General features: G+C 39.4%; 48 protein-coding genes (1 of these 48 running past the window's edge). 33 read left to right on the top strand and 15 right to left on the bottom strand.

The window, feature by feature from the left end:
• The 3 genes from EWM59_RS15970 to EWM59_RS15960 form a co-directional block, all read left to right on the top strand.
• Positions 1–364, top strand: the 3' portion of a protein-coding gene (locus EWM59_RS15970) for a DinB family protein (protein ID WP_130022232.1). The gene continues 131 nt to the left of window position 1, outside the view; only the last 364 of its 495 coding nucleotides appear in the window; its start codon lies off the left edge, out of view; it ends in the stop codon at positions 362–364.
• A gap of 87 nt (positions 365–451) precedes the next feature.
• The gene (locus tag EWM59_RS15965; RefSeq protein WP_130022231.1) at positions 452–1,075 is read left to right on the top strand and encodes a GyrI-like domain-containing protein; all 624 of its coding nucleotides are present in this window, start codon (positions 452–454) and stop codon (positions 1,073–1,075) included.
• Positions 1,076–1,103: 28 nt separating this feature from the next.
• Entirely contained in the window at positions 1,104–1,529 is a 426-nt protein-coding gene (locus tag EWM59_RS15960; RefSeq protein WP_130022230.1) for an SRPBCC family protein, read from the top strand.
• A gap of 51 nt (positions 1,530–1,580) precedes the next feature.
• Here the strand turns inward: EWM59_RS15960 and EWM59_RS15955 are convergent, their stop codons facing one another.
• Complete coding sequence (locus tag EWM59_RS15955; RefSeq protein WP_130022229.1) at positions 1,581–1,970, bottom strand: hypothetical protein; 390 nt, start codon at positions 1,968–1,970, stop codon at positions 1,581–1,583.
• Positions 1,971–2,042: 72 nt separating this feature from the next.
• Between EWM59_RS15955 and EWM59_RS15950 the strand changes: the two genes are divergently transcribed.
• Positions 2,043–3,014, top strand: coding sequence for a helix-turn-helix transcriptional regulator (locus EWM59_RS15950; RefSeq protein WP_130022228.1), 972 nt, complete (start codon positions 2,043–2,045; stop codon positions 3,012–3,014).
• Between the two features lie 11 nt (positions 3,015–3,025).
• Here EWM59_RS15950 and EWM59_RS15945 read toward each other — a convergent pair whose 3' ends face one another.
• Positions 3,026–3,484 carry a hypothetical protein gene (locus EWM59_RS15945; RefSeq protein ID WP_130022227.1) on the bottom strand — a complete coding sequence of 153 codons (459 nt, stop codon included), beginning with the start codon at positions 3,482–3,484 and terminating at the stop codon, positions 3,026–3,028.
• A gap of 114 nt (positions 3,485–3,598) precedes the next feature.
• On the opposite strand from EWM59_RS15945, the gene EWM59_RS15940 reads away from it, so the two are divergent.
• Positions 3,599–4,879 (top strand): hypothetical protein, encoded by a 1,281-nt coding sequence (locus EWM59_RS15940; protein ID WP_130022226.1) that lies wholly within the window; start codon positions 3,599–3,601, stop codon positions 4,877–4,879.
• 173 nt (positions 4,880–5,052) lie between these two features.
• On the opposite strand, the gene EWM59_RS15935 is transcribed toward EWM59_RS15940, so the two are convergent.
• Positions 5,053–7,230 (bottom strand): TonB-dependent receptor, encoded by a 2,178-nt coding sequence (locus tag EWM59_RS15935; protein WP_130022225.1) that lies wholly within the window; start codon positions 7,228–7,230, stop codon positions 5,053–5,055.
• A gap of 176 nt (positions 7,231–7,406) precedes the next feature.
• Here EWM59_RS15935 and EWM59_RS15930 point away from each other — a divergent pair, with 176 nt between their 5' ends.
• The 5 genes from EWM59_RS15930 to EWM59_RS15910 all read left to right on the top strand — a co-directional run bounded on the left by EWM59_RS15930 (position 7,407) and on the right by EWM59_RS15910 (position 10,845).
• Positions 7,407–7,928, top strand: a complete 522-nt coding sequence (locus EWM59_RS15930) for a DNA topology modulation protein (protein WP_130022224.1) — start codon at positions 7,407–7,409, stop codon at positions 7,926–7,928.
• 231 nt (positions 7,929–8,159) lie between these two features.
• A complete protein-coding gene (locus EWM59_RS15925) occupies positions 8,160–8,537 on the top strand; it encodes a hypothetical protein (RefSeq protein WP_130022223.1) in 378 nt (125 codons plus the stop codon).
• A 9-nt stretch (positions 8,538–8,546) separates the two neighbouring features.
• Entirely contained in the window at positions 8,547–9,356 is an 810-nt protein-coding gene (locus EWM59_RS15920; RefSeq protein ID WP_130022222.1) for a helix-turn-helix domain-containing protein, read from the top strand.
• A 69-nt stretch (positions 9,357–9,425) separates the two neighbouring features.
• Positions 9,426–10,550 carry an alpha/beta fold hydrolase gene (locus tag EWM59_RS15915; RefSeq protein WP_130022221.1) on the top strand — a complete coding sequence of 375 codons (1,125 nt, stop codon included), beginning with the start codon at positions 9,426–9,428 and terminating at the stop codon, positions 10,548–10,550.
• Positions 10,513–10,845, top strand: coding sequence for an alpha/beta hydrolase (locus EWM59_RS15910; protein ID WP_165372193.1), 333 nt, complete (start codon positions 10,513–10,515; stop codon positions 10,843–10,845). Before EWM59_RS15915 ends, EWM59_RS15910 begins: the two co-directional genes overlap by 38 nt.
• Positions 10,846–10,941: 96 nt before the next feature.
• Here the strand turns inward: EWM59_RS15910 and EWM59_RS15905 are convergent, their stop codons facing one another.
• From EWM59_RS15905 to EWM59_RS15895, 3 genes are all read right to left on the bottom strand, one after another.
• A complete protein-coding gene (locus tag EWM59_RS15905) occupies positions 10,942–11,622 on the bottom strand; it encodes a carbohydrate-binding family 9-like protein (protein WP_130022219.1) in 681 nt (226 codons plus the stop codon).
• Positions 11,623–11,699: 77 nt separating this feature from the next.
• On the bottom strand, positions 11,700–12,422 hold the full coding sequence (locus tag EWM59_RS15900) for a YebC/PmpR family DNA-binding transcriptional regulator (RefSeq protein WP_130022218.1): 723 nt from the start codon (positions 12,420–12,422) through the stop codon (positions 11,700–11,702).
• A 267-nt stretch (positions 12,423–12,689) separates the two neighbouring features.
• Complete coding sequence (locus EWM59_RS15895) at positions 12,690–13,340, bottom strand: hypothetical protein (protein WP_130022217.1); 651 nt, start codon at positions 13,338–13,340, stop codon at positions 12,690–12,692.
• A 161-nt stretch (positions 13,341–13,501) separates the two neighbouring features.
• Between EWM59_RS15895 and EWM59_RS15890 the strand changes: the two genes are divergently transcribed.
• Entirely contained in the window at positions 13,502–14,827 is a 1,326-nt protein-coding gene (locus EWM59_RS15890; protein WP_130022216.1) for a sensor histidine kinase, read from the top strand.
• Positions 14,828–14,977: 150 nt separating this feature from the next.
• Positions 14,978–16,369 (top strand): SGNH/GDSL hydrolase family protein, encoded by a 1,392-nt coding sequence (locus tag EWM59_RS15885; protein WP_130022215.1) that lies wholly within the window; start codon positions 14,978–14,980, stop codon positions 16,367–16,369.
• Between the two features lie 87 nt (positions 16,370–16,456).
• On the opposite strand, the gene rpsB is transcribed toward EWM59_RS15885, so the two are convergent.
• The 3 genes from rpsB to rplM all read right to left on the bottom strand — a co-directional run bounded on the left by rpsB (position 16,457) and on the right by rplM (position 18,355).
• Entirely contained in the window at positions 16,457–17,311 is an 855-nt protein-coding gene (gene rpsB / locus EWM59_RS15880; RefSeq protein WP_130022214.1) for a 30S ribosomal protein S2, read from the bottom strand.
• A 156-nt stretch (positions 17,312–17,467) separates the two neighbouring features.
• On the bottom strand, positions 17,468–17,854 hold the full coding sequence (rpsI, locus tag EWM59_RS15875; RefSeq protein ID WP_101724513.1) for a 30S ribosomal protein S9: 387 nt from the start codon (positions 17,852–17,854) through the stop codon (positions 17,468–17,470).
• Between the two features lie 51 nt (positions 17,855–17,905).
• Positions 17,906–18,355: a 50S ribosomal protein L13 gene (rplM, locus tag EWM59_RS15870; RefSeq protein ID WP_130022213.1), complete on the bottom strand. Its 450-nt coding sequence runs from the start codon at positions 18,353–18,355 to the stop codon at positions 17,906–17,908.
• Between the two features lie 350 nt (positions 18,356–18,705).
• On the opposite strand from rplM, the gene EWM59_RS15865 reads away from it, so the two are divergent.
• The 10 genes from EWM59_RS15865 (at position 18,706) to EWM59_RS15820 (ending at position 34,337) form a co-directional block, all read left to right on the top strand.
• Positions 18,706–21,150: a T9SS type A sorting domain-containing protein gene (locus EWM59_RS15865; protein ID WP_130022212.1), complete on the top strand. Its 2,445-nt coding sequence runs from the start codon at positions 18,706–18,708 to the stop codon at positions 21,148–21,150.
• A 98-nt stretch (positions 21,151–21,248) separates the two neighbouring features.
• On the top strand, positions 21,249–22,307 hold the full coding sequence (locus EWM59_RS15860; protein WP_130022211.1) for a ferredoxin--NADP reductase: 1,059 nt from the start codon (positions 21,249–21,251) through the stop codon (positions 22,305–22,307).
• 219 nt (positions 22,308–22,526) lie between these two features.
• Positions 22,527–25,481 carry a serine hydrolase domain-containing protein gene (locus tag EWM59_RS15855; protein ID WP_229239373.1) on the top strand — a complete coding sequence of 985 codons (2,955 nt, stop codon included), beginning with the start codon at positions 22,527–22,529 and terminating at the stop codon, positions 25,479–25,481.
• A gap of 255 nt (positions 25,482–25,736) precedes the next feature.
• Positions 25,737–26,621, top strand: coding sequence for a sugar phosphate isomerase/epimerase family protein (locus EWM59_RS15850; RefSeq protein WP_130022210.1), 885 nt, complete (start codon positions 25,737–25,739; stop codon positions 26,619–26,621).
• A gap of 106 nt (positions 26,622–26,727) precedes the next feature.
• Positions 26,728–27,894 carry a mandelate racemase/muconate lactonizing enzyme family protein gene (locus tag EWM59_RS15845; protein ID WP_130022209.1) on the top strand — a complete coding sequence of 389 codons (1,167 nt, stop codon included), beginning with the start codon at positions 26,728–26,730 and terminating at the stop codon, positions 27,892–27,894.
• 93 nt (positions 27,895–27,987) lie between these two features.
• Complete coding sequence (locus tag EWM59_RS15840) at positions 27,988–28,479, top strand: VOC family protein (protein ID WP_130022208.1); 492 nt, start codon at positions 27,988–27,990, stop codon at positions 28,477–28,479.
• Positions 28,476–29,444: a 2-hydroxyacid dehydrogenase gene (locus tag EWM59_RS15835; RefSeq protein WP_130022207.1), complete on the top strand. Its 969-nt coding sequence runs from the start codon at positions 28,476–28,478 to the stop codon at positions 29,442–29,444. Before EWM59_RS15840 ends, EWM59_RS15835 begins: the two co-directional genes overlap by 4 nt.
• A gap of 158 nt (positions 29,445–29,602) precedes the next feature.
• Positions 29,603–32,266, top strand: a complete 2,664-nt coding sequence (locus EWM59_RS15830) for a c-type cytochrome (protein ID WP_130022206.1) — start codon at positions 29,603–29,605, stop codon at positions 32,264–32,266.
• A 223-nt stretch (positions 32,267–32,489) separates the two neighbouring features.
• A complete protein-coding gene (locus EWM59_RS15825) occupies positions 32,490–33,413 on the top strand; it encodes a ThuA domain-containing protein (RefSeq protein ID WP_229239372.1) in 924 nt (307 codons plus the stop codon).
• 33 nt (positions 33,414–33,446) lie between these two features.
• Positions 33,447–34,337 carry a hydroxypyruvate isomerase family protein gene (locus tag EWM59_RS15820; RefSeq protein ID WP_130022205.1) on the top strand — a complete coding sequence of 297 codons (891 nt, stop codon included), beginning with the start codon at positions 33,447–33,449 and terminating at the stop codon, positions 34,335–34,337.
• Between the two features lie 122 nt (positions 34,338–34,459).
• Here the strand turns inward: EWM59_RS15820 and ftsY are convergent, their stop codons facing one another.
• Together ftsY and EWM59_RS15810 are read right to left on the bottom strand one after the other, a co-directional pair.
• A complete protein-coding gene (gene ftsY, locus EWM59_RS15815) occupies positions 34,460–35,416 on the bottom strand; it encodes a signal recognition particle-docking protein FtsY (protein WP_130022204.1) in 957 nt (318 codons plus the stop codon).
• Positions 35,417–35,531: 115 nt separating this feature from the next.
• On the bottom strand, positions 35,532–35,936 hold the full coding sequence (locus EWM59_RS15810; RefSeq protein ID WP_207219995.1) for an acyl-CoA thioesterase: 405 nt from the start codon (positions 35,934–35,936) through the stop codon (positions 35,532–35,534).
• A gap of 352 nt (positions 35,937–36,288) precedes the next feature.
• On the opposite strand from EWM59_RS15810, the gene metG reads away from it, so the two are divergent.
• Positions 36,289–38,337: a methionine--tRNA ligase gene (metG, locus tag EWM59_RS15805; protein ID WP_130022203.1), complete on the top strand. Its 2,049-nt coding sequence runs from the start codon at positions 36,289–36,291 to the stop codon at positions 38,335–38,337.
• Positions 38,338–38,425: 88 nt separating this feature from the next.
• Here metG and EWM59_RS15800 read toward each other — a convergent pair whose 3' ends face one another.
• The gene (locus EWM59_RS15800) at positions 38,426–40,573 is read right to left on the bottom strand and encodes a S9 family peptidase (protein WP_130022202.1); all 2,148 of its coding nucleotides are present in this window, start codon (positions 40,571–40,573) and stop codon (positions 38,426–38,428) included.
• Positions 40,574–40,721: 148 nt separating this feature from the next.
• Between EWM59_RS15800 and EWM59_RS15795 the strand changes: the two genes are divergently transcribed.
• A complete protein-coding gene (locus EWM59_RS15795; RefSeq protein ID WP_130022201.1) occupies positions 40,722–41,741 on the top strand; it encodes a PKD domain-containing protein in 1,020 nt (339 codons plus the stop codon).
• A gap of 78 nt (positions 41,742–41,819) precedes the next feature.
• Here the strand turns inward: EWM59_RS15795 and rpsG are convergent, their stop codons facing one another.
• Complete coding sequence (gene rpsG / locus EWM59_RS15790; RefSeq protein WP_130022200.1) at positions 41,820–42,287, bottom strand: 30S ribosomal protein S7; 468 nt, start codon at positions 42,285–42,287, stop codon at positions 41,820–41,822.
• Positions 42,288–42,398: 111 nt separating this feature from the next.
• On the bottom strand, positions 42,399–42,812 hold the full coding sequence (gene rpsL, locus EWM59_RS15785; RefSeq protein WP_116983627.1) for a 30S ribosomal protein S12: 414 nt from the start codon (positions 42,810–42,812) through the stop codon (positions 42,399–42,401).
• A 287-nt stretch (positions 42,813–43,099) separates the two neighbouring features.
• Between rpsL and EWM59_RS15780 the strand changes: the two genes are divergently transcribed.
• The 6 genes from EWM59_RS15780 to EWM59_RS15755 all read left to right on the top strand — a co-directional run bounded on the left by EWM59_RS15780 (position 43,100) and on the right by EWM59_RS15755 (position 51,435).
• Positions 43,100–43,966, top strand: coding sequence for a ThuA domain-containing protein (locus EWM59_RS15780; RefSeq protein ID WP_130022199.1), 867 nt, complete (start codon positions 43,100–43,102; stop codon positions 43,964–43,966).
• A gap of 197 nt (positions 43,967–44,163) precedes the next feature.
• The gene (locus tag EWM59_RS15775; RefSeq protein WP_130022198.1) at positions 44,164–47,319 is read left to right on the top strand and encodes a PVC-type heme-binding CxxCH protein; all 3,156 of its coding nucleotides are present in this window, start codon (positions 44,164–44,166) and stop codon (positions 47,317–47,319) included.
• A gap of 227 nt (positions 47,320–47,546) precedes the next feature.
• Positions 47,547–48,704: a helix-turn-helix domain-containing protein gene (locus tag EWM59_RS15770; RefSeq protein ID WP_130022197.1), complete on the top strand. Its 1,158-nt coding sequence runs from the start codon at positions 47,547–47,549 to the stop codon at positions 48,702–48,704.
• Between the two features lie 104 nt (positions 48,705–48,808).
• Positions 48,809–49,975, top strand: a complete 1,167-nt coding sequence (locus EWM59_RS15765; RefSeq protein WP_165372192.1) for an acyltransferase family protein — start codon at positions 48,809–48,811, stop codon at positions 49,973–49,975.
• Positions 49,976–50,283: 308 nt separating this feature from the next.
• On the top strand, positions 50,284–50,784 hold the full coding sequence (locus EWM59_RS15760; protein WP_130022195.1) for a TlpA family protein disulfide reductase: 501 nt from the start codon (positions 50,284–50,286) through the stop codon (positions 50,782–50,784).
• A 36-nt stretch (positions 50,785–50,820) separates the two neighbouring features.
• Positions 50,821–51,435 (top strand): thioredoxin family protein, encoded by a 615-nt coding sequence (locus EWM59_RS15755; RefSeq protein ID WP_130022194.1) that lies wholly within the window; start codon positions 50,821–50,823, stop codon positions 51,433–51,435.
• 70 nt (positions 51,436–51,505) lie between these two features.
• Here EWM59_RS15755 and EWM59_RS15750 read toward each other — a convergent pair whose 3' ends face one another.
• The gene (locus EWM59_RS15750; RefSeq protein ID WP_130022193.1) at positions 51,506–53,023 is read right to left on the bottom strand and encodes a choice-of-anchor I family protein; all 1,518 of its coding nucleotides are present in this window, start codon (positions 53,021–53,023) and stop codon (positions 51,506–51,508) included.
• 296 nt (positions 53,024–53,319) lie between these two features.
• Here EWM59_RS15750 and EWM59_RS15745 point away from each other — a divergent pair, with 296 nt between their 5' ends.
• The 3 genes from EWM59_RS15745 to EWM59_RS15735 all read left to right on the top strand — a co-directional run.
• A complete protein-coding gene (locus EWM59_RS15745; RefSeq protein ID WP_130022192.1) occupies positions 53,320–55,461 on the top strand; it encodes a S9 family peptidase in 2,142 nt (713 codons plus the stop codon).
• Positions 55,462–55,695: 234 nt separating this feature from the next.
• Positions 55,696–56,379, top strand: a complete 684-nt coding sequence (locus EWM59_RS15740) for a 3-keto-disaccharide hydrolase (RefSeq protein ID WP_130022191.1) — start codon at positions 55,696–55,698, stop codon at positions 56,377–56,379.
• A 245-nt stretch (positions 56,380–56,624) separates the two neighbouring features.
• A partial coding sequence (locus tag EWM59_RS15735) for a hypothetical protein (RefSeq protein WP_130020236.1) occupies positions 56,625–57,671 on the top strand: 1,047 nt, incomplete at its 3' end.

Below are 57,671 nucleotides of genomic sequence, written 5' to 3'. Positions count from 1 at the left end.
AGCCACACACATTGCAGAGTTACCCACATGGATAAAAATGACATTGACAACCGATGAGTTAGATTTTGCCAATAATCCGTATGAGGTCGAAAACGTAAATAGCACCGGAGAATTATTAGCTTATTTTGAGAAAAATGTAGAAGAGGGCAGAGCTTATCTGAAAGAAGAATATGCCGATAAACTCTCGGAAAACTGGACACTTCGTAGTGGCGATACTATTTATAGTGTTGAGCCAAAGATTGACGTATTGCGTATGTCGTTGAGTCAGATTATTCATCACAGGGCGCAATTAGGAGTCTATCTACGCTTATTGGATATTCCGATTCCGGGGAGCTATGGCCCAAGTGCCGATGAGAGTTTTTAATCTAATCCCCACCACTTCAGACTATGTAGAGAGAGACTTGCAAGTCTTTCTCTACATTATTGAGAAGCCGAATCGTCTGACACTATTATGGAAAAATTAGATTTAAGTAAACAATATAAGGCTTACTATACTGCCACAACCAAACCTGCTTTGGTAGAGATAGATGCGGCAAGGTATCTGTCAATTGTAGGCAAAGGAGACCCCTCTCACCCTGACTATGCAGCTACCTTACAGGCTTTATATGCTACTACTTATCGCTTGAAATTCTATTATAAAGCACAAAAGAAGGATTTCGTAGTAGCAAAACTGGAAGGACTCTGGTGGTTTGATGAAGCATTGTACAAAGATGTATCAATGGCTGATGCACCTGTTCGGATACCCCGAAGCGAATGGCACTACAGAATGTTGATTCGCATGCCTGAATATGTTACGGCAGAAGTAGTTGAGCAGATAAGGAAAGAAGTAGTTGAAAAAAAGCAAATCGCTTTAGCCAATCAGGTAGGACTCTATGAAATGCACGAAGGCAAATGTGTACAACTATTGCACATAGGGCCTTTTGACAAAGAGCCTGAGAGTTTGCAGCAACTTATGCAATTCTCGGAGGCTAATCAACTGCAAAAAAATGGTTTCCACCATGAAATTTATCTTTCAGATTTCAACAAAACAGCACCCGAAAAGCTAAGAACGATATTGAGAGAGCCGGTAAAGTGAAACAAACTATATTAAACCAGAAATACCCATGACAAAAGAACTGAAAAAAACAATTGCGATAAGCGCATCAAAGGCAAAGGTTTGGGATGCCTTGACTAACCCGGAAAAAATTAAGAAATACTTGTTTGGAACCGAAACCAAAACAGACTGGCAAGTAGGTAGCCCTATTGTATTCTCTGGTATGTGGGATGATAAGCCCTATGAGGATAAAGGAACTATACTGGCTTTTGAGCCCGAAAAATCGTTGACTTATAATTACTGGAGTAACCTTAGCGGTACCGAGGAAAAACCCGAAAACTATGCGAATATCAGCTATTCGGTAGAAGAACAAGACGATAAAACCTTGCTAACTATCACACAAGACGGTTTTAAAGACGATGCTGCGTTAGAACGTTCAGAGAATGAGTGGGGTGCTGTATTGGAAGAAATAAAAAAAGTAGCAGAAGAAGGGTAAAATAATAGGGGACATAGCTTCCCCTATTATACCAAGTTTACATCCACGAAATTACTCTACTTTTAAAACTAACGTTTCTTTCAACCCTTTTATCTGCAAAAAAGCCATTAAGGCTACCCACAAAGCTACTGCCGACGTGAGGGCGTAACCTATGAGTGTGAGCCCAAACAATTGCCCGCCGACTACAATCAGGCTATCTGCTACCCACATAATATCTAAAGCAATAATCCATCGAACCAGTGTTTTATTGGTGATTTTCTGGCGTGAAGCATAATAGACCAATAAAGCAAAAGCTACCAGAAAAATACCTGTCGCCATAAAAGGCATGGTTTGAGATACCCCAAACAACTGAGCTGTAAAAGATGGAAATTCTATCAGTAGAAGACCTGTAGCACCTGAACTGAGGGCGTTAATCAACAATACATTTTTTAAAGTTGTCATATTATATCAATGTTTAATGATGAAACAAAGGTAGATTTGTCTCAGAACTAAGGATTGATAATTCACGACAAAATGAAAATATCAGCATTTCATCTACATCATATTTTAGAATATGCCTACATGAGAGGCATCTGCCGGCAGAAACTGATAAGTATCATGGAAAAGTCTCCGGTTAATTTTTCAGATGAAACAGCCACCGTAAGCGAAGAAGATTTTTATGCAGTGATAGATGTCCTGAATAAGCAATTGCAGGATGAGCGTTTGGGTATCCGTTTGGGCAATTTTCTGAATTTAGGTGCATTAGGGCTCATTTACCGGATATCTATGCAAGCGAGTACCATAGAAGAAGCACTTTACTACTTACAAACGTATCTGAACGCTACTTTTCCGATTGTGAACATCCAGACAACGATTGAAGCAGATTTGTTAAAGATTGGACTAAGCATAGAAAATGAACAGATAGAGGCCAACAGGATTATTTTAGAGAATATTCTTACAGTAATTGCCAGAGAACTAACCTTGATGACTACTAAAGCAGTAAGTATTATTAAAACTTCTCCGTTCTTTTCTAATGATTATCCTACCGACTGGCAGGCCTCAGCTAAATATGCTGTCAGTTTCACGCCTGCTATTCTAAAGGCAACTTTACAGGATAGAAGCCGCCAACAATTAGATGTGCTGATACCAGAATACCTGAAACTGATAGAGGGATTAAAATCGGAAGATAGTTTTGCCAATAAAGTAAAAATAGCATCGCTACACTTAGCAAAGCCCGAATTACCAGACCTCGCCAGTGTAGCAGATGCATTTCACCTTACACCTCGCACTTTTCAACGCCGATTACTGAGAGATAATATCACATTCCGACAAATTACTGATGAATTACGTAAACAAATCTCCAATCTATTGATACGGCATAACCGGTTTTCAATTACCGATATTTCTTATGTTTTAGGCTACTCCGAGCCGGCAGCCTTTATCCATTCATTTAAAAAGTGGTATGGTGATGCGCCCGACCGTATGCGTCAGAAAGCTTTTTCATAAGTTTGCCGGGACTATTCTACAGCATAATATTTATGCGCATTGAAGGCAATAGGTAGCCCGATCATCAACATCAGAACTACCATGCCTACAATAGCTTGGGTTATATTAAAGGGTCCTTGTGTAACATTCGACAGTGGCACTACAATGCGATTCATGATTACCCACACAAATGCCCCATAAAAAATTCCAGATGCTATTCTGTTGATATGGAGGAAACCGATTTTTGGATAAATCAGGAAATAGAAAAAGGTAAAAGCATAGGCAATAATGTAATGAAACAATAATCCCCACAGAATCATGCTATTGCCCCCGCTAAAGGCTTCTTTGCCAAATACTCCACTGGCGATATAATGGAATATCTTACTGGGGAATTTCCGGTTCAGAATGGTCGATGAAATGATAGCACCTGTCAGGTCTAATGAGCCTGCAATAAATCCGGTTAGCAAAATAACTTTATAATACGTCTTCATAATAATAGAAAAATGGTTGGGTTGCTCATAGGTTGATGACAGTACAAAAAACTAAATTTTTCATTGTATTTTTACAATCAAAATCCGTTCAATGTGGGTCAAAATACATTCAAAATGAATTCGATAGAAGATAAAGAACTGGTACAGCGCTGTTTGTCTGAGTTAAAAAAACAAATGGGATATACCGAATATATCAGGTTATCGCAGCGTGATATGGAGCATTTGAGCGAGGCTATTGAAGCCAGAACAAAAATTCTTATCAGCCTGTCAACCCTCAAACGTATTCTGAACGGACAGTTCGACCGTCTGCCACAAACTTCTACGCTCAATGCCCTTACTATATTTATCGGCTACGCAGGTTGGCACGATTTCAAGACCCGGAAACTGTTAGAAAACCCTGTTTCACTGCCTGCTACTGAAATTAATATTCCTGCTGCACAGGCAAAAGCACCCTCTAAAGCGTGGATTGGGATAGGCTTGTGTTTGCTGATTATAGTTATTGCCTTTTTATTGAAAACGCCTCTGTTAGGCTCGCAGAATAAAGCAGATATTCAGTTCACAGCACGGCAGACAAGCGCACAACAGATACCTAATAGTGTAGTATTTAATTATAATATAGATAAAGTAGCGGCCGATAGTTTTCATTTTCAGCAATCGTGGAATGAAAGATCCAAAATAGGTATTTTAAAAAACAGCCATACACTTACAGATATTTATTATGAGCCGGGCTACCATAAGGCTAAACTCATAGCCAATGGCAAAGTTCTGAAAGAAATAGGTGTCAATATTACTGCCAAAGACTGGTTTTGTTACAGTAAGACCGATTTTACCGAACTTAAACCCAGCTACTTTAGTAAAGGTAATGCTATACACGATGGAGTGTTAGGAATAACCGACGAAGCCATTGAAGAAAACAATATAGATTTTCAGAAAGACCAGATATATTTTTATACTTTTTGTCCTAAACTGATGGATATAGGAGGCGATAATTTTACCTATAAAGCACGCTTCCGCCTACGAAAAATTAAAAACACGCTTTGCCCCTGGATAATGACAGAAGTCTTTTGCGAGAACTCTTTTATGTATTTTACCAATACTATTCCGGGCTGTATCAGTGAAGTAAATGCTAAAATCAGCGAACATGAAATAAGAGGCAAAACCACAGACTTATCCCCATTCGGTTGTGATTTAACCCAATGGCAGGATTTAGAAATAAGGGTTATCAATAAAAATGTAACGGTCTATTTAGGCAATAAAAAGATATTTGAAAAACCCTACGAACAATCCCTCGGCCTGATAGCAGGAATCGGCTTTACCTCTAATGGTATTTGTGAAGTAGATAAAGTGAGTTTAGAGGATTTGAGGGAGAAAGTTGTTTATGGGAGTGAGTTTTGAATGAAAAGCCTGCGTGTCACGCCTCTACTCGGACTCAAAAGGGCGTGGCACCCTTACGTTAGGTGAGAACTATCTAAATCAATATCATCTTTGGTTGTTTTTTCTTTTCCAAAAAATAAGCGTGCCACGTTCGTTCTCAGACGAGTATAAACGTGACACGCTTTCCATAGCCCTTACAAATTATCCAAATCTGCCTCCTTAGGCTTCGACATCTGTTTCGATAAATTCATTGATAAGCCAATAAAGAAGGTGCGATACATAGGTGGAATTACTTCAAAACGCTGCTTGCCATCTCCTGAATAACGGTAGCCGAATACATTTTTGCGTGCAAATACATTATCAAGCGTAGCATAGAATACAATAAAGTTTCCTTTGATAGTACGGATATGGCTGGCCGATAAACTCACATTCTGATAAGGCTTGGTGTATTCGGGAGTAAACGAAGTAGTGGCAAAATCATAATTAGGTCGTCCGCTGGTATGAGTAAAAGTAACACCTACATTCGTGCCTATTTTCTCAAAGAATTGTTTATAAACCACGCTCACGTTATGTTTAGAAGCAAATGTAGGGGTAGTTGCTTTCTGATAATTTCTGAACAAACGCTCGGTATCTAAAAACGAGTAAGTCAACCAGAACTCACCACTTTTGATACTCTTCTTGTCTCTGAAAAACACATCGAAGCCTTGTGCATAACCTTTGCCGCTATTATCTGTTGGCCCTGTAGGGAAACGATAAGGATTAGGGTCATAATAGTTGGTATGTTCCAATACCAAATTCTTATAATCTTTCTTAAAGCCTTCTATTCTGAAAGTACGGTCGTTTTTAATTAGCTGATAGTTCAGAATCAGGTGGTTGGCTAATTCATACCCTAATTGCTGATTAAGATACAGGTAGTTCTTCTCAGGTGTCTGATAAAACTGCCCTGCGGCTAAAGATACCTGACTATACTGTCCGGTTTTATAGGCTAATGAGATACGAGGTGCGATATTGGCTTTGCTGATGACACTGGTATATTCTGTTCTCATACCAAATCTTCCGGCTAATTTTGGGGTCAGATATACTTCTGTTTCTACAAAAGCCGCACTATAATTATCTTTCAATCTGAAATCATACTCATTATAGATATTACCTACCCTGATGGCATGAAACTCCGCACCGAATAAAACCGAACTGGCATTGTTTTTACCAAATAGTCTGGTCATTACGGCACGTGCCTGTGTACGTTCATCTAATCTGTCGCCGTCGTCATTACCTATTTTTATTCTGTCAGTATTGTGGCTATATGATAAGCCTGTCAAAAGTACCCATCTACCCTCATCGAAATTAACCTGATAAGTGCCATTGGTAAATAGGTTTTTATTCTTTAAATCAAAACTATAATGAGTCCCGGCATCATCATAAGAAGGAAACAACATAGACGACTGACTGTCTGAATAAGTACCATATACTTTCAGGCTGCTGTTTTTGGTAAGGTTTTCATTAATAGTCAATGAAGTATTAATGCCTTGTGGTGCTTTATCAAATAGTACATTAGATTTCATCAGGTTAAAAAAGGGCGACAGGTTGGTATAATAGACAGAACCGGATATACTACCTTTATGCGTGTAAGTAGCACCTAACCCTGCCAGATTAGCTCCTATATTCCAGCCACTGGCATCGTCGGTTTTGTCTTTGGTATTGAGCAATAAAACTGATGAAAGTGCCTGCCCATATTGCGCCGAATATCCACCTGTACTGAAAGAAGTACCTTTAAACATAAATGGTGTAAAACGTCCCCGTTGAGGCACATCGGGCGTACTGCTGAAAAATGGATTCTGTACAATCATGCCATCAATCACGGTTTTAGTTTCATTGGCAGAGCCCCCTCTTACAAAGAGTCCCTCCTGTTCGCCTACACGTTGGGCACCGGGCAATAATTGCATCACTGCCGTAATATCTGCGCCACCACCTGCCGTTGTTACAATGTCTAATGGTTTCAGCATTACCATTTTTTTGCTATCTGATGCTTCGAATGTGCCTGCCGTAATCGTAACCGTATTCAGTACATTCATCGACTCCTGCATTTGAATAGTGAGTTCGAGTGTGGCATTATTTAAAGTAATTTTCTGTGCATAATTTTCGTAGCCAACAAAACTTGCAGCCAATGTAGCTGTATCTTTTCTACTGGTTCTGAAACTGAAATTACCCTCTGCATCGCTTGAGGCACCATCATAACTGCCTTTGATAAATACATTGGCTCCCGGGAGTGCTTCTCCCTTTTTATCAGTTATGCGTCCTTTAATAATAGTCTGGGCAAATAACTGGGGTATCAGAAAAAAAAGGAACAGGATATAGGGTAGTAGCTTGTTCATGTGCTGATTCGTTTAAATAATGAAACAAACCTATCTAAAACCTGTATGGAGTAGTAGGAATTTCTGACGAATACAGATTTTTACGGAGTAAATTAGGTTTAGAGAAAGATGGATAAAAAAGTAAATCTATAAACCCACTAAGAAACTCCTAAATTTGCAGTATAAATACTTAATCCATGAAGAAGATAGCTATTGTAGGTTGTGGTGGTGCTGGTAAATCTACTTTAGCACGTCAACTGTCAGAGATTCTACACTTACCTGTGATACATTTAGATAAAGAATTCTGGCAGCCCGGCTGGAAAATGCGGACTAAAGAAGAAGAGCAGAAAATAGTGGAGAAAATAGCAACACAAAACGAGTGGATTATTGATGGCAATTATCAGGACACAATGCCGATAAGGTTCGAAGCGGCAGATACCATTATTTTTTTAGACTTCCCGACCTTGCTTTGTTTAAGACGTGTAGTAAAAAGATTTTTCAAATACCGTGGTACTACCCGACCCGATATGACAGAGGGTTGCCCTGAAAAATTAGATTGGGAGTTCGTCAGTTGGATTATTGGTTACAGACATTCTTATCGCCCGATAGTTTTTAAGAGAATAGAACAGTATGGTGCTCATTGCCAGATTCTGATATTCCGCAAACCCGCACAAGTGGCACTTTTTCTGACTGATTTGGAAAAAAGTAGCAGCATTTAGCAACTTTTTCTGTTAATGACCCTCTAATAGCATTTAGTAAGGTTTACATTTATTCATGTAGCATAGAAACACTGAATAAAACCCAACCTTAAAAATTACCACTTATCAAATCTTATTACCATTCATATAAATTTCAATAACAACAAGGTACTATGTATAACAATGTATCTTTTATTGCCTTATATTTGTATTACAAATTATGAACTATAAACCGTTAAATTTTCAATAATTATGAAAAAGCTATTTAACTTAGTCCTCATTACAGTCTTATGTGTGGGTATTTTTTCTTCATGCAGAAACAAAGGAAATATTTCTATTTCACATAGTGAGTCTGATGATTTATATAAATTCGTGGCTCATTTTCCTGATGACAGAACCAAAGAAGTGCAGCGCTATCTGGATGATAAATTAGAGAATGGTGGTGATTTTTCTTTTGAAAATTCAAGAATTGACGGTACAATTGCGTTAGATAACAAAATGAATTTCTATATAAAAATGAATCCGGGGAGTTTGAAGATTGAAATGAATAAATCGAAAAATACCTACGAAAATTATGCCCGTATGCGGAAAATGGGTGAAGATATGGGAAAAATACTGACGAATAACTGATAAAGATTAATGGTTGAGATTTTTGATAATATTCATAAGATATACCAATACCGGTCTCCTTGTGGAGAACTGGCAGACTATATCGAATTTTTCTCAGAATCTTCTCCAAAAGCTACCCGTGAGCACATGGCTGATGCGCCTTTCAAGGTCAGGCTTTTTCCGAGCTGGACGCCTACATTCTGGTTTAATTTGGGCTCTCCTTATCAGTTATTGATTAGCAACAAACAGTATTCTATACAAACCGACGAGGACGTCTTACTTTTAAGAGACACTATTGTTGAAAGGTATAACCTACCAACCGACCATATTTTTACGGTTAAGTTTTCGCCCGGAGGCTTTGAAGCTATTTTCGGAATCAAGCAAAGTTTTTTAGGCGATAAACCCGTTCATTTAACTACCATTCTGCCAAATCAGTTAATACAGAAAATTAAAAGCGTAACTGATTTTGAAGAGCGGGTAAATCTGTTGCAAAACTTCTTTCTGATTATGTGTAAGAAACATGGGCATCAGAAACATGAATTCAGAACTGTGCAAAAAGCCATTGAAACTTACCATATCAGCCATATGGAATATAATAGTAGTGAAGTAGCCCGAGAGATATTTGCTACTAATAAAACCATTTACCGGTATTTTAATCAGGTAGTGGGTACTACGCCTAAAAACTACTTTTCAACCATCAGAGTACGTACAGCCTTACAGAATTATGTAGCTAAGAAACCGGATTTTAGCCCCTATGATTTTGGCTATTATGATATGAGTCATTTTTATAAAGATGTAGTGAAATTTACAGGACGTAAATTAATTGATAACCTTGCCTAAATTGTCCATTTTTTACTAAGTTTTACCTATGAAAGCCCATAGCTTTGCTGAAAAATACCAGTAATACTTATGAAAAAGCTTTCAGTTATCATTTTAGTAATTCTTACATTCAGCGCAACATTTGCGCAAAAGAAACCTGCGTACACCCCAAAAATAGAGCCTTGCCCTTGTGCTTTCAAAGCCGATAGTAGTCTGAAAACTACCTGTGCCTATCTGATTGTGCCCGAAAACAGAAATAAGCCTAACGGAAAAACCATCAAATTACCCTTTATCATTGCCGAAAGTAACAATCCCAATAAAAAGAAAGACCCGGTACTTTTTACAGGAGGTGGGCCAGGTGCCAGTTCGTTAGGTTTTATTGGCTCGGTTCATAACCGTTCTCTGATTAAAGACCGTGATTTTATTACTTTTGAGCAACGGGGTACTCACTTTGCCGTACCAAATTTAGATTGTAACGATATAGGAGAAGCCCTGAAAAAAGCTTTCATGTATAATCTGCCTAAAGACAGTATGCTATTGGTCGGGGTAAAACAATGCAGAAACAAATTGCTTGCGCAAGGCATCGATTTATCGGCCTACAACACAGTTGAGAGCGCAGCAGATATAGAGGATTTGCGGAAGGCCTTAAAAATTGATTCTTTAAACCTGTTTGGGGCTTCTTATAGTGGAGGACTCATGCCTACAGTACTTAAAAACTATCCTGATGGTATCAGGTCTTTAATTTTAGATTCACCATTGCCTCTGTTTGTGAATATTGATGAGGAAGAATTAGTCAACTTTAATGAGGCGTTAAATACGGTACTAACAAAATATGAGGCTGATACTATCGGTAATTTGCCCTACGGAAAACTGAAGGATAGATTTAAGCAATATTTTACAGCTATTACAGGTAAAGATTTTACGATTAAGTATCTTCCTAAGGATGCGAAAGATAGCCTGACCATTCACTATTCTCAAAGCGAGCTAATCGGTTATCTGTTAAATACACTGTATGATTTCTCACGAATCAAAGATATACCAATGATTGTTTCAGAAATGATACAAGGTCATCATCAGGTATATATAAAAGATTTTCTATCAGGTATTTTTCGTAATGGAGGCCCCTCGGGGATGCGTATGTCGGTCTATTGTTCTGATAAAATGGCTTATGCCCGTGATGCCATCATTCAACAGCAATATCAGTTATATCCTTGATGTATATCGCAGTATGTGCGATTGCTGGAAAGTACCTGCTATTGCCGCAGAAACTAAAATGCCTTTTTACTCAAAAGTGCCTGTGCTTTTAGGGGCAGGCGATACAGACCCAGCTACCCGACCTATCTATAACGATATGATGCATCATTTTATGACTAACAGCCAGCGTGTATTGTTTAAAGGGCGTTCACACTGCCCTACCATGAGAAAAGAAGGAGATACTTTTATCTCTCAGTTTTTAGATAACCCTTACAAAAAAGTCGTTTCTACCGATAAGGATATTGTGGTGTATTGATTAATAGACAATATTTTACCACGGAGTACCGCAGAGTTTGGAATTTTAATTTCCTCCTTAATTATTTGTATAATTCAATATAAATGCCCGATTTAATCATTTCAAATGAAGAAAACCAAAATGCTCAGGGCGGTGAAAGGCAGGATTTTTACCACTCATGGTTGGGCTCCAGCACAAGAAATTACATTCTTTAGGATTACATTTCCAATCTTTGTTTTTGTGTGATTGCAACGAAACTATGCGATAGAAATTAACACGATACTCTTTGGTTTGTTGTGAGCCAATCAGTGTCAAAGGTATTTGTAACGTACCGCTCCAGATTTCTCCGCTGGTCTGTACTATATGTTTTATTCCGGCGTTTTCGTAGCTAATCATATCAGCCGAATTTCCACCGCCATGCCCTTTGGTAGGGTTATGAATTTTTCCTATCCATAATACATTATTCGGGTTAATTTCTAACTCTAAATACCTGTCAGGCACGGCTGAGCCTTCGGCTATAAACACCTCAAAAACCTCCTGATTATACATTTCAGTGTTATGAACAGTGTAAGTATTTTCTTTCCAGTAAGGATTCTGTCTGCATTCAAAATCTACATACAGGTAATCATCATCATATTTTAGCTTTACCAGCGTTTCCTGTGGCGCTTGTAGCCCATCAGTAGAATGTCTGAAATATTTCTGGTCGAGAGGCTTCCATTCGTTTTTTGAAAGAGAAAGCGTATAATCAGCTAATGGCATAAAAAAGAATAAAATATAAGGATAAAGAAAATGAAGCATAGTATATATTTAGATGGAGCAATAAAAAAAACGTCAGAATCTTTTTAGGATTCTGACGAATATCAGTGATTACGAAATCAGGCGATTATCATGTTATGATAGACATTCTGCACATCGTCGTCCTCTTCCAGTTTTTCTATCAGTTTCTCTACATCGGCGGCTTGTTCTTCCGAAATAGTTTTCATATCTGTCGGAATTCTTTCGAAATCGGCTTGTAACAACTCAAAGCCTTTTTCTTCTAAGAATTTCTGAATAGCACCGAAAGCCGTAAACTCACCATAGATATTAATCTGATTGGTTTCTTCGTCTAAGAATACCTCTTCTGCACCAAAATCAATCAATTCAAACTCTAACTCTTCTACATCAATTTTGTCATTTTTGGCAATCTTAAATACAGATTTTCTGTCGAAGATAAAATCTAACATACCAGATGTGCCCAGACTACCGCCACATTTTGAAAAATAACTGCGGATATTAGCTACTGACCGATTGGTGTTATCGGTAGTACACTCAACTAATATGGCAATGCCATGTTGTGCGTAGCCCTCATATACCATCTCTTTGTAATCTTCCTGGTCTTTTGAAGAAGCCCTTTTAATAGCATTTTCAACGTTTGCCTTAGGCATATTAGCGGCCTTGGCATTCTGGATAATCGCTCTCAGACGAGAGTTACTATTTGGGTCTGGCCCGGCCGATTTTACAGCAATTGCTATATCTTTACCAATGCGGGTAAATGTTTTGGCCATTTGCCCCCAACGCTTCATTTTACGAGCTTTTCTAAATTCAAACGCTCTTCCCATATACTAAATATAATTTCTTTTTTTAATAATTATGTAGGTTATCTCAATAAGCTTGAAGACAAATAGATTTTGGGAAGACCGCGTGACGGTCACCCCATCCCCGACCCTTCCCCAACAGTGGGGAAGGGAGGTGAAGTCCCTCTCCCCATTGTTGGGGAGAGGGATTTAGGGAGTGGGGTCGTACCCGAATAAAATACTATATCTTTTCCTTTAAGACGACCTTGATTTGAGAGTGCGAAATTAGAAAATTTTACTTTAAAAATCCACTTATTTCTCTTTATATGGCAAATGTTTAGCTACTTGTGCTATTAACTGGCTCGACATATGGTGTGGTGTATCCAGACGGCTGTTAGGGCGTTGAGTAAGATTGGTTTTCCATAAAAGCTCGCCACTGGCAGCATTATACAGATTTACATTGGTAGATACGCCGTCATTCCCCATATAAGTAGGCATCATTGAATAACGGTTCTGGCGAGTAATAGTAATACCTAATTGTCCCCAGATAACGGCATCTACCCCTAACAATCGGGCTAACTGACCTTTATCCTGCTGGCCTATGTCTTCTAATCTGATACCACTTTCAGCTAAAATCTTATTGGTTTTAGAAAAATCCTGAAAAGCTAATTCGTATCTGCCTTTTTCTACCTGTTTGGCAGCGTAAGCAAACAATTCTTTCTGGGTGTCAAGGCTCGCCTCACGTTCCTGCTGACTAAAAAACTTCTGGGCACGGGTATCCGGTTTACGGTTGGCAGGGTTCTCAAACTGCACATCAAAAGGCAAAATAGCCACTTTCTGGTGGGTACTTTTTACTTTAGCAAAGTTATCTGACAAAAAATCTCTTGAAGCAGAACAGGCCGATAGCACCGCTGCTAAAAGGATTATGGCAATGAAATTTTTATTTGATTGTTTGGTTCTCATTTTATTATTGTTTTACCGAGTATTTAACGAAATTTGATAAAATTTCTTTTGTATTGTAGCACGATTTTTCAAATCATGGCTTTATTTTAGATGGGTTTATTTACAAAAGGATTAAAACCATATCTTTCTTTTAATTTCAGCTAAACAAGCAATTAAAATTCATGAGGCATTTTGCAATTGGTATCATCTGGCGTGTGGGTATTCTGAGTATAATTCTGATGGGACTGGTTTATTTTTTTCTACAAGGCCAATGGTCGGCTGTAGGGTTGTTTAGTATTTTAGTAGCCCTTATTTTCTTCTGGATTTTTACTTATACCACCTCTATTAATCGCAAATTAGCCCGTTTTTTCGAATCAGTGCGGTACTCCGATTTTACTGTAAAGTTTCGCTCTGATAATAAGTTAGGCAAGAGCTTTGAAGAAGTAAATCAGCAGTTTAATGGCGTATTAGAAGCCTTCCGTCAGGCACGTGCCGAAAAGGAGGCTAATCTGCATTATATCAATACCATTGTGCAACACGTAAACGTAGGACTTTTGTCTTACGATTCATCAGGGAATATCGAGTTAATTAACAATGCCGCTTTCAGGATTCTGAATATTTATCGGCTGCGTAATATTAATGAATTAGCCAAAACCAGCCACTCAGGCTTGTTTGATATTTTAAATGATATTTCATCAGGCAGTAAGGCTCTCTATCAGACGTCTAACGAAAAGCAGATTTCAATCAATGCCGCTACTGTCAGCCTTAGAGGGCGTGTGATTAAGCTGATTTCCTTGCAGAATATTCAGTCAGAACTTCAACAGAAAGAACTGGAAGCCTGGCAAAACCTGACCAAAGTATTGCGCCACGAGATTATGAACTCGGTAACACCTATTGTTTCACTGGCAAGTACCATGCGGGAAATTATTGAACTTGACCTGTCGGAAAAAGAGGATATTGAGGAAACTGTCAGCGATTTGAAAGAAGCACTCTTCACGATTGAAAACAGAAGTAAGGGAATCATGAACTTTGTGAATGCCTACCGGGAGTTTACAAGTATTCCTAAGCCTAAATTTGAAGAAACCAATTCAAAAGACCTGATAGCTCAGGTATTGAATCTGGTTCAGCCACAACTGAAAGAAAAACAGGTGGTTTTAAAGACTGATTTTAAGGAAGATTTTGAGTTATTGGCAGATACCGAGCAGATAGAAATGGTTTTGATTAATATTATTAAAAACGGCGTAGAGGCAGTTGAAAACCGATTGAATCCGCAGATAAAAATCAGAACTTATGAAATAGACGAACAGAGAATTATTGAAATTGCTGATAATGGCAGTGGTATTGAACCGGAAGCACTTGAGAAAATCTTTATTCCGTTTTATACCACCAAAAAAACAGGTTCCGGTATCGGGTTGAGTCTTTCAAGACAGATTATGCAGATGCACGGAGGCAACCTGAAAGTATCGTCGAAAGTCGGTGAGGGAAGCAAGTTTTTAATAATATTTTAACAAAAGAAATGAAGGCGTCTAATTAATTTTCAGCCGTTAAATAGGTAAAATACCATATAATAACAGACCTGACATGGGTTGAGTCATATTATCAGCCCCTTGAATTATATTTATGTACCGAATACCATTCGTATATAAAACAGTAATTCTATGAAAAACAACTGTTTGCTACTGATAGCCTTATCTACTTCTGTTTTTGCCTGTAAAGACAAAATGGATATAAAGGAGATTCCTCCTGTGGTAATAAATCCTGTGCCTATCGATTCTGTTGCCAATGCTATCGAAAAGGATAAAAGCCTGTATGCGCTACAACCTTTTGCTACAGGTGATACTATTACAAGACCTGTAAAACCTGATATACATTTCAATTGGGAAACCAGTACAGATTTAACCCCTCTGTCCGATAAGCCTAAAGAGGCGTTTAATTATACTGCCATTGGTGGAGGTCTCACAGCAGGCTGGCGTGATGGTGGTTTATACAGACAAGGACAACAAACGGCTTACCCAAACCTGATAGCGCACCAAATGGGATTAGTGAATTTCAAGACTCCATTATTCAGTGCTGAAAAAGGGAACGGAACAGGTTATAAAGTTTACAACAAAGCCAAAGTAACCTGGGATTATGTGGGGAACAATACAGCTATTGAACAAAAATTTCCTTTAAAATTGGAGAAATATGTGGGAGATGCAAATAATCTGGGTATGCCTAAAATGATTATTTCAGAAAGCAACTATTTTTCTTCAATAGCTAAAGGAAAAGATATTTATTATAACAATAAAAAGTACATGGTATTTCTTGAAAGATTTGCTAAAACTTCAAAAGAAGAAGATATTTCTTACAAGAAGCTGTTCTTTAAATCTGATAAAAAACCAGATTTCTTCTCTGTTGAAATAGGGATAGAAGATTTGGTTACTGCTTATCTGAACGGGCAACCTAACTCAATTCATGATGCCACCCTTCAAGATATTCTGGTTGATTATAACGGGTTATTTAACTCAGGAGCAAAAGGCGTACTTTGTACAGTACCAGATATGTTAGAAACTCCTTATTTCAATATATTCAAATTAATTGAAGAACAACTAAAAACCGTTTGGTATATAGATAAGTGGGGAAGCGTCCAACGACAAGCTACCCGAGTGAAACTGCTTCCTGTAGAAAGATTAAAAAATATGCTGTTAATCACAGAGTATGGCACTTTTGCCTCATCGCTCTATATTAATGATGTAGTAATGGATGACAATATCTATAGACGTGATTTATTGAACAGGCGACTCAGACAAATGGCAGAAGAGAAAAACTTTGCTTTGGTAGATTTGGAAGCATTATATGCAAAGATTCTTAAAGGAAACTATGTTACTGATGATGGCTTTGTGGTTAGCGGAAAGTTCCCGGAAGGTAATTTTTTCTCGCAAGATGGTATTTACCCCTCTGCTATCGGACAGGCTATCATAGCCAATGAGTTTATAAAAGCTATCAATAAAACCTACAAAACAAAAATCCCTTTAATCAATCTTACTGAATATAGTAAAAAGGTTTTTTAGGAGGATTGGCGACTTGAAAAGTTGCTATAAAACAAAACGGCCTGTAATCAGAGACTACAGACCGTTTTCAATATCAATGCAAGCAAATTATGCTTCTGTTTCTTCATCTGCTACTGCGTCAGCAACCGGAGCTTCCTCATTAATAGGTAGAACTGGTGTTTCATCAGCAACTACTGCAGCTTTAGGAGCTACTTCATCTACTGCACGTTTAGCATCTTCTTCTTCCTGAAGCGCAGCGTTATCTTTATCCATTTTACGCTCCATGATACCTTCTTCAATCGCTTTACCTAATGCAAGGGTTACTAAAGCAACTGATTTGTAAGCATCATCATTAGCCGGGATAGGATACTCAACTGATTCAGGATTTGAGTTAGTATCGCACATAGCAATTACCGGAATACCCAAACGGTGAGCTTCTGCTACTGCCAGGTGTTCACGTTTTACGTCAACTACAAACAAAGCAGCCGGAAGTCTTGATAAATCAGCAACACCACCCAATAGTCTTTCTAATTTGATACGATCACGATCAAGCATTAAGCGCTCACGTTTCGCCATATTGCCCGCTGTTGCTTCATCTTTCAACATGCGCTCAATATTCTGCAATTTTTTCAAAGATTTCTTGATAGTTGCAAAGTTTGTCAACATACCACCTAACCAACGCTCAGTTACGAAAGGCATCTTCAAGCGTTTTGCTTCTTCTGCTACAATTTCCTGTGCTTGTTTTTTGGTAGCAACAAACATGATTTTACGACCAGAACGAACAATACCTTTTACTACTTGTTGCGCTTCGTCAATACAAGCTAAAGTTTTGTTAAGGTCGATAATGTGGATACCGTTTTTCTCCATGAAAATATATGGAGCCATTTTCGGATCCCATTTGCGGGTAAGGTGACCAAAGTGTACACCTGCATCTAAAAGGTCTTTGTACTGTAATTGTGCCATTTTTGGTAAAAATGAAAAAAGTGTTTGAAAAAATTAAAATACGCAGCACAGCACGTCGGCATCACTGTAAGTGCTGTCTGGACAAAAAACAATTTACGAATTACATATAGCCGACGCCATACAGACGTAACAACCATATGTAATTCGTAAAAAATATTAACGTTTCGAGAATTGGAATCTCTTACGAGCTTTACGGCGACCGTATTTTTTACGCTCAACCATACGAGAGTCACGAGTTAAGAAACCTTCTTTTTTCAATGCAGGACGATTCTCGGTATTTGCTTCGCATAAAGCACGGGCAATTGCCATACGCACTGCTTCTGCTTGTCCGGCAATACCGCCACCTTGTACATTTACTTTAAGATCGTACTGACCAGTAGCATTTACCGCAGTAAATGGTTGGTTTAATACGATTTGTAGAATTTCAGAAGGGAAATACTCCTTTAATTCACGACCATTCACAGTAACTGCTCCATTTCCCTGTTTCATATAGATACGGGCAACGGCTGTTTTTCTTCTACCTACTGCGTTGATAACTTGCATTATTATATAGGATTTTTGAAAATTTTCTTAAAAAATAAAAATGATTACCCGTTAGAATTGCACCTCAACTGTTTTTGGCGATTGCGCTGCATGTGGGTGATTTGGTCCTTCGTACACATATAGATTCGTGTAAAGACGACGACCTAAACGGCCTTTCGGTAACATACCTTTTACGGCATATTCTACTACACGACGACCATCTTTTGCCATTAACTCACGAGGAGTAGCAAAACGTTGTCCACCTGGGTGGCCTGTATGGCGTGTATAAACTTTATCAGTCATTTTCTTTCCTGTCAGACGAACTTTCTCAGCGTTGATAACAATTACGTTATCACCACAGTCTACATGAGGAGTATAGTTTGTTTTGTTTTTACCACGAATGATATTCGCAATCTGGCTGCACAAACGACCTAAAATTTTGTCGGTAGCATCAATAACCACCCATTCTTTATTCACGGTTCCGCTATTGGCAGAAATCGTTTTGTAACTTAAATGTTTCACAATTTTAATTTTAAATGTGTTTGAAAAAAGCGCTCGTCATACGTGTTTTAATCATGGCCCCCAATAGCTCTGACCAAACACAATGACTTTTTTTCGTAAATTTTCGAGGTGTTGAAACAACACATAGCAACTCCGGAAACAGTCACTTCTCAAAATTAACAGTCCCCCCGAACTAACGGGCTACGCTACGAGGGTGGTATTTTGGGGCTGCAAAATTAGACATTTCCTGATAAAAAAGCAATAGTTTGTATTTTATTTTGTGCTAAATCATTGAAAATTAGTTCTTCTGATAAGAAGAAGCTAATTTTGTGAGATTTTAGAGTCATGTGATAACTCCCCCATAAACAGCAATGAAATTAAAACAACTTCTTAGCCTTGCCATTTTTGTGGTATTCTTAAAGCCAGCTATGGCGCAATGGAAACTGAATGACCAGACTCCCCTACCGATAAGTAGCGCTATCAATTTTCAGTCGGCACAGTTATATGCCACAGACGATGATGCCAACAGTTATTATGTATGGTCTGACTACCGCACAGGAGTGATAGAACTCTACGTACAGAAATTAGATAGCAGAGGGGTAGCGCAATGGCAAAAAGACGGCGTGCGTATAGGAAATGTATTAAATGCTTATGATGTATTGTATAGCCAGCGGGTAATCAGACCTGACGGGCAGGGGGGTGCATTTATCGGGTGGCATCTATTACCGGATGTAAACAACCGGGGGCACCGCCAGTTTTATGCACAACACATTGATAAAGATGGAAAAACTTTGTGGGCTCAGGGTGGTATAAAAGTAACCGACCGTGAGTTGTGGACATTTGAACCCTATGACGATGTATTTGATATAATAGTAAGTAACAACCAGCTACTGCTTATATTTAACCAGTTTGTTGGAAATACAGGAACCAATACAGTTTATACCAAGAAACTCGACTTTGATGGTAAAACAATAGAAGCCGAAAAGAAACTGTTTGAAAACAACAGAATAGAAGATAAGGTAATTTATGATGCCAAAAATAGCAGATTTCTGGCCTTGATGAAACACAATCAGTCTGATTATGTATTCCAGACATTTGATGCTACCAATCAACCATTGATACCTAATCCGATTCCGGTGTATCAGAATCCTGTCAGCGGTAATTCCCGTATCGATTTATTTAAAGTAGATAATCAGGGAAATGCAGTAATCGGAAGAACATTATCAATAGATGATGGCAGAAAAATGGTTTTTGCACATAAAGTAGATACAGAAGGTAAACCTCTCTGGGGTACTAATGGAGTAAAGATGGGTTCAGATTATACCTTTGATATACAGATTGTACCTACCAGCGATGGCGGAGGGGTTGCTACCTGGGTTGAAACAGCTAACCCTCAACAACCTTTTAAAATAGCTAAAATAACAGCTACCGGAGGGGTACTCTGGCAAAACGATGTTTTTACTCCTCGCTCTGACAAACCTTATATATTGCCTAATAAACTGGAGCCTGACGGCAAAGATGGTGCCTATACCCTATGGCTTACTCCAAAAACAATCGGATATGACCTCACAGTACAACATTTTGATAACAATGGTTCGGCAAGGTTTGGGGTTGATGGCATAGCCTTTAAAGATTTTACCTATTATAGTGGCCCTCGTGTTATACCTTATCCAAAGGGAGGTGTGATTGTATTCTGGGGAGCCAACAAAGAAGAGTCAGATGGCATAGGGTATACCGTTGATTTATATACCAATTATATTTCGGAAACCGGGCGTTTTGGGTTTGAAGAGTCGCCAACTATTGAGATAGCGCCATTGACAGCGAATACATTCTGTGCAGGAGAAACTTTCTCGGTTTCAGTGGTTACGCATGGTCCTGCTTTCAGTTTACAAAACAATTTCAAGGTATTAATCTCAGACAAAAACGGCAGTTTTGCTAATGCTACCGAAATCGGGCTGGATACCAGAAAAACAATTAATGTAAAGACTCTACAGGACTTAGAAAAAGGAACTTATAAATTAAAAGTAGTTTCTACATTGCCTGTCATAGAAAGTAGCAATGTAATAGAGATAGTTATCAATGAAGTAGGAGCACCTATTATTACTGCTGATAAAATGTCGGCTTGTCTTGGCGAAACATTTAAACTGACAGGCTCAGGCTGTGAGGGTGGAACTATTAAATGGTCAAACAATCAGGAAGGTACCTCTATTTCTATCACTTTAGAGAATACCTCTACCTTTACGGCTGCCTGTAGTATTCCGGGCTGTAAAAATAGTGTAGCGTCAAATGAAGTTTCGCTACAGGTAAATAAAGCAACTGCAACTGCCAGTAATTCAGGGCCGTTTAATACAGGGGAATCTATCAAATTAAGCAGTACCGGGGGAGTAAAATATGCATGGACAGGGCCTGCCAATTTTGTATCGACTGAACAAAATCCTACAATTGTGAACGCTACTCCGGCAATGGGAGGTACTTATACTGTAACTGTTACAGATAATAATAATTGTACAGCTAAAGCCGAAACGGCAGTAACGATTAATACTATTTTAGGACTGGAGAAAGAAATCAATATCCGTACATTCCCAAACCCGACAAGTCATGAAGTGATAGTAGAGTTCTATGCACAGGCAAATAATCAGGTTAATATTTCATTAATTGATATGAAAGGGGCAGTGGTAGGTGAACGGAAAATCAAAGCTACTGGCGGTTATCAGCAAGAGGTAGTAGATATCCGTTATTTTGCCCGGGGACAGTATCTGATAAAGGTAAATTCTGCAAAACAGGAAGTAATCAAAAAATTAATTATAGAAAATTAGAGAATTTAGTGATTGAGTGAATGAGCGATTGAGTGATTGATAAACTACCAGATTTAATCACTAAATCACCAAATCACTCATTCACTCAATAAACCAACATGGCATTAAAAACATATTTTCTTCAGGTAAAAGAAGTTGTTGTTGAAACTCCGGATTGTGTAACGATTTATTTCTGGCACCCACTGAGTGAGCAGATAAAATATAAAGCAGGGCAGTTTATTACAGTAATAGTACCTATTGATGGCAAAAAGGTACGTAGAAGTTATTCTATGTCCACCTCACCACATACAGATACAGCGCTTGGTATTACCGTAAAACGTGTATTGGGTGGACTGGTTTCTAACTATCTGAATGACAGAGTACAAGTAGGTGATTTTCTGGAAATTGTTGAACCGTTGGGTAATTTCTTTGTGGAACCTGATGCTGAAAAATCACGTCATTTGGTTCTTTTCGCTGCCGGAAGTGGAATAACCCCTATGATGTCGATCATAAAGTCAGTACTGAAAATGGAACCCGAATCAAGAATTACGCTGATTTACGGGAACCGTTCAGAGGGGAGCATCATTTTTAAAGATAAGATTGAAGAATTAGAATATAAATACCGTGAGCGCCTGAAAGTGCATCATATCATTTCAAGACCTTCTGATTACTGGGTAGGACAGGTAGGGCGTATCAGTCAGGGTATCAGCATCCGCTTCATGAAAGATTCTTATACTGATTTTGCTAAAGACCATTTTTATTTATGCGGGCCTGAAGGCATGATGGAAGATGTGATTAAAGGGCTGAATATCTATGAGGTTGATAAAAGCCAGATTCATCGGGAGAATTTCCATGCCCCGATGCTTGACGAAATTCATGTAGAAGAAACCGATAATTCGCTTAAAACCCAGATGGTAAAGGTTATTTATGATGGCGATGAATTTGAATTTGAAGTAAAACCTCACCAAAGCATCTTAGAAGCGGCACTGGATTTAGACATAGACCTACCCTATTCATGCCAGGCAGGTATGTGTACCGCCTGTATGGGCAAGTGTACAGAAGGGAAAGTAAAAATGGATGAAGAAGAAGGATTGACCGATAAAGAAATTGCACAAGGTTATATTCTTACCTGTGTTGCACACCCACTCACAGCCGGGGTAGTTGTAGAAATGGATTAAAAAAAAATTAAAACAATTCTATACGAATAGTAGTATTTCAATTCTAGTAATATCTTTACTTTAGAACTTGTTTGCTCACCGACTAAAACGGTCCGCCGTTGCGGTCGGTGGCTAAAATAACAAAGGACTGTTTTAGTATTGTAAGCGGACTTAAGTCCGCCTATGCAAGTCAAAAATAAAAGCCTCTATTCGGCGTTAATGTTTTAAATTTCAGGAATCGTGCTTGTTAGGAAGATTATTTTTACGGGGGCTTTTGCTTTAAGCTTATTAACAGTTTTCAGTTCATTTATTCTATCCCCTAAACCTTTAGATTACCAGACTCAACAGGAAAAGTGGGCAGACAGCCTGCTTGCCACTATGTCTCTGGACGAAAAAGTAGGCCAGTTATTTATGGTGGCTACTTTCTCTAACCGTACCGAAAAATATTACCAACAGGTTGAAAACAATATTGCTACGTATCATCTGGGTGGTCTTATTTTCTTTCAGGGTGGGCCGCATCGTCAGGCTAAACTTACCAACCGCTATCAGCAGATTTCCCGTATTCCCTTAATGATTGGGATTGATGCCGAATGGGGCTTAGGTATGCGGCTCGATAGTGCCATGGATTTCCCGAAACAAATTACTTTAGGTGCCATTCAGGATAATAGCTATGTCGAAAAATTCGGTCAGGAAATCGGCCGTCAATGCAAGCGGTTAGGCATTCATATCAACTTTGCCCCCTCTATTGATGTCAATACCAATCCCGATAATCCGATTATCAATTATCGTTCATTTGGCGAGTCGCAGGTAAATGTGGCAGAAAAAGGATTGGCTTATGTGAGAGGCATGAAAAAACACAATGTTTTAGGCAGTGCCAAGCATTTTCCCGGTCATGGAGATACCGACCAGGATTCACACCACACGCTTCCGGTAGTAAACCATACCTTGCAACGATTAAACGAGGTTGAACTGTACCCATTCCGTCGTCTCATTGCCGATAGTGTGGCCTCTGTTATGACAGGGCATTTATTTGTACCTGCGTTAGAGCCTCGTGGTACTACGCCCACTTCTATCTCTGAAAAGATTGTCACAGAAATGATTAAAAACCAGATGGGTTTTAAGGGCCTGATGGTAACCGATGCCTTAAATATGCGAGGGATTACCCAGGGCTTACAACCAGGTGAACCTGAATTGCTGGCATTTTTGGCAGGGAACGATATATTGTTACAAACAGGTAATTTGCCGGCTGCATTTAAAAGAATCAAACAGGCAGCAGAGACAGGACAGATTACACCGGAGATTCTGAACGCACGGGTAAAAAAGATACTGAAAGCCAAATACTGGGCAGGTTTAAGTAAATATAAACCTGTTGAAATAGCAGGATTGGGCAGTGATTTAAACGGTAAAAAATCGCTTGACCTCAAGGCTGAATTATTTGAACAAGCAGTTACCATTGTTCGCAATCAGGATAATCTATTGCCTTTTACCCATTTAGATACCACTACTTTTGCTTCGGTATCTATCAGCGGAGAATACGAAAATGATTTTCAGAAAACCCTGAGTCAGTATGCCAGCTTTAAACACTTCACAGTACCATTTAAGCCCAGTTCAGATAAAGATGTGGCGTGGGTATTAGACGAAGCCGCTAAATACAAAGTGGTAGTAGTAAGCGTACATGGCATGAATAGCAAAGGTGAACGAAACTATGGCGTATCGCCTGCTACGGTTGATTTCATTAATCAGCTAAGCCAGCGGACTTATGTAGTAGTATGTGCCTTTGGGAATCCGTATGGTTTAAAACTGTATGGTTCGTCCCGTAATCTGGTATGTGGATACGAAGACGACCCTATCTCGCACAGAGTAGTGCCTCAGATATTATTCGGTGCTTTACCCGCCAAAGGCCGTTTACCAGTATCAGTAGCTAACGATTTGAAAGTAGGCAATGGCATACTGACACCTAAATTGGGTAGGGTATCTTTTGGTAATGCCGAAAGCGTAGGCATGGATAGCCGTAAATTAGATGAAATTGAGCAGGTAGTTCAGCAGGGTATCGATAACAGGGCTTTTCCGGGTTGTCAGGTTTTAGTGGCACGTCAGGGTAAAGTGGTATATAATCGCAATTTCGGTACGCTTCGTTATGGTCTTTATGAGCCTGTAAATAGTCAGACCCTATATGATATTGCTTCTATGACCAAAGTTTCAGCAACCTTGCAAAGCGTAATGATGCTGAACGAAAGAGGGGAAATAGATATGAATGAGAAAATAGCTACTTACCTGCCCGAAATGAAAGGCTCCACCAAGGAGAATATGCTCATTTCGGATATACTCCTGCATCAGGCAGGATTAGTAGCTTTTGTACCATTCTGGGAGAAAACCAGAACGGGGAATACATTACGAACCGATTATTATAGTTTTACTTACGATAGCCTTCAGATGCCGCCTAATTTACAGGTAGCTACCAATCTCTATGTCAAACCAAGTATCAGAGATTCAGTATGGCGTTGGGTGATTCAGTCGAAGTTATTGAATATTTATGATAAAGTAGGTGGATACAGGTACACTTACAGTGATTTAGGACTGATGATTCTGCAAAAATTAGTAGAACGCATCACGAATCAGCCTTTAGATGAGTTTTTAGAGCAAAATCTCTACGAACCTTTGGGTATGTCTGCTACTTTATTCAACCCACTACAAAGATTTCCTAAAAACAACATTGCCCCTACCGAAAACGAAGCAATTTTCAGAGCCTCCCAAATACAGGGAACCGTACACGACCCCAATGCTGCTTTACTGGGGGGAGTATCAGGCCACGCCGGATTATTCAGTAATGCCACCGATTTAGTGAAATTGTTTCAGATGAATCTGCAGAATGGCTTTTATGGAGGAAGAAATTTTTTATTCCCCGAAACAGTCAGGCACTTTGCTAAAAACTATACCCAGAAAAGCCACAGAGGTTTAGGCTGGGATAAACCAAGTTCAAGCGATAGCCCCATAGTAGGTTCAACCGCTTCTGACAATGCTTACGGACACTCAGGTTTTACCGGAACCGTAGTCTGGGTTGATCCTGACCGTGAATTGATTTTTATTTTTCTTTCCAACAGAGTGTATCCGATTTCTACCAACAACAAAATCAATACTTTAAGAATCAGAAAAAGGATTCATGAAATAATCAATGAGTCTATTATCTCCCAATAACACTTCTACTCTTAATCTTTTGCTTTCTTCTCTTATTTCCCCTTCAATCATCTTACTCCAAAAAAATCCTTATTGAAGACGTACTAAATCGATTTAACACAGTATTAATAATAATATATCCTGTTATTTCCATCGAATTAAAAGAAACAAATAATATCTTTTAAAAATCAAAATACTAAACAATTACTATTATTTTTGCCTTGAAGCATTTACCCTGATGCTCACGCATATATTCAACTCATATAACCTTTATAAATGGAAATTTCTATTCACAACTGGATGCGGGCAGAGTCCGTAGAGACTACTATTAAACGAATTGCCGGACTTGGATATGACAAACTGGAGATTCAGGGAAGCCCTGAATTGTATGATACAAAAAAAGTAAGTAAGCTACTCAAAGACCACGGATTAACCTGTTGGGGCTCGGTAACCCTGATGCTGGAAGACAGGAACCTGCTTGCCAAAGACAAAACCCAAAGAGCAAAATCAGTACAATACATCAAAGATGTAGTAACTATGGTAAAGGAACTCGACGGCCAGATGGTGTCGGTAGTGCCTGGAACTGTAGGAAAAATCATTCCGGACGGGCGTCCGGACGAAGAATGGGAATGGGCTATTGAGGGTATGAAGCAAATCTATGAATATGCCGAAAGTGTGGGTATCTTAATAGGCATTGAGCCAATCAACCGTTTTGAAACGTATTTTATTAACAGAGGCGACCAGGCTTTAGCACTGGCCGAAGCCGTTGGCCCTAAATGTGGCGTTTGCCTGGATACTTTCCACATGAATATTGAAGAAGACAATACCTACGATGCTATCCGTCGTGCCAAAGGGCGTCTGGTAGGTTTTCATGTGGCCGACAGCAACCGTATGGCTCCGGGCATGGGTACTATCAACTGGCCTAAAATCATTGAAACGCTTCGTGAAATTAATTACGACCAGGTATTATCGGTAGAATTCTGCCCTCCTTTAGATAGAACTCCTGCCAATCCTTATCCAAATTCAATAGACCTGAATCCGGAAGGATTAAGTCCTGAACAAAAGAAATTCTTAGAAGACCACGGCAGTTCTTCTGTTACAGAAGAATTTTATGCCATGCTTACCAAAAAATCTATCGAAACACTAAGACTGCTTATCTAACTTGTGGGGCGAACCGAGCGACGGTCGCTTCCAGTTCGCCTATTCGTTTAAAAAATTCAACAACTGGTAGTTAATACTACCTAATTACCTATTTAATCTCTTATAAATGAAAATTACTAATGTAGAAGCCTTCTGGCTCCGCTGCCCTATCCCTAAAGAAAAACAACACTTCTCAGATTATGGTCTGTTGACAGACTTTGATATGACACTCGTGGTCGTTACTACTGATACAGGTTTGCAGGGATTTGGAGAAGCAAAAGCAGCCGTAGGTTCTTCTGGGGTTTGTGCCTCTATTGTTACCTGTGTTGAGAAGGAGATAAAACCTTTATTAGTAGGGAAAGATGCCCATCATATTACCCGTATCTGGGAACATATTTATAATGGAACCCGTGACCACTATGCTTTAAAAAGAGGCCGTAAGTTTCCGATATTAGGCAGAAGAGGGCTGACCATATCGGCCATGAGTGGAGTAGATACAGCACTCTGGGATTTAAAAGGAAAGGCTTTGGGTGTACCTGTAGTACAATTGTTAGGTGGGGCTTGTAGAGAAAAAATGCCTGCTTATGCCAGTGGTGGATGGGCCGGAACCGATAAAATCGGCGAGCAATTATTAGGGTATGTTTCTAAAGGTTTTCAGGGTGTAAAAATGCGTGTGGGCGTAATGGACGAAAGTGTGCAGGAGAGTATCAGGCGTGTAAGAGCCGCCAGAGAAGCTTTAGGCGAAAACATTAAGCTGATGACTGATGCACATGGCACTTTCAGCGTACCGGAGGCAAAGCAGTTTTGCAGAGGTGTAGAAGATTGTAATTTATATTGGTTTGAAGAACCTATCAGCCCTGATAACCGTCATGGAACAGCCGAAGTAAAAGCCTCTACGGCCATTCCGATTGCAGCCGGGGAAAGCGAATATACCGCATTTGATGTGCGTGATTTAATAGAAGTACGGGCATTAGATGTCGTTCAGCCTGACTCGGCCATTATTGGTGGTATTACAGAAGCCATGCGTGTAGCGCATCTGGCGCATGCCTATCAGTTAGAATTAGCCCCGCATTGTTGGGGTTCGGCATTTTCATTTATGGCAGGTGTCAATGTAGCCTTTGCCGCCCCTGCGGCTACAATCATCGAGTTTTCATTAGGCGGCAACCCGATGATGTATGATTTGGTGCAGGAAAAAATACAGGCTGTTGATGGCATGATAGAAGCACCAACTGCACCGGGATTGGGCTTAACTCCTAACTGGGATTTTGTAAAAGAGTTTAAACAGACGATTTAAGAATATATTTGAAAAACCTGAATGTGCAACATTGACTGGGCATCCCCGTGTATTTTGTGTACATGATGGCTAATAGAAATAACCTATAAAACTATGGCAAAAGCAGTAAAAATAAACCACGTGGCGCTGGTAGTAAGCAATCTGGAAAAGGCTTGCGAATTTTACGAAAAAGAGCTCGGTTTAGAACCTCTTCCGGCTTTTTTGTTTGACTACCCTACTGCCTTCTTTAAATTTAACGAAGAACAACAATTACATTTAACCGAGTGGGACGATACTTATTCATTCAGAGGGCATGTATGTGTGCAGGTAGATGATTTTAATACCATTTTCTATCGGATGAAAGAATTGGGTGTAATTGATATTCTGCCGTGGGGTAAAATCCGCCAGTTGCCAGATGGTGCAATGCAGATGTTTGTGCGAGACCCATCGGGAAATTTAGTGGAGATTTCATCGCTTCCGGGTAGTGAAATAGACCCGAAGATTTTTGAAGATGAATTGTATAAGCCGGGTATTTATGTTTCCGGGCGTAATGATTTCAGAGGATATAAATCAGCCGATGCGACTTTGTATCACGACAGAACATGAAAAAAAACGTATTGCTCTTAGAAACCGTTGCCGACGAAGCAATGGAATTATTGAATAATGCTGCTTCGGCAGGAGAAATAGAAATCTTTACCGCCTACGGTGATACGCCTTTAGCAACCATCTTACAAGAAAATTCGATTGATGGTGTCATTACACGAGGGAAAGGGCAAGGAAATAAACAACTGATGGAGGCTTGCCCTGATTTGCAGGTAATTGCCCGTTGTGGCGTAGGGCTTGATAACGTAGATATAAAAGAAGCAACAGCACGCAAAATAAAGGTAGTAAATGCTCCGGGGTCCAATTCGAGTACCATTGCTGAACACGCGATTACTCTGATGCTGATGTTGCAACGCAATTTGTATGAGTCAGCGAGGCAGGTAAAAGCAGGTAACTGGGAGTGGCGCAATCAGTTTGTAGGTGATGAGTTGCATGGTAAAACCCTTGGTGTGTTAGGCATGGGAAATATAGGCAAGCGGGTAGCCAAATTAGGTGATGCTTTTAGTATGAATGTAGTATATTGGGATAAATTTCCGGTACAATCTGACTATCAGGCTTTGCCTTTAGAAGAAGTACTGCAAGTAGCTGATATTATTACTTTGCATTTACCCTTATTTGAAGACACTAAAAACCTGATTGGAGAAAAAGAATTGGCAATGATGAAGCCGCATGCCATTCTGATTAATACAGCCAGAGGCGCATTGGTAGACCAGAAAGCTTTAGTAGAAGCTTTGAATAATGGTACCATCGGTGGTTTCGGAGCTGATGTATTGGTAGTTGAGCCACCTGAGCAAGATGAGCCTTTATTAAATCATCCTAAAACCATTATTACAGCGCATGTAGGCAGCCTTACAGCCACTACTTACAAAAATATGTGTGTATCGACCGTAAAAAATGTATTAGCTATTTTATCCGGCAAAGCCCCTCAAACTGAAAGTGTTTTTAATAGAAAGGACTTAGGGTTATAGTTATTTGTCAGAATATATAATGCTTGCAAAATGTTTATAACCACAGAGTAAACGGAGTTACACAGAGTATTTTTATTTGAACCGTGTAACTCAGTGCAAAACTCCGTTTACTCCGTGGTTAAATAAAAAACCTGAAATTCAATCCTAAAATATAAAATATGAACGTTAAACCAAATACGCTGAAACTCCTTGTGGTGGTAACCGGGATATTTCTGTTTGTGGCTTCTTACACAAGTTTGAAAAAGAATCCGGCTACGGCAGACGAAAACCCTAAAATAGCCAAATTAAAACTACAACCCGGTTTCAAGGCCGAGCATCTTTATAGTCCATCAGAGAATGAGCAGGGTTCGTGGGTATCTATGGCATTCGACGACAAGGGTCGTATGATTGCCTCAGACCAGTACGGTATCTTGTACCGTCTGACAATTCCTGCTATCGGACAAGGCACTACGCCTAAAATAGAAAAATTAACTATCCAGAATGATACGGTTGCCTTAGGGGCTGCACATGGTTTGCTTTATGCCTTTAATAGCCTATATGTAGTAGTTAATAATTATGGTACCAAGAAACTTCCAAGAAAAAGTGGATTATATCGTTTGCAGGATATCAACGGAGACGACCAGTTTGACAAACTGACCTTAATGAAAGAATTGAAAGGTGATGGAGAACACGGTCCCCACAGCATCATTCTTTCTCCTGATAAGCAATCTTTATATGTAATTTCAGGTAATCATACCGATGCTCCTGAAATGGATGCTTATCGCCTTCCGTCAAACTGGCAATATGACCAATTGTTTCCACTCATAAAAGACCCGAGAGGGCATGCCAACGACCGTAAAGAGCCGGGTGGCTGGATAGCCAATATTGACCCTGAAGGTAAACATTGGGAATTAATAAGTGCCGGATACAGAAACGCTTTCGATATTGCTTTTAATGATGTAGGTGATTTATTTGTATATGATGCTGATATGGAGTGGGATTTCGGTATGCCTTGGTATCGTCCTACCCGAATTTGCCATGCTACCAGTGGAAGTGAGTTTGGCTGGAGAACAGGTTCTGGAAAATGGTCGGCTACTTTGCCCGATAATTTACCCCCAATTATTAATATTGGTCAGGGGTCTCCTACTAATTTATTGTATACAAAAGATGCTAAATTTCCGGCAAAGTATAAGAATACCCTTTTAGCGTTCGATTGGAGCTTTGGAATTGTTCATGCCTTACATCTGAAACCAAGCGGCTCAACTTATAGCGCTGATAGAGAAGAGTTTTTATCAGGCATGCCATTGCCATTAACTGATGGCGCTATCGGCCCTGATGGTGCTTTATATTTCCTGACAGGTGGACGCAGACTGGATTCAGACTTATACAGAGTTTATTATAATGGGTCTGAAAGTACCGATGTATCAGTAGCCACTGCACCTACCAAAGAAAATACATTGAGAAGAGAATTAGAAGCTTTTCATGGCGAACCTAATGCAATGGCAGTAGATAAAGCATGGCCAAATTTAAAACATACTGACAGACTTGTGCGCTATGCGGCAAGGTTGGCTATTGAGCATCAGCCAGTAGCTGAATGGCAGGCAAAAGCATTAGCAGAAAAAGATCCGATTACCATCATCAATGCAATGATTGGTCTGGCTCGTCAAGGAAAAGCCGAACAGAGCGAGGATATGTTGAAATCTTTACTAAGTGTGAATTACTCATCATTATCAGTATCGCAAAAAATAGATTTGTTACGTGCCTTTGAGTTAACATTTTGCAGAATGGGTCAACCATCTACAACAATAAAGCCTAAACTGATTGCTTATTTAAATCCGCTTTTCCCTTCGACTGATGATGAAATAAACAAGTTATTGAGTCGAATTTTAGTCTATTTAGAAGCACCAGGCATTGTATCCAAAACAGTAGCTTTATTAGATAAAAAAGCACCTGTAGGAGCCATAGCAGGTGGAGAAACGGCTACCTCTTCAGCTGATTTAATTATGCGGAATCCTCAATATGGGTTAGATATTGCAAAAATGTTAGAGAAAATCCCACCGGCACAGCAAATATATTTTGCAACTGTATTAAGTTCTGCCAAAACAGGTTGGACACCTCAATTGCAGGATAAATATTTCAAATGGTTTCGTAATGCGCTGAATTTCCGTGGAGGTAATAGCTATATCGGATTCATAGACAGAGCCAGAAAATTAGCATTGGCTAATGTCGCTAAGGACAAAACTGCCTACTATGAAAAACTATCAGGTGCAGACCTGATGTCTAAATCAGGGAATGATTTAGTGGTACAGAATTATCCGAAAGGACCGGGCAAAAACTGGAAATTAGATGTGGCAGTAGAGGCAGTAGAAAAAGGTTTAACGAACCGTAATTTCCAGCAAGGTAAAGATATGTATAATGCCATCACTTGCGGACGTTGCCACAGTGTGCGTGGAGAAGGCGGTAACGTTGGCCCTGACTTAACACAATTAGGTACGCGTTTCTCAACCAAAGACATTTTAGAAGCCATTATTGACCCAAGCAAGGCGGTATCAGACCAATATGCAGCTACACAGTTTATCCTGAAAAACGGGGATTCTGTGGTGGGTCGTCTGGCAAATGAAGACAACAATGCCTATTATGTTTCACAGAACCCTTATGCGCCTGATATGCTGATGAAATTAGCAAAAAAAGACGTAGTTTCGAGTAAATATTCGTCGGTATCGGTGATGTTGCCTGGTCTTATCAATGCCTTGAATGAGGAAGAATTGAGAGATTTAATTGCTTATCTGAAATCCGGTGGTAACGAAAACCATGAGATGTTTGTGCGTAAGACAGGAAAATAATTGTTTTTCGTTTTCGTAGAGACGCCATGCTGGCGTCTTCAAGGGTATATGCCATCCAACAAATGCTATTTGAGAAAATGAAAAAGCAATAGATATTTTTACTATATTCATAGACCTTTGGAGACGCCAGCATGGCGTCTCTACAAAAGATGGATTATTTATAAATCAGCCAGTATAAAATAGAAACTGCTAACCATTACTATTATAATCAACCATTAAACAGATGAATATGACAAATAAAAAACTAAACTTTGTTAAAAGATTCATCATTCTCTTAACTACATTTTCGTTCCTGTTTCTGACTCAGGCTATCGCACAGAAAGGCGCAAAGCCTATCAATGTATTAATAATCGACGGGCAGAATAACCATAAAAACTGGCCGCAGACTACGCAGCTGATGAAAGGGTATCTGGAAGAAACAGGGCTTTTTAAAGTAAGTGTAGCTACTACACCCCCCGAAGGCGGAGATATGGAAACCTTTAAGCCAGACTTTTCGCCATATCAGGTTGTTTTATCAAACTATAATGGCGATTCATGGTCTAAAGCTACCAAAGATGCCTTTGAAAAGTTTGTCAACAATGGCGGAGGATTTGTAAGTGTGCATGCCGCTGACAATGCTTTTCCTGAATGGGAAGCCTACAATAAAATGATTGGTGTAGGGGGTTGGGGCAACCGCAATGAAAAATCGGGGCCTTACGTTTATTATGATGAAGAGAAACATAAACCTGTACAGGATAATAGTGCAGGACGTGGCGGTAGTCATGGCGTAGAACACCAGTTTGTAGTGAAAGTACGCAATACCAAACACCCGATTACTAAAGGCTTGCCGGAAACATGGCTACATGAAAAAGATGAATTGTATGACCGATTAAGAGGCCCTGCCGAAAACATGGAGGTATTAGCCACTGCTTATAGCGACAAAGAAAAGAGGGGTTCAGGTAGAATAGAGCCTATGCTGATGACCATTACTTATGGCAAAGGAAGGGTTTTTCATACAGTGCTTGGGCATGGAAATTACTCACAAAAATGTAAAGGATTTATTACCACGCTCCAAAGGGGAACCGAATGGGTAGCCACGGGAAAAGTAACTCAGACCGTTCCTAAGGATTTCCCAATGGCGGAAACTGTCAGTATCAGAGAAAATTAAATAACTACTATTCAAATTTAACAAAAAGAAACAATGGAAGCTAAATCATCACGTCGTTCAGCCTTAAAAAATATTATAGGAAGTGCGGCCATATTATCAGCCCCAATGACTCTTACCGAAGCATTTGCAGCCAATGAAAAAATATTAGGCAGCGAACTGAACGGTAAAATTAACCACTCGGTGTGTCGTTGGTGTTACAGCAAAATACCTTTAGAAGACCTTTGCAAAGAGGTAGCTGCGATGGGGATGAAATCAATAGAATTACAAGGTCCCGACGAATGGCCAATACTTAAAAAGTATGGCCTTCATTGTGCTATGCCCTGGGGAGCAGGTCTGGGTATCGAAAAAGGATTCAACAATCCGGCTTTGCATGACGAACTGGTTGCCAGTTATGAAGGTATTTTCCCGAAACTGAAAGCTGCAGGTTATGACAAAGTCATATGCTTTTCGGGCAACAGAAAAGGAATGTCAAACGAGGAGGGCATGGAAAACTGTGCCAAAGGGTTGAAAAGATTGATGCCATCGGCTGAAAAACATGGGATTACAATGGTAATGGAACTGTTGAACAGCAAGGTAAATCACAAAGATTATATGTGCGATTATAGTAAGTGGGGCGTTGATTTGTGTGATAAAATAGGTTCAGAAAGATTCAAATTATTGTATGACATCTATCACATGCAAATTATGGAAGGAGACGTAATAGCAACTATTAAAAAATATCACCCGTATTTTGCTCACTACCATACAGGTGGTGTACCGGGTCGTGCCGAGATTGATGATACACAGGAACTAAACTATCCGGCTATTATGAGGGCCATTGTAGAAACCGGATATAAAGGCTATGTTGGGCAAGAATTTGTACCCAAACGCTCCGACCAGATAGCTTCTTTGAAACAAGGCATGAAGATATGTGATATAGCATAACATACGCCTATATTAACACAAAAGCCGCTTCGGGAGCGGCTTTTGTGTTTTATAATACTGCCGCAATGAAATTGTGCAACATCGTGTACATTGTGGCAATAAAATTATAGCAAAGATTTCGATTACTTTTTAAACAAAGAATCCACAAATTCCATTTTATTGAATACCTGCAAATCATCCATTTGCTCGCCTACTCCAATATATTTCACCGGAATTTTGAACTCATCCGATATACCGATTACTACCCCACCTTTGGCAGTACCATCTAATTTAGTGATAGTCAATGAGTCAATCTCGGTTACTTTCGTAAACTCACGGGCTTGTATAACGGCATTTTGCCCGGTACTTCCGTCCAACACTAACATTACTTCATGCGGCGCTTCGGGTAAAAATTTCTGAACTACCCGTTTAATTTTCCCTAACTCATTCATCAGATTTACTTTGGTATGCAAACGTCCGGCAGTATCAATAATAATAATATCGGCCTTCATTTCCATCCCTTTTTTTACCGCATCATAAGCTACTGACGATGGGTCGGTATTCATGCCATGGTCTATCACATCAACACCTACACGTTTTCCCCAGAGTTTCAGTTGGTCAACAGCCGCCGCTCTGAACGTATCAGCAGCACCCAACACCACTTTTTTACCTCTTTTCTGAAACTGATGCGCCAGTTTACCAATGGTTGTAGTTTTACCCACACCATTTACCCCTACTACCATCAACACATAAGGTTTTGGCAGATGCTCGGTTTCAAAACTATCTTTTACGTCCTGCGAGTTGTTCTCAGCCAATAAAGCTGCCGCTTCCTCGCGCAGGATTCTGTCTAATTCTTCAACAGTTGTATATTTATCACGCTCTACCCTTGCCTCAATACGTCTGATTATCTTTACAGTTGTTTCTACGCCTACATCAGAGCTGATCAGAATCTCTTCCAGTTCGTCCAATACTTCCTCGTCAACCTTCGATTTCCCGATGATAGCACGGGAAAGTTTATCAAAAATACTCGTTTTTGATTTTTCTAATCCTTTGTCAAGCGTTTCTTTTTTCTCTTTCGAGAAGAAGTCAAATAAGCCCATTTATAATAATAGTGTAAATATGAATAATTGTCAGACCTGCGGGATTTAAACAGGCTTCAAGACAAAACTATAACAATTTTATGAGAGTTTCAGTTTAATTTTCAAGATACTCTTACTAAAAGCTAAAAAACAGATTAGCTATTTCTTCACTAATACGTTTCGGGCGAAAGGTTTTTGCATCTAACGAAACCCATAGCGTACGTGAGCGGGCCAACACTTCATCTTCCCGCAGAATCTCACAGTGCCGGTCGCTTGTTACTCCCGTAAAATTATCAACCCAGGTTTTCACCATCAGGTTTTCGCTTAAAAAAGCAGGTTTCAGGTAATCAATTTCATGACGCCTTACTACCCATGCAATCTGCGAACTTAGTTCTGTGGGTACTGCTGTATGCCAATGGCTTCCGGCTGCTTCCTGCACATAGCGCAGGTACACAATATTATTCACATGGTTCAGGTCGTCGATGTCTGCGGCAACGACTTTAACAGGAAAGAAATGATAATTGCTTCTCTGGGTTTCCAAGGCATTAGAAGATTAGAGTAATAGATAAGATACTTTCTAACATTATTTTCACACGGTTGATTCTTACAGGGTGCTTAAAATTAGAAATATTGTGCAAAAAGTGTGGCTGATAAAGATATAAAGTTTCAATAATAATAGCATATGCAAAAAAAACAGCCCGTCTGTTTTACTTCATTAAAGGTTTGGTAAATCTTCTCAAACAAAGTTTTATATCGATTTTTATTTCGCATCTGTTCAAAAATCATTTAATACTGTAACTTTGCGAACTTATGTTTTAAATGCATGATTTAGTAATCAAAACGAGGGTTTTGCTCGTTTATTAATTACTAAAATCACACAATTACCATTACCTATGCAAAAATACACTGTTACAGCAGCCTTAATTTACGCCAATGGCCCTATTCATATCGGGCATCTGGCGGGTTGTTATATTCCTGCTGATATTTATGTGCGTTACCTTCGTTCGACAGGTGCTGATGTCGCTTTTATCAGTGGTACCGACGAGCATGGCGTACCTATTACCGTAAAAGCACGATTAGAAGGTAAAACGCCACAGCAAGTAGTAGATTTTTATTACGAGCAAATCAAAAAAGCCTTTTCCGATTTTGGTATCTCGTTCGACATTTACTCACGTACGTCTAATCAGTCACATCATCAGCTTTCGCAGGAGATTTTCTCTACTATGTACAACAAAGGTTTTTTTGATGAAGAAACCAATGAACAATATTATGATGAAGTAGCTCAACAGTTTCTGGCTGACAGATACATTGTGGGCGAGTGTCCTAATTGCGGCAACCCGAATGCGTATGGCGACCAATGTGAACGTTGTGGTTCTACGCTTTCGCCTACTGAACTGAAGAATCCACATTCTACTTTATCAGGCTCAAAACCTGTGATGAAACCAACTAAGAACTGGTATCTGCCACTTGACCGTATGCAGCCTGAGATTGAAAAATATGTCAATAGCCATAAGGAGTGGAAAACCAATGTGCTGGGTCAATGTCAGTCATGGTTAAAAGATGGTTTAAGACCCCGTGCCATGACCCGTGACCTTGACTGGGGTGTGAAAGTACCTTTGGCTGATACAGATGGGAAAGTGCTCTATGTGTGGTTTGATGCGCCTATCGGTTATATTACGTTTACCAAAGAATGGGCAGACCAGAACGGCAAAAACTGGGAAGATTACTGGAAAAACAAAGATACCAAACTGGTACACTTTATCGGAAAAGACAACATCGTTTTCCATTGTATTATTTTCCCTGCCATGTTGATGGCCGAGGGAAGCTATATTTTAGCTGATAACGTACCTGCCAATGAGTTCATGAACTTAGAAGGAGATAAAATTTCTACTTCTAAAAACTGGGCGGTGTGGTTACATGAATACATAGAAGAGTTTCCCGATAAACAGGACGTATTACGGTATGTATTATCAGCCAATGCCCCTGAAACCAAAGACAGCGAATTTACATGGAAAGATTACCAGACACGTAATAATAGCGAATTAGTAGGAATTTTCGGAAACTTTGTGAATCGTGCGCTGGTATTGACACATAAAAACTTCAATGGTGTAGTTCCGGCAAAAGGAGAATTGAGGGAAGTTGATACAAAGGTTTTAGAAGATCTAAGTAATTTCCCTAAAGAAATAGGTGGAGCGATTACTAATTACAAATTCCGTGAGGCATTAACCTTAGTAATGGATTTAGCCCGTCTGGGTAACAAGTATCTGGCAGAAACCGAACCGTGGAAAGAAAAAGACCCGGAAAGAGTAGGCACAATTATGAATATTGCCATACAGATAAGTGCAAGTTTAGCCATTGTATGTGAGCCTTTCTTGCCTTTTACGGCTGCAAAAATCTTTGAAATGTTGAATCTTGACCCACAGCAATGGGAGTCAGCAGGTAGAATAGATTTAATAACAGCAGGTCATAAATTAAATCCTACTGAGTTATTATTCACAAAAATTGAAGATAGCGTAGTAGAAAAACAAGTGCAAAGACTGGCTGAAATTAAACTAAAGAATGAGGTGGACAAGAAAAAGAGAGAAGACGAAACAAAAGCAGTTCCTGAACTGAAAGCAGCCATTCAATACGATGATTTTGCGAAATTAGATATTCGTGTAGGTACCATCTTGGAAGCAGAAAAAGTAGCGAAAAGTGATAAATTGCTGAAATTCCTGATTGACGATGGTATCGAGAAAAGAACCATTCTGAGTGGTATTGCCAAATACTTTACGCCTGAAGAAATGATTGGTAAACAGGTAACTTTCTTAGCCAATTTAGCCCCACGTAAAATGATGGGCGTAGAATCTAACGGAATGATTCTGATGGCAGAAGACCGGGATGGAAGTCTGGCACTCTTGCAACCGCACAAAGCCGTTTGGAATGGTGGCCCTGTGAGTTAATAAGCAGATATAATATATTTTAAAGACCTTTGATAAATCGTTATGAATGATTCATCAAAGGTCTTTAAAATTTAATAATCACTACTTATTACTTCACGCCTATAAAGCGCTCAAAAAACTCATAGATCCTTAAAATTCTATCTATCCGCTGGCGCACATTTCCTGTTCTTGACAATTCATGTGTAGCACCCGGCATACGAACATATTCAACATCTTTACCCAGATATTTCAGACTTCTGAACATCATTTCTGATTGAATTACCCCTGTGCGCAAATCATTTTCCCCGTGCTTAATCAGGAAAGGGGTTTTGATTTGGTTGACGAATGTATAAGGCGAGTTTGCATCTATTTTGGTTATTTTTTCATCTTCCCAAGGCAAACCGAAGTAATTAGGTACTAATCGCCAGGCGTTGGCTTCTCCCATAAAGGTTGTCAGGTCATACACACCCCGTTGGGCAAAAGCGGCTTTGAAACGGTGGTCTTGTGTAATAATCCATGCTGTCAGATACCCTGCATAAGAACCTCCGGTAATGACTTGTTTAGAAGTATCTACCCAACTTTCTTTAGCAGCCGCACTACAAGCGCTCAGTGCATCTTCCTGTGGACCTTTTCCCCAATCACGGTAATTAGAAAACTGAAAATCTTTGCCGTACCCTCCCGAACCTCTCTGATTAGGATATACTACGCCATACCCTTGCGAACAGAAATACTGAAACTCATGCCACATAGATAACTCTCCGGGTCCCCACATAGCCGTTGGCCCACCATGCAATTGTAGTAATAACGGATACTTTTTGCCTGTTTCCATAAAAGTAGGTTTCATAATCCAGTAATCTACTTTTTCACCTTTTGAGTTGGTATACACGTGTTTTTCAGGGTAGCTTAATTTTCTGTCTTTCAGCCAGCTATCATTATGTGCACTCAGCTTTATACCATTTTTCATGGTTAAATCAGCCATGTATAATTCTGACGGATTGGCTACTTCTGTTTTGGCAAAAACGACTTTATCTTTAGTTAGCTCAAATGGTGCGCTGCCTGATTCATAGTCGCTTAAACGCTCAATTTTACGGGTTTTAGTATCCATTCTGAAAATTGGGATACCACCGTTTGAAGAGGCTGACAGATAGAGATATTTATTATCAGATGTCCATTTCAGATTACTCGGTACACGGTCAAATTCTACAACCTGACGATTGGTACCATCAGCATTGGCAATTACTAATTGCCCGAATGAAAGCAGATTAGGCGTGTTCATGGTCATAGCTAATAGCTTACCATCCGGCGAAGGCTCTATGCCTGAAAAACTCTTGCCGTTTTCTGATACCAAAACTTTTCTGTCAGAACTATCAAGGTTTATACTTATCACAATACTTTCTTGCTCACGATCCGGGTGTTGGTCGGCATCTTTGCCACATACCGCCAATACTCTTTTGCCATCAGTTGTCCATTTGGCTTGTCCATATGACCAGAATCCGGTGGTAATGGGCGTAGCTTTGGCATTTTCTTTTACATCTGTAATAAAAATGTGTGAGAAACTCAATTCAGGTTCTACAGATGCCTCGCCCTGAAAATTCAGACGATTGACTACTCTGGCTTTTTTATCTTCTACATCTTTGTCCAAATAGGCTCTTATCTCTTCTATACTTCCATCAGGATTGGCCTTAATTTTTTTGTCTTTCGTCAAAAACTCATTCTTGGCAAATCCTGGTTTCTCTAATGACCATATCGGGCCTGCCTTCGATGGATTTAGCGTAGAATCTTTTAGTAGTTCGTTAAAAGAAATACCCCCGCTAAACAGAATTTTTGAGCCATCGGGTGAGAAAGAAGGGCTGCTTGCCCCATATTTAGAATTAGTCAATTGCCAGGCTTCACCCCCATCTAAAGGCATAATAAAAATCTGTGCTTTACCTTTGGTAGCTCTTACAAAGGCTATGGTTTTACCATCGGGCGAAAAAGTAGCTTGTGAGGCACTCTCCAATCCACGTGTGAGGGCTTTTGGTGTGCTACCAGCCTGCAAATCTATCAGATACAAATGTGTGCGGTAATCGTATTCCAGATTATTATCGGCATTTGTTTCAATGGTTCTAAGGCCATAAACCGCTTTTTTGCCATCAGGCGAGGTAGCAATAGATACTACCTGTTTGATACTGGTTAAATCGGTTACCAAGACTTTTTGTGATTGGGTTTGTGCAAAGACTAAGTTTGAAATGAAGAGTAACGCCAGGATGAGTCTCATTGTAGATAGTTTGTTTTGAGGTTTGTGTGGTAAAAATACGAAAACGAAAGAAATTAAACATACAACACTTTCAAAAGACCCTCTTTTCTGCCATCATTCCAACCTTTTTATAGATTGAGCAGTCAAAAAGATATACATAAAGGGAAAAATGAAAGAAGCATTTTCTATAATAAGTCTTTTTGTCTTACTGGCTTGCCAGCATAAGCAAGATAAAATTCCGCCCATAGTTTATACTCAACCGGATGCCACAATTTTAGTTGTGAATGTAGATGGGTCTAATACAGCCGCTTTTACCTTTCGATATAATAGTGGTGATAAGTATATATTCGACTTTGGAGATGGCAACACATTGACAGATAGTTTAGTAGGAATTACTGGATATGGAGAGTATCAACGTATTAATCATCAATACGCAAAAAATGGCGATTATACAGTCAAACTAACCATTAAAAATCCTAAATATACCCATCAGAGCCAAACAGTTGTTGAGGCACGAAGAATTGCTATCGCTGATTTCAGTTATGAAATATTAGCAAATGGGCAGGTGAAACTGAAGAATTTATCTGAAAACAAAGCGGAGACCTACCAATGGCTCATTAGCCCCTATCCTTTAACAAATGGCAATTTTTATATTTATAAATCTTCTAAGAAAGAGCCTGTTCTCAATTTTGATATCGATGGAACATATAAAATAACATTGCACGCAATCAATGGGAATACAAGTATTATCGAAAAAATTATAGCTATCAGAAATGCTGGAAAACAAATGTCTTTTTCAGGTTATTACAATGGTAAAAAAATCGTGGTTGCCTTAGATAGTTCTGACTTCTCCTTTAATTGTATTTATTCAAGTGATAAAATAACTCAGGTAATGAATAGTCGGCGTATTCAGACAAGTGAGACATCTCAGCCATTATTCTGGAGAGAGTATCATTTTCAACCCTATATAGGTAAAGAGGAAAAATATAAAATCATAAGAGATTTTATTAAAACTAAGGATACAGATGTTATCGAACTAAAAGAAGAAAACCTTGACCCGGAATTGTACAATAATGCAGGATCGGTGTATCCTAAAGCTCTCTGGATAACATACAAAGTTAACACTGCACAATTGGATGGAGAATTAAAGGTCAGACTGTTGATTTTAGAATATAGTAACCCCTATTAGATATTTATTACTCGATAAACAAAAAACCGCAAGCACCTTTCAGTACTTGCGGTTTTGTATGTAAACACTTCTGATTGATTAGAATCTGAAGTGTGAGAACGCTTTGTTAGCTTCTGCCATACGGTGCGTATCATCTTTTTTCTTCACTGCTGCACCTTCACCTTTTGAAGCCGCAACAATTTCACCTGCCAAACGCTCTGTCATGGTTTTCTCTCCACGTTTACGTGAATAGTTAATCAACCATTTCATTCCTAAAGATTGTTTACGCTCCGAACGTACCTCTGTTGGTACCTGGAAAGTAGCACCACCTACACGACGGCTCTTTACCTCTACCGATGGTGATACGTTGCTCAACGCTTTTTTCCAAAGCTCTAAGCCGTTTTCTTTTGTACGTTTTTCTACTAATTCTAATGCACCGTAGAAAATACTATAGGCAATACTTTTCTTGCCATCGTACATCAGGTTATTAACGAATTTTGTTACAACTACATCTCTGAATTTAGGATCAGGTAATACGTAACGTTTTTTTGGTTTTGCCTTTCTCATTTTTTTAAATAAGGTTTCGTTTTTTTGAAAACTAATTCACCCTGAAATTTCAGGATTACTACCCCGTAACTAAACGATTTTCCGTAGTGACGGTACTAAACATAAAAGCGATTATTTTTTCTTGCCGCCTTTTTGTGGAGCTGCAACCTGACCTGGTTTAGGACGTTTTGCACCATATTTCGAACGACTTTGTTTACGGTTGTTTACACCTGAAGTATCAAGGGCTCCGCGAACAATGTGATAACGTACACCTGGAAGGTCTTTTACACGACCACCACGAATCAATACGATTGAGTGCTCTTGTAGGTTGTGGCCTTCACCCGGAATATAGGCATTTACCTCTTTTGTGTTACTTAAGCGAACACGGGCTACTTTACGAAGCGCAGAGTTTGGTTTCTTTGGAGTCGTAGTATACACGCGAGTACACACGCCACGACGTTGTGGGCATGAGTCCAACGCTGGAGACTTCGATTTCCAAGTCATTTGCTCTCTACCGTTTCTTACTAATTGCTGTATAGTAGGCATTTTGTTTTGAAAATTATTTTTCGTTTAGTTACTAAATTCCTAAATAGGGCTGCAAAGGTACGACCTTTTTTTGAGAATAGAAAACAGTTTTGGAATATTTTTGGTCAAATAATGCCTTATTATCAATTATTTATCAAAAAAATGCTCTTTTTGTTGGCATTTGTCCAAACATTTTAATATCAGCCTCATTCAATGATATTATTTAAAAATATGTAAATTGCATACCAAATATTCAAACCTCGGGGTATTTAACCATACCCCTACATAAACCTATAAACCTTATATTTATGGCAAAATCCATAGTATCAACTTTTCTTTTGGCTTTATTTATCCATGTAACAGCAATTAAGTCATTCGCTCAATCCCAAAATGCCCCCTTGATAGTTTTTGTTACAGGCGAACATGAGTATAGTAGCGAACACACCTTTCCAGTGCTTGCTGCTGAACTAGAAAAAAACTACGGTTTCCGAACCAAAGTACTTATCGCCTACCCAGACCAGAATGCAGAAAAAAACATTCCGGGTTTAGAAGCCCTGAAAGATGCTGATTTAGCCGTATTTTCTCTCCGTTGGCGTCAATTACCCAAAGAACAACTCGACCACATCGAAGCCTATCTGAAAACAGGTAAGCCTGTCATGGGTTTCCGTACGACTACCCATGCCTTTAATTATCCGAAAGGGCATGAATCAGAAAAATGGAATGCTTTCGGCGAATTTGCACTCAACGCCCCTCCGGGTTGGGGTGGCAAAGCAGCCCATACCCACTACGGACACGAAAGTAGCACAGATGTAAGCATTATTCCTGCCGCAGCCAAGCATCCGATTCTGACGGGTGTAGCTCCTGATTTTCATGTCCGCTCGTGGTTATACAGAGTATTGCCTGATTATCCAACCAAAGGTTCAGAGTGGTTGCTAATGGGTAAATCGGTGAATCCTGATAAAGCAGCGATAGAAAACCCTGTGGCATGGACAGGCACTAATTCTTTCGGCGCAAAGGTATTTACAACAACCTTAGGCCACCCCGAAGATTTTCAGGTAGAAGCCTTCCAACGTCTCGTAATTAATGCGATTCATTGGGAATTAGGCAAACCTGTTCCAAAAAAATGGAAAGGCAAAATTGCTATAAATGTGCCTTATAGAGGTATGACCAAATAATATTTATAAAATTGTAGAGACGTAATGCATTACGTCTCCGAGGGCCTATCTCACCTAACAATTTATAATTGAGGATATTTTTTTACTACTAAAAGATAGGTTTTATCTATTTATCGTCCTTTGGAGACGTAATGCATTACGTCTCTACGGAAAAATAACAATAGCCCCAACAACACAACCCAAACACTATTCTATTCATGAAAAATATTAAACTATTCATAATCTTATTTGTGCTGACAGTCTTTGCTATCAGTTCATTTCAGGCTACTCCGCCTCCGACACTGACCGTTCAGAAAGACGCACATATTTCATTGATTGGTGGCAATTTAGGGTCAAGAATGATGAATTACGGGCTATTTGAGACCGAAATGCACGTTCGCTATCCCGATTATAATTTATACATCCGCAATATGTGTGATGGTGGCGATACCCCCGGTTTCAGGCCACACGCCAGTCGTAATTTACCCTGGGCTTTTCCGGGAGCAGAGCAGTTCCAGACAGAATATGCCAAGAAATCGGATAGCGAAGGGCATTTTGATTCACCTGACCAATGGCTTACTCGCCTGAAAACAGACATTATTATTGGGATGTTCGGGTATAGCGAGTCATTTCAGGGTAAGGCAAAATTAGATACCTACAAGGCCGAATTAGATGCGTTTATCAAATACACACTTAACCAGCAATACAACGGCAAAAGTGCGCCACAGTTAGTGATTGTTTCGCCCATTGCATTTGAAGACCTGACAAGCAAGTATGACCTGCCCAATGGTGTAAAAGAAAACGAAAACTTGTGGCTATACACCAAAGCCATGAAAGAAGTAGCCGACCGGAATAATGTGCTGTTTGTCGATGCTTTTACACCTTCTAAAAAATGGTATGATACCACACAGGAATTTCTGACTATTGATGGCTCACAATTGAATGAAGAAGGCTACAAAAGATTTTCGGCTTTATTGACAGATGCTATTTTTGGCAAAGCCCCTGCCAAAGCAGAAGCCAACAGAGGTTTGATTTTGTCGGCAGTGAATGAAAAAAACTGGATGTGGCACAACGACTATAAAATTCCGAATGGGGTGCATGTATATGGTCGTCGGTATAATCCTTTCGGGCCGGATAACTATCCTGCTGAAATTGAGAAAATTCGTCAAATGACTGATATTCGTGATAAGGCTGTCTGGTTGGCGGCATCCAAAGGTGAAAAAATGGATGTTACACTGGCCGATAAAAACACAAGAAACTTGCCGGAAGTGAAAACCAATTTTAACCCGGAGAAAAATGGCAGTTTAACTTACCTGTACGGACAAGAGGCTCTAAGTAAACTGAAAGTACCGGAGGGATATAAAATTGAGCTTTTTGCCTCGGAACAGGAATTCCCTGATTTAGCCAAGCCTATGCAAATGTCGTTTGATAATAAAGGACGTTTATGGGTGGCTGCCATGCCAAGTTATCCACACTATAAACCGGGTGATACTAAGCCTAATGACAAAATCCTGATTTTTGAAGATACCAATAATGATGGAAAAGCAGATAAACAAACCGTTTTTGCCGATGGTTTGCATCTGCCCCTTGGTTTTGAAATTACACATGAGGGTGTTTTTGTATCTCAAGGTACGAACCTAAAATTACTTACGGATACCAATGGTGATGATAAAGCAGATAAAGAAGAAATCATTTTTAGTGGATATGATGACCATGATACACACCATAACAGCCATGCCTATACGGTTGACCCCTCAGGAGCTATTTATTCGGGCGAGGGTGTTTTCCTGCATACTAATATAGAAACTTCTTATGGAACTGTACGTGCTACCAATGGCGGATTTTATAGATTCAGCCCACAATTGCGTAAATTAGAGCGTACAGCTCAGTTGTCTATCCCTAACCCCTGGGGAATTGCTTTTGATGAATGGGGACAACCATTTTTTGCAGAAACCTCAAGCCCTGATGTACGATGGATGATGCCAGGAACTGTATTGCCTCGTTATGGTGAATACACCCATAAAGGTGTACAATTGATACAAAAAGAACATATGGTTCGCCCGACCTCAGGTCTGGAATTTGTATCAAGCCGCCATTTCCCTGATGAAGTGCAAGGTGATTTATTAATCAACAATACCATTGGTTTCCTGGGCATGAAAATGCACAGCATGGTAGATGATGGTACGGGGTATAAAAGCAGACACAGAGCCGATTTAATTGTGAGTGAAGACCGTAACTTTCGTCCGGTAGATATGGAATTTGCGCCTGACGGTTCGCTCTTTGTAATTGACTGGCATAATATTCTGATAGGCCATATGCAACACAATGCCCGCGACCCATTGCGTGACCACTCACATGGCCGTGTTTACCGTATTACTTATCCATCAAGACCATTGGTAAAACCTGCTACCATTGCCGGAGCAAGTGTTGAAACATTATTGGATAATCTAAAATTACCCGAATATCGTACACGCTACCGCACACGCCGTGAATTGAGAGGCAGAAGTGCCGCAGAAGTATTGCCAAAAGTTACTAAATGGGTGGCGGCATTAGACAAAAACGACCCACGCTACGAACACCATGTATTAGAAGCACTATGGGTTACCTGGGGTTTAAATAAGGTTGACCAAAAACTGCTGAAACAAATGCTGAAAGCCAAAGACTATCATGCAAGAGCAGCAGCCATTGAAGTATTACGCTTTACAGGCCATCAGGTACCTGACCAGGCCGCTTTACTGATGCAGGCAGTAAAAGATGAAAACAACCGTGTACGTCTGGATGCCATTGTGGCATCTTCATGGATTGGTAAAGAAAAAGGCAATCCTATTTTAGCAGAAGCCAAAAAGAAACCTTTAGACGACTGGATGATTCATGCCTACGAAACAGCAGTAGCACACCTCAACGATATGCCTGTAAAGAAAGAAAAAGAGGTAGCAGAAAAATCGACTTTGAAAGGCGCAGAACTGGAATTGTTTAATATAGGTAAAACCATCTATGTTAAAGAGGGCTATTGCACTACCTGCCATCAGGCAGACGGTAAAGGTCTGACAGCCTCGGGTTTCCCTCCATTGGCCAATACAAACTGGGTAAATGGCAATGAAGAGCGGGCTATCAAGATTGTATTGAAAGGTTTATTAGGCCCCATAGAAGTCAATGGTAAAAAATATCCCGGACAAGTACCTATGACCCCATTTGAAGGTCTCTTAAACGATAAGGAAGTAGCGGCAGTATTAACCTATGTGCGCAACTCATTTGGCAATAAAGCGCCTGCTATTCAACCTGAAAAAGTAAAAGCAGTAAGAACCGCCTTAAAAAACCAGAAGGATATTTACAATGCTTCAAAGTTATTGGAGGAGCATCCTTTGGAGAAGTGATAGAGAGATATATACGCTACAATTTTGCCACAAAGTACACAAGAGACACGGGGGACGCCCAGTCAATGTTTCACTATAACAAATTGTGTAACATCGGGCATTTAGTGTACATTGTGGCAAAATTAAACAGTAGTAAACCATTATACTACATAATGCTACCTCGGCAAAATTGACAAGATTTGCCGAGGTATTTTTTTATTCGTAATTTGGTCTAAAAATTTGTCTGCATGTTGCCTTCGCTACCACTAAAAATTGATTTGTTTGCCATTATCATACTATTAGGCATAGTACAAGGCTTCTTTTTAGCATTCTTCTTTCTTACTACCAAACAAGGCAATAAAGTAGCTCATCGGTATTTAGGCTTGTTTTTATTGGCTATGTCTTTTGCCATTACAGAAGTATTGATGGGCTATACCAATTATACATTCCAGACGCTTTATCTCGTAGATATGGCCGAACCTACCAATTTTGTAATGGCGCCTCTTTCTTTTCTTTATTTAGAGACCTATATCACCGAACGCTTTACCAAAACACAGTTGCTACATTTTATTCCTTTTTTTGCTTATCTTATTTATATGTCGGTTTTGTTTTATCCCCTACCCGATATTCATCATTATAACTCTTACCTCTACGCTTTCCACCCTGATATGGCTACCATCCCTTGCGATTATGATGAGCGGGAATGGTACTATTTCTTTAAACATCATGTCAATGAGTTAATGTTTGTGCAGATGGTTATATATACCATAGCCAGTTTTTATGTAGTTATCCGGGCATTTAAAAAAGAGAATCTGCCGTTTAGCTCAAATCAGAGTCCTAAATTAAGTTGGGCACGTAATCAGGCTATTTCATTGGCCTCTATTGTTATCATCTTTCTTATTATTAAACAGACTTTCATTCATGATTTAGGAGACCATATTCTGGCAGGCCATATTACACTTATTATTTATGCAATTTCATTTACTGTTATCAACCGTTCAAAATTCTTTCACGACGAGCAAACAAAGACTGGTAAGAAATATGAAAAATCTTCTCTGACTACTGACATTCAGGATAATGTATTGGAGAAATTAGCAGAAGTAATGAATACCGAAAAGCCTTTTCTCAGTGATTCTTTTTCGTTGCCCGGTCTGGCAAAAATAGTAGCGGTTTCGCCTCATCACCTCTCACAAATTCTGAACGAAAAACTGGGACAAAGTTTTTTTGATTATACAGCTACCTACCGTATTAAAGAAGCACAACAATTATTAGTATCTCCCGAATATGCCCACATCAAAATTGAGGAAATAGCCGAAATGGTAGGTTATAACTCAAAATCGGCCTTTAATACTTCATTTAAGAAGATTGTTGGGCAGACACCCTCACAATTCAGGCTACAGAAATAGGTTCGTTTTTATCGGCTCGAACGTCTCGCTTATCGGAAAAGGCAGTCTATGCCTATGAGTCCCTCTACTTTTGTTGCATCATTTAAACAATTATGCACAAAATCATGGAATCTATTACGGCAACCTCAGCTCCCGAAACTAAAACAGCCAACCGCCAGTATTATATCGACTGGATTCGGGTATTGGCTTTCTGTATTCTCATCTTTTTTCATAGCGGTATGTTCTTTGTCAGTTGGGACTGGCATGTAAAAAACAATGTGATTAATCATACCATAGAGTACCCGATGGAATGGCTCCACCTCTGGCGTTTGCCTTTATTATTTTTCATTTCAGGGGTAGGCGTAAGTTTCGCCATGAAGTCCCGAACAGGGTGGCAATTTGTGGGCGAACGTACCAAACGTTTATTGCTTCCACTCGTATTTGGCATCTTTATCATTGTACCGCCACAGATTTATTTTGAACGACTACAAAGCGGGCAATTCAATGGGTCTTACATAGACTTTTATCCGAATATTTTCAATTTTATTCCCTATCCTAAAGGTGATTTTTCATGGCATCATCTATGGTTTGTGGCCTACTTATGGATTTTCTCCTTAATAAGTACACCTTTGTTCGTATGGTTAAAATCAGACAATGCCCAAAAAATAGTAAAGGCTGTAAGAAATAGACTCAGTAATATATGGGGTGTTTTGTTATTGAGTATAATCCCTATGATTCTTTACTGGACGCTTCGCCATAAATGGCCTGTTACCAATAACCTGATTGCTGACTGGTACAATTTTACTGTATCACTCACTATTTTTATCTATGGCTACCTGATAGGTACCAATCAGAAAATATGGGATATCATGGAGAAAAACCGTGTGGCGCTTTTCAGTATCGGTACATTCATTGTTGCATTCAGAATTTCTTTTGATGCTATTGTTGGTGAAATTCCTGACAATCTTCCTTTTATGCCCTTCATCAACGGTTTTCTGACCATGATAAGTCTCTGGACAACTATTTTAGGTATCTGTGGCTTTGCCAGGCATTACCTTAATTTTAAAAACAACTTCCTCACTTACAGCACCGAAGCCGTTTATCCTTTTTATATCCTGCACCAGACTATCACCGTAGTCCTTGGTTTTCATATAGCCGATTGGGATTTGAATGTATGGCTAAAACTATTCATTCTGGTGCTTGGTACTTTCGGGTTTAGTTTGTTTATCTATCATTTTCTGATTCGTCCTTTCAATTTTATGCGGTTGTTGTTTGGGGTGAAGGGGAAGTAGTTTTTTTACCATTCCTATCGCCTGTATAACAGCGAATGAATTCGCCGCCTAAACCAACAAAAGAATAATTAATAAGTATGTACGGACTTAAGTTCGTACTGTATCTATAAAGCCTTTGTTAACTTAGGCGGCGAATTCATTCGCTGTTACGTGATAGTCTTCGATAAAAAATTGAAAAAGGTTGAATAACTCAGTTTAAGTACTTAAATTTGATTAGACCTTAGTGTTTCGGTAAAGCTCTACCCCCATAAAATATCTCAGTTTTACAGACGTTTTTAGTAGACATTCAGCAGAAAAGCCTATTTTCTATGGTGAAGATAAAACAACTTATCGTTCTTTTCAGCTTCTTTCTTTGTTTGGGCTATACGGCTATGGGACAAAATGTACAGGTTATCAAATACCCTGCATTAGAAAAGATGTTCAAACAATCGAAAGATACGGTTTTGATAGTCAATTTTTGGGCAACCTGGTGTAAGCCGTGCATAGAGGAACTCCCGTACTTTGAGAATATCAGCAAAAAATACGAAGGCACAAAAGTAAAAGTAGTGTTGATTAATCTCGATGTAGTAAAAGATTTGACTACAAAAGTAAAACCCTTTGTAGGCAAAAATAACATCAGGTCGTCAGACATTTATCTCTTAGACGAACCTGATTATAATTCATGGATTGACAAGGTATCAGCCGATTGGTCGGGTTCGTTGCCTTTTACATTGATTGTTGGTTCAGACAACAAAATCCGCAAAACATTTGAAGAGCCTTTAACAGAAAGCCAACTCGAAAAAGAAATACAGCCATTTATCAAGCTATAACGTCTTTATTTATTGTTTAACACAATTTTGAATTTTATGAAAAGAACAAGCATTCTCAGCATGGCAGCAGCACTTTTTGTAGTGCTTAGCAGCTTTCTTTTACCTGCAGACGGCTATAAGGTAGGAGACAAAGTAATGATTTTCAACCTGAAAAATGTTGACAACAAAATGGTGGCTTTGGGACATGATGCAACCGCTAAAGGATATATTGTGGTCATTACCTGCAATACCTGTCCGGTAGCACAAGCTTATGAGCAACGTATCATTGATTTGAACAAGACTTATGCACCTAAAGGTTATCCGGTAATAGCTATCAATGCCAATGATAGTAACCGCTCACCGGGTGATAGTTTTGTAGAAATGCAGGACAGAGCCAAAAACAGCAAATATCAGTTTCCGTATTTGTTAGACGAAACCCAGGAAGTAGCCAAAACCTACGGTGCCAGAAGCACCCCAACGGCTTATGTGGTAAAACGTGAGGGCAATGATTACATTTTAGCTTATCATGGTGCTATCGACAATAATTCAAACGATGCCTCATCAGCCAATGTACATTATGTAAGCCAGGCAGTGAATGCACTCTTAGCGAATAAACCTGTAGAAATCACAACCGCCAAAGCCATAGGTTGTGGGATTAAGTGGAAGATGTAACGGATAAAATGCTATAAAAACAGGGGCTCAACCAAGCCCCTGTTTCACATTACTTCCAAACAGATATAGATTACAATTTATTTGCTTTATATACTTTTACAACCCCATCGTTTTCGCTGCTTACTACTAACAAACTTTGTTGAATAGGGCTTTTAGATGCCGGAATAAACGATACTCCTTCAGGTGCATCACCAGCAGGAATTATTTTCACAAATACCGGTGCAGTTGGATTTGTTACATCATACACAGCTACAGCATCTACTCTTTCCATGCCTACATAAGCTACCATTTTGCTTCCTACTCTGCCAATCGCAATGGCTTCCGGCTCAACTGATTTATCATCGCTTCTGGCATCATCATACAGATTGGCTTCTTTAATTTTTACATCCAGTTCGTTTTTACTGTCATATACTTGCTGGCCTGTTTGCGCATTCCATACCGAAAACGACCTTGCGCCAAAGCTATAGAGCGCATCATAATCGCCGTCACCATCTGTATCTCCCAACTTACTGGTCAGGTTTAAGCGTCCCATTTGTGCATCTGCTTTTAGTGCCGCTGCATTCGGGAAAGCCGTTTCATCTAATTTCAGGTCTTTCATGCGTTTTACTTCTGCAAAAGCATCATACTCACGGGCATCACCTTCATTGGCTGTAAACAAATAAGTTACGCCATTATGTCTCATAGAAGCAATGGCATCAGGCATATAAGTACCAAATACTTTCCAGTTAGCAAATGTGCCTATTGCGTTATCTCTATCGCTGATGTCTATCTGGTTGCCAGCCGCATTATAATCCTTAAAACCAAGTGGTGAGATTTTGGTAATGGTACCTGCTGTAATGTTGATTTCAGCAATCGCATTGTTTTCCTGTAAGGTTACCCATGCTGTTTTTGAGTCATCTGAAACGGTGATATATTCCGGCTCAATATCTTTTACAAAGTCTTTACCCGGCCCGAAAACCCTGAATCCTTTCGCCGTTAAGTCAGCTAACTGGCTGGCAAAAGCAGAGAAGTTTACCGTTTTTACTGCATAATTGTTGGCTACATCAATAATCGAGATTGAACCTTCAGGGTCGTTTGTATAACTGGCATTAGGCTCACCCTCATTGGCACTTAAAATATATTTACCATCTGGACTGTACGTAACCATATCTGGCAAGGCACCTACGATAATTACTTTTTCTTCGGCATAAGTGGCCGCATTAAATACTACTATTTTCCCGGCGGCTTGTTTGTCTGTAGACTCAATAGCAGCAGCCACTTTGCCATTATAAGCCGATACACTGTTCACATAGCCACCATAAGCTGCCATGCTGATTGAATGAATGCGTGAGATACTGGCAGGATTAGCCATATCAATCACATCAATTTTATTATTGTTTTCAAGGTTATTGACAGCAAATAATCTTTTGGTTTGTGCATCATAAGTAGTGATTTCTGCAGCAGCTAATCCTCCTAAATTGATTGAAGCGATTTCCTGATAAGTAGTCAGGTCTTCGTTGACCGTAAATTCTAAGGCTGGTACTTCTTCTTTGTTACACCCGACAACTGCTACAGTAATAGCGCAGGCTAATAGGATAATTTTTTTCATAAAGTTCTTTGAGTTCGTAGTTGGGCGCAAAAGTAGAGTTCGAATATTATCTTAGTGTTAACGAAAAATAAAGAAATCATCAATGAGCATGATTGTCAGGTACTGAGGTAGTAATAAATAATCAGGCTGTATTAGTCTTGCTTCTACTCAAAGCATCTATTTTTTTGCGATACTTATCTATGATTAGCGGATTCTTAGCCTATTCTCATACAGATGATATAAAAATTCTCTATTTTTAAGCATTAATTGTATGTAAGCGTATCCTTAATCATTCTGAACTAAACACTTCATTAAACATGAAAAAAGTCTTAGTACTTTTACTACTCAGTAATACCTGTGTCTTTGCCCAGAAAAAAGACTTTGATGTAAAAGAGTTAAAAGCGGGTCGTCCTCCACAAAATTTTACGCAGACCTTGCCCCTTGTGCAATGGGCTGATGGAGATAAATTATCGGTTGTGCAAAGAAGTGGTGAGACTAAAAATTTTGTATTAGACCTCACTAATGGAAAACTAACTGAAGGAACAGCTAAAATTTCTTCAAAAATACCACAACCCAAAATGTCAGTTTCTGTCAGAAACAATGATATTTTTCTGAAAGATAATAGTGGAGAAAAACAGTTGACTAACGATAAAGCCGAAGAAAAAAACCCGACTTTTTCGCCTGATAGTAACTTTGTTGCTTATACCAAAGACAATAATCTTTATACCTTCAATTTAAAAACCAATAAAGAAATACAGCATACGACTGATGGTACCAAGACTACCCTGAACGGTTATGCTACCTGGGTATATTGGGAAGAAATCTTTGGTCGCCCTACACGTTTCAGAGCATTCTGGTGGAGCCCTGACAGCAAAAAATTGGCTTTTATGCGTTTTGATGAAAGCAAAATACAGATGTTTCCGCTCTATAACAGCGAAGGGCAACATGGGTTTATTGAAGAAACACGATACCCGAAAAGTGGCGACCCGAACCCCGAAGCAAAAATAGGTTTTGTTTCACCGGAGGGTGGCAAAGTTACGTGGGCTGATTTTAACGAAAAAGAAGAACAATATTTTGGCTGGCCGGAGTGGCTATTAGATGGTAGCGGATTAATGGTACAATGGATTAACAGAGGTAATGATAACCTGAAACTGTACAATGTATCTCCTGCGAATGGTAGCAAAAAAGAAGTATATGCCGAAACCCAGAAAGCATGGATTGATATTGATGATGCCGATAACCGTTTAACTTTGCTTGAAGGCAATAAAGAAATGATTATTTTGAGTGATAAAAGTGGTTGGAAGCAATTATACTTATATGGTGTTGATGGTACATTTAAGAATAATATTACCAATGGCAAATTCACTATCAGGTCAGTAGAGGGTATCGACCAGAAAAACAGAGTGGTTTATTTTCATGCCAGAGGTCTTGAAAATTCTACCCGTTTCGATTTTTATCGGGTTGACTTTGATGGTAAAAACATGAAACGCCTCACTTTTGGCGATTTCAATCACCGCCAGATTCAATTGTCGCCTGACTATAAGTATTTCATTACTACCTACTCTAACATAAATACCCCAACTCAAATGGCGGTTGTGGACAATACCGGAAAAATCATTAAAGATTTAGGCACAGTAAAAGGTGCTGAAATGGATACTTACAATATAGCCAAATCGGAGCTTTTGAGAGTAAAAAGTGATGATGGTCTATTTGACTTGCCTATGACCATTACCTATCCACAGAATATGGTAGCAGGTAAAAAGTATCCGGTATTAATCAGTATTTATGGAGGCCCTGACGCAGGCTCTGTCTTTGACCAATGGTCATGGACAGCCCGTAGCCAATGGTATGCACAAGAGGGATTGATTCAGGTGGCATTTGACCACCGTGCCAGTGGGCATTTTGGCAAAGAAGGGGTGGCCTATATGCACCGCAAACTGGGCTACTGGGAAATGAAAGATTATATTACTTTAGTGAAATCGCTCATAGATAGAGGTATAGCTGACCCTACCAAAATCTGTATTACGGGCTTTAGCTATGGGGGTTATATGAGTTGTTATGCACTAACCTATGGTGCTGATGTATTTACGCACGGCATGGCAGGCGGAAGTGTAACAGACTGGAGTTTATACGATAGTGCTTATACCGAACGCTTTATGGATACCCCTGCTGAAAACCCTGAAGGGTATAAAAACAGTAGCGTAATGACACACGTAGATAAATACAAAGGGATGCTACAGATTGTTCATGGCACAATGGACGATAACGTGCACATGCAGAATAGTATTCAGCTCATCAGCAAACTGGAAGACCAGAAAAAAGATTTTGAATTTATGCTTTATCCGGGTGGAAGACATGGCTGGGGAGGTAATAAAGGCGTTCATTTCGATAATTTGAAAACCAAATTTATCTATAAATATTTGTTAGAAAAACCGGTTCCAGAAGGTCTTTTAAAATAACCGGAAATAAAAAATCAGGTAGCCAATAGTACTTTTAAAAAGCTATTGGCTATTTTTATGTATATAAAGTTATTAAATATAGTTCACTTTTTACCACAGAGTAACACAGAGTTTTGCACGGAGTTGCACAAAGTAATATATAAAGCCTCCCTGAAACTCTGTGTAAAACTTTGTGATACTCCGTGGTTTAAAGTCTTAATAAATAAATCAATCTATTGTAAAACCTATCAGTTTATGAAAAACGCTTTTGTTATAGTCGTTTTAATAGTCTTCTCACTAAGTGCCAAAGCACAAACCCGAAGCCTGTTCAGTTTCAAAAACTTTGATGGCTGGCATATTGATGTTCCGGCATTAGATAATAATCCCAACGGCAAGAACCCGTTTATTCTACGCAATGGTATGTTAGTCAGCCTTGCCGACCCCCAAGGACATATTATTACCGACTCAGTTTATGAAAATTATCGACTGGAAATAGAATATCGGTTTGCAGCCAAACCTGGCAATTGCGGAGTTATTTTGCATGCCTCAACGCCAAGAGTACTATATGCCATGTTTCCGAAATCTATTGAGGCACAATTGATGCACAAAAATGCCGGGGATTTCTGGTGTATCGGCGAAGACATCAGTGTGCCTGATATGGAAAAAAGACGAGGGCCGAAAAAAAACTGGGGCTCGGTGGACGGTAAAGAACGCAGAATAGTAAACCTGACCGATAAATCTGAAAAACCCGTAGGTGAATGGAATACCATGCGTGTAGAATGCCTGGGAGACCAAATAAAAGTATGGGTCAATGGCGATTTAGTCAATCATGGTTTTAATTGTACCGTCAGCAAAGGGCAAATTGCTTTACAGGCCGAAGGTTCAGAAGTAGAGTTTCGCAGAGTAGATTTTACCCCTATTACCCAATTGTCTAATTAGCTTATAACGGTATAATTTGTAAGGGATTATAATATATTATCCCTACGGGATACAAATACTCAAAAACTAATTTTTCTACAGATATATTATCCCTACGGGATATTTTTTAGTCCCGTTAGGGACGATATATTGGCGGCCGCCGCGCGGTAGAAAAATAGCTAAAATAGCTTTTAAGTCCCGTCGGGTAGGGTGTCCAGTAAAAGAAAAAGTTCTTGCAATTTTGTAATTGGAAAAGAACAAAATATATGCAAGAACCCAAGCAGTGGAATGCTTTAGGAACAAATATAGCTGAATTAAAAGCAAAAGTCAAAAATAGCCGAACAGAGCTTAGACAACTCAGACAGCGACTGAAAGAATTAGAGGCGAGTCGGGATTTGTGGAAGCGTAAATATAAGACCTTACAATCCTCAGAATTGCGTTCTGTCAAGCAAAATTCAGGTCGGATTACTAAAGCTCAAGGATATCAGTACAGTGTTCAGACTATTCAAATGAGTGTATACTTATACTTGGTTTTAGGCTGTGGCTATAGAGGAATTGTAAAGATTTTGCTATACATTCAGTTAGAATTCGGTGTTTTAGGCGTCTTACCCAGTAAAAGTATCATTGCTGTATGGGTGCAGAAATTAGGCTACTATAAATATACTCATCCAGTCTGTGAGCTTGGTAAGTCCTATGGTTTAATCATTGATGAGTGTATGGTAATCGGTCAGCAAAGGTTAGTACTTATCTTGGGAGTAGCTGCCCAAAAAGAGCAGCCAACTGCTTTAAACTATGAACAGGTCAGTGTTTTGTCTATCGCAGTGCGATCATCCTGGAAAGCGGAAGATATTAGGGCAGAGATTGAAAAAGTGACAGAAAAAATGGGTAGTAAACCTGTCTATATTATCAGTGATGGCAATAGTAATTTACGCAAGGGTATTGGTGATAGTGGTTGTATCAGGATTGCAGACGTCTCTCATCAAATAGCCTTGATAGTAGAGAAACACTATCGTAACCATGGTAAGTTTATCAGTTGGCAGCAAGCCATCGCACAGGCTAAATTTCAAGGAATCATGAGAGAGGTGGCCTACTTGCTTCCACCTAAACAAAGAGTGATTGCTCGGTTCATGAATTTAGAGCCCAGTATTGTCTGGTCAAAGAAGATTATTACTTGTTTTGAAACCTTTTCAGCCAAAGAACAAGACTTTTTTAGACCTATCAAACAGCATCAGGGCTTAATTGAAGAGCTTCAAGCAGTTTTTCAAATGAGTCAACAGGTAATAGATTTACTGAAAATCAAAGGGTTATCTTAT

Origin of the sequence: Emticicia agri (genome assembly GCF_004168285.1) — a bacterium.
GTDB lineage: Bacteria > Bacteroidota > Bacteroidia > Cytophagales > Spirosomataceae > Emticicia > Emticicia agri.
Note: the sequence above shows the minus strand (reverse complement) of the source record. Positions and strands in the feature narration are given on the sequence as shown.

Bases quoted from the DNA above. Each gene is read 5' to 3' on its own strand.
- EWM59_RS15965 (WP_130022231.1), top strand. From the start codon at position 452: ATGGAAAAATTAGATTTAAGTAAACAATATAAGGCTTACTATACTGCC.
- EWM59_RS15960 (WP_130022230.1), top strand. From the start codon at position 1,104: ATGACAAAAGAACTGAAAAAAACAATTGCGATAAGCGCATCAAAGGCA.
- EWM59_RS15955 (WP_130022229.1), bottom strand. From the start codon at position 1,970: ATGACAACTTTAAAAAATGTATTGTTGATTAACGCCCTCAGTTCAGGT.
- EWM59_RS15950 (WP_130022228.1), top strand. From the start codon at position 2,043: ATGAAAATATCAGCATTTCATCTACATCATATTTTAGAATATGCCTAC.
- EWM59_RS15945 (WP_130022227.1), bottom strand. From the start codon at position 3,484: ATGAAGACGTATTATAAAGTTATTTTGCTAACCGGATTTATTGCAGGC.
- EWM59_RS15940 (WP_130022226.1), top strand. From the start codon at position 3,599: ATGAATTCGATAGAAGATAAAGAACTGGTACAGCGCTGTTTGTCTGAG.
- EWM59_RS15935 (WP_130022225.1), bottom strand. From the start codon at position 7,230: ATGAACAAGCTACTACCCTATATCCTGTTCCTTTTTTTTCTGATACCC.
- EWM59_RS15930 (WP_130022224.1), top strand. From the start codon at position 7,407: ATGAAGAAGATAGCTATTGTAGGTTGTGGTGGTGCTGGTAAATCTACT.
- EWM59_RS15925 (WP_130022223.1), top strand. From the start codon at position 8,160: ATGAAAAAGCTATTTAACTTAGTCCTCATTACAGTCTTATGTGTGGGT.
- EWM59_RS15920 (WP_130022222.1), top strand. From the start codon at position 8,547: ATGGTTGAGATTTTTGATAATATTCATAAGATATACCAATACCGGTCT.
- EWM59_RS15915 (WP_130022221.1), top strand. From the start codon at position 9,426: ATGAAAAAGCTTTCAGTTATCATTTTAGTAATTCTTACATTCAGCGCA.
- EWM59_RS15910 (WP_165372193.1), top strand. From the start codon at position 10,513: ATGCCATCATTCAACAGCAATATCAGTTATATCCTTGATGTATATCGC.
- EWM59_RS15905 (WP_130022219.1), bottom strand. From the start codon at position 11,622: ATGCTTCATTTTCTTTATCCTTATATTTTATTCTTTTTTATGCCATTA.
- EWM59_RS15900 (WP_130022218.1), bottom strand. From the start codon at position 12,422: ATGGGAAGAGCGTTTGAATTTAGAAAAGCTCGTAAAATGAAGCGTTGG.
- EWM59_RS15895 (WP_130022217.1), bottom strand. From the start codon at position 13,340: ATGAGAACCAAACAATCAAATAAAAATTTCATTGCCATAATCCTTTTA.
- EWM59_RS15890 (WP_130022216.1), top strand. From the start codon at position 13,502: ATGAGGCATTTTGCAATTGGTATCATCTGGCGTGTGGGTATTCTGAGT.
- EWM59_RS15885 (WP_130022215.1), top strand. From the start codon at position 14,978: ATGAAAAACAACTGTTTGCTACTGATAGCCTTATCTACTTCTGTTTTT.
- rpsB (WP_130022214.1), bottom strand. From the start codon at position 17,311: ATGGCACAATTACAGTACAAAGACCTTTTAGATGCAGGTGTACACTTT.
- rpsI (WP_101724513.1), bottom strand. From the start codon at position 17,854: ATGCAAGTTATCAACGCAGTAGGTAGAAGAAAAACAGCCGTTGCCCGT.
- EWM59_RS15865 (WP_130022212.1), top strand. From the start codon at position 18,706: ATGAAATTAAAACAACTTCTTAGCCTTGCCATTTTTGTGGTATTCTTA.
- EWM59_RS15860 (WP_130022211.1), top strand. From the start codon at position 21,249: ATGGCATTAAAAACATATTTTCTTCAGGTAAAAGAAGTTGTTGTTGAA.
- EWM59_RS15850 (WP_130022210.1), top strand. From the start codon at position 25,737: ATGGAAATTTCTATTCACAACTGGATGCGGGCAGAGTCCGTAGAGACT.
- EWM59_RS15845 (WP_130022209.1), top strand. From the start codon at position 26,728: ATGAAAATTACTAATGTAGAAGCCTTCTGGCTCCGCTGCCCTATCCCT.
- EWM59_RS15840 (WP_130022208.1), top strand. From the start codon at position 27,988: ATGGCAAAAGCAGTAAAAATAAACCACGTGGCGCTGGTAGTAAGCAAT.
- EWM59_RS15835 (WP_130022207.1), top strand. From the start codon at position 28,476: ATGAAAAAAAACGTATTGCTCTTAGAAACCGTTGCCGACGAAGCAATG.
- EWM59_RS15830 (WP_130022206.1), top strand. From the start codon at position 29,603: ATGAACGTTAAACCAAATACGCTGAAACTCCTTGTGGTGGTAACCGGG.
- EWM59_RS15825 (WP_229239372.1), top strand. From the start codon at position 32,490: ATGAATATGACAAATAAAAAACTAAACTTTGTTAAAAGATTCATCATT.
- EWM59_RS15820 (WP_130022205.1), top strand. From the start codon at position 33,447: ATGGAAGCTAAATCATCACGTCGTTCAGCCTTAAAAAATATTATAGGA.
- ftsY (WP_130022204.1), bottom strand. From the start codon at position 35,416: ATGGGCTTATTTGACTTCTTCTCGAAAGAGAAAAAAGAAACGCTTGAC.
- metG (WP_130022203.1), top strand. From the start codon at position 36,289: ATGCAAAAATACACTGTTACAGCAGCCTTAATTTACGCCAATGGCCCT.
- EWM59_RS15800 (WP_130022202.1), bottom strand. From the start codon at position 40,573: ATGAGACTCATCCTGGCGTTACTCTTCATTTCAAACTTAGTCTTTGCA.
- EWM59_RS15795 (WP_130022201.1), top strand. From the start codon at position 40,722: ATGAAAGAAGCATTTTCTATAATAAGTCTTTTTGTCTTACTGGCTTGC.
- rpsG (WP_130022200.1), bottom strand. From the start codon at position 42,287: ATGAGAAAGGCAAAACCAAAAAAACGTTACGTATTACCTGATCCTAAA.
- rpsL (WP_116983627.1), bottom strand. From the start codon at position 42,812: ATGCCTACTATACAGCAATTAGTAAGAAACGGTAGAGAGCAAATGACT.
- EWM59_RS15780 (WP_130022199.1), top strand. From the start codon at position 43,100: ATGGCAAAATCCATAGTATCAACTTTTCTTTTGGCTTTATTTATCCAT.
- EWM59_RS15775 (WP_130022198.1), top strand. From the start codon at position 44,164: ATGAAAAATATTAAACTATTCATAATCTTATTTGTGCTGACAGTCTTT.
- EWM59_RS15770 (WP_130022197.1), top strand. From the start codon at position 47,547: ATGTTGCCTTCGCTACCACTAAAAATTGATTTGTTTGCCATTATCATA.
- EWM59_RS15765 (WP_165372192.1), top strand. From the start codon at position 48,809: ATGGAATCTATTACGGCAACCTCAGCTCCCGAAACTAAAACAGCCAAC.
- EWM59_RS15760 (WP_130022195.1), top strand. From the start codon at position 50,284: ATGGTGAAGATAAAACAACTTATCGTTCTTTTCAGCTTCTTTCTTTGT.
- EWM59_RS15755 (WP_130022194.1), top strand. From the start codon at position 50,821: ATGAAAAGAACAAGCATTCTCAGCATGGCAGCAGCACTTTTTGTAGTG.
- EWM59_RS15750 (WP_130022193.1), bottom strand. From the start codon at position 53,023: ATGAAAAAAATTATCCTATTAGCCTGCGCTATTACTGTAGCAGTTGTC.
- EWM59_RS15745 (WP_130022192.1), top strand. From the start codon at position 53,320: ATGAAAAAAGTCTTAGTACTTTTACTACTCAGTAATACCTGTGTCTTT.
- EWM59_RS15740 (WP_130022191.1), top strand. From the start codon at position 55,696: ATGAAAAACGCTTTTGTTATAGTCGTTTTAATAGTCTTCTCACTAAGT.